The 57671-nt window shown below is 46.7% G+C and carries 43 protein-coding genes (1 of these 43 running past the window's edge); 28 read left to right on the plus strand and 15 right to left on the minus strand.

Translation table 11 applies throughout. The annotated features are described in order from the left end of the window. The first annotated feature begins 195 nt into the window (after positions 1-195). Positions 196-2820, plus strand: coding sequence for an Ig domain-containing protein (locus J2W69_RS13935; protein WP_310279545.1), 2625 nt, complete (start codon positions 196-198; stop codon positions 2818-2820). A gap of 173 nt (positions 2821-2993) precedes the next feature. Here the strand turns inward: J2W69_RS13935 and J2W69_RS13940 are convergent, their stop codons facing one another. Further along, on the minus strand, positions 2994-3875 hold the full coding sequence (locus tag J2W69_RS13940) for a LysR family transcriptional regulator (RefSeq protein ID WP_310279547.1): 882 nt from the start codon (positions 3873-3875) through the stop codon (positions 2994-2996). Between the two features lie 141 nt (positions 3876-4016). Here J2W69_RS13940 and J2W69_RS13945 point away from each other — a divergent pair, with 141 nt between their 5' ends. The 5 genes from J2W69_RS13945 (at position 4017) to J2W69_RS13965 (ending at position 10807) form a co-directional block, all read left to right on the plus strand. Beyond that, positions 4017-4691 carry a type 1 glutamine amidotransferase domain-containing protein gene (locus J2W69_RS13945; protein WP_310279549.1) on the plus strand — a complete coding sequence of 225 codons (675 nt, stop codon included), beginning with the start codon at positions 4017-4019 and terminating at the stop codon, positions 4689-4691. A 64-nt stretch (positions 4692-4755) separates the two neighbouring features. After that, positions 4756-5208, plus strand: coding sequence for a DMT family transporter (locus tag J2W69_RS13950; RefSeq protein ID WP_310279550.1), 453 nt, complete (start codon positions 4756-4758; stop codon positions 5206-5208). Between the two features lie 89 nt (positions 5209-5297). Then, the gene (locus J2W69_RS13955) at positions 5298-5615 is read left to right on the plus strand and encodes a putative quinol monooxygenase (protein WP_310279552.1); all 318 of its coding nucleotides are present in this window, start codon (positions 5298-5300) and stop codon (positions 5613-5615) included. A gap of 275 nt (positions 5616-5890) precedes the next feature. Then, a complete protein-coding gene (locus J2W69_RS13960) occupies positions 5891-8716 on the plus strand; it encodes a TonB-dependent receptor (RefSeq protein ID WP_310279554.1) in 2826 nt (941 codons plus the stop codon). 222 nt (positions 8717-8938) lie between these two features. Beyond that, positions 8939-10807, plus strand: coding sequence for a putative bifunctional diguanylate cyclase/phosphodiesterase (locus J2W69_RS13965; protein ID WP_310279556.1), 1869 nt, complete (start codon positions 8939-8941; stop codon positions 10805-10807). A gap of 62 nt (positions 10808-10869) precedes the next feature. On the opposite strand, the gene J2W69_RS13970 is transcribed toward J2W69_RS13965, so the two are convergent. The 3 genes from J2W69_RS13970 to J2W69_RS13980 all read right to left on the minus strand — a co-directional run bounded on the left by J2W69_RS13970 (position 10870) and on the right by J2W69_RS13980 (position 18456). Continuing rightward, positions 10870-13965, minus strand: a complete 3096-nt coding sequence (locus tag J2W69_RS13970; RefSeq protein ID WP_310279559.1) for an efflux RND transporter permease subunit — start codon at positions 13963-13965, stop codon at positions 10870-10872. 55 nt (positions 13966-14020) lie between these two features. Continuing rightward, on the minus strand, positions 14021-15139 hold the full coding sequence (locus J2W69_RS13975) for an efflux RND transporter periplasmic adaptor subunit (protein ID WP_310279560.1): 1119 nt from the start codon (positions 15137-15139) through the stop codon (positions 14021-14023). A gap of 476 nt (positions 15140-15615) precedes the next feature. After that, positions 15616-18456, minus strand: a complete 2841-nt coding sequence (locus tag J2W69_RS13980) for a M16 family metallopeptidase (RefSeq protein WP_310279562.1) — start codon at positions 18454-18456, stop codon at positions 15616-15618. 182 nt (positions 18457-18638) lie between these two features. Here J2W69_RS13980 and J2W69_RS13985 point away from each other — a divergent pair, with 182 nt between their 5' ends. The 3 genes from J2W69_RS13985 (at position 18639) to J2W69_RS13995 (ending at position 21270) form a co-directional block, all read left to right on the plus strand. Further along, positions 18639-20675 (plus strand): intermembrane phospholipid transport YdbH family protein, encoded by a 2037-nt coding sequence (locus tag J2W69_RS13985; protein WP_310279564.1) that lies wholly within the window; start codon positions 18639-18641, stop codon positions 20673-20675. Between the two features lie 86 nt (positions 20676-20761). Further along, a complete protein-coding gene (locus J2W69_RS13990; protein ID WP_405047890.1) occupies positions 20762-20917 on the plus strand; it encodes a YnbE family lipoprotein in 156 nt (51 codons plus the stop codon). Between the two features lie 11 nt (positions 20918-20928). Beyond that, complete coding sequence (locus tag J2W69_RS13995; protein WP_310279569.1) at positions 20929-21270, plus strand: YdbL family probable chaperone protein; 342 nt, start codon at positions 20929-20931, stop codon at positions 21268-21270. Here J2W69_RS13995 and J2W69_RS14000 read toward each other — a convergent pair whose 3' ends face one another. Then, entirely contained in the window at positions 21271-21567 is a 297-nt protein-coding gene (locus tag J2W69_RS14000) for a YciI-like protein (protein WP_310279571.1), read from the minus strand. It lies immediately after the preceding gene. Between the two features lie 184 nt (positions 21568-21751). On the opposite strand from J2W69_RS14000, the gene J2W69_RS14005 reads away from it, so the two are divergent. The 9 genes from J2W69_RS14005 to J2W69_RS14045 are packed head-to-tail and all read left to right on the plus strand — an operon-like array spanning position 21752 to position 31758. After that, a complete protein-coding gene (locus J2W69_RS14005) occupies positions 21752-23020 on the plus strand; it encodes an efflux RND transporter periplasmic adaptor subunit (protein ID WP_310279573.1) in 1269 nt (422 codons plus the stop codon). 44 nt (positions 23021-23064) lie between these two features. Beyond that, positions 23065-23760: an ABC transporter ATP-binding protein gene (locus tag J2W69_RS14010; RefSeq protein WP_310279575.1), complete on the plus strand. Its 696-nt coding sequence runs from the start codon at positions 23065-23067 to the stop codon at positions 23758-23760. A gap of 1 nt (position 23761) precedes the next feature. After that, the gene (locus J2W69_RS14015; RefSeq protein ID WP_310279579.1) at positions 23762-25078 is read left to right on the plus strand and encodes an ABC transporter permease; all 1317 of its coding nucleotides are present in this window, start codon (positions 23762-23764) and stop codon (positions 25076-25078) included. 10 nt (positions 25079-25088) lie between these two features. Next, the gene (locus tag J2W69_RS14020; RefSeq protein WP_310279581.1) at positions 25089-26270 is read left to right on the plus strand and encodes an ABC transporter permease; all 1182 of its coding nucleotides are present in this window, start codon (positions 25089-25091) and stop codon (positions 26268-26270) included. A 3-nt stretch (positions 26271-26273) separates the two neighbouring features. After that, positions 26274-27608, plus strand: coding sequence for a sigma-54-dependent transcriptional regulator (locus tag J2W69_RS14025; RefSeq protein WP_310279583.1), 1335 nt, complete (start codon positions 26274-26276; stop codon positions 27606-27608). A gap of 6 nt (positions 27609-27614) precedes the next feature. Beyond that, positions 27615-28928: a sensor histidine kinase gene (locus tag J2W69_RS14030; RefSeq protein ID WP_310279587.1), complete on the plus strand. Its 1314-nt coding sequence runs from the start codon at positions 27615-27617 to the stop codon at positions 28926-28928. Next, a complete protein-coding gene (locus tag J2W69_RS14035; protein ID WP_300928187.1) occupies positions 28925-30007 on the plus strand; it encodes a LacI family DNA-binding transcriptional regulator in 1083 nt (360 codons plus the stop codon). Before J2W69_RS14030 ends, J2W69_RS14035 begins: the two co-directional genes overlap by 4 nt. Positions 30008-30048: 41 nt before the next feature. Then, on the plus strand, positions 30049-30888 hold the full coding sequence (locus tag J2W69_RS14040) for an endonuclease/exonuclease/phosphatase family protein (RefSeq protein ID WP_310279589.1): 840 nt from the start codon (positions 30049-30051) through the stop codon (positions 30886-30888). Positions 30889-30942: 54 nt separating this feature from the next. Beyond that, positions 30943-31758, plus strand: coding sequence for a c-type cytochrome (locus J2W69_RS14045; protein WP_310279591.1), 816 nt, complete (start codon positions 30943-30945; stop codon positions 31756-31758). Between the two features lie 279 nt (positions 31759-32037). Here the strand turns inward: J2W69_RS14045 and J2W69_RS14050 are convergent, their stop codons facing one another. After that, the gene (locus J2W69_RS14050) at positions 32038-34302 is read right to left on the minus strand and encodes a winged helix-turn-helix domain-containing protein (protein WP_310279593.1); all 2265 of its coding nucleotides are present in this window, start codon (positions 34300-34302) and stop codon (positions 32038-32040) included. A gap of 220 nt (positions 34303-34522) precedes the next feature. On the opposite strand from J2W69_RS14050, the gene J2W69_RS14055 reads away from it, so the two are divergent. Beyond that, positions 34523-34648 carry a hypothetical protein gene (locus tag J2W69_RS14055; RefSeq protein ID WP_310279596.1) on the plus strand — a complete coding sequence of 42 codons (126 nt, stop codon included), beginning with the start codon at positions 34523-34525 and terminating at the stop codon, positions 34646-34648. A 38-nt stretch (positions 34649-34686) separates the two neighbouring features. After that, on the plus strand, positions 34687-35580 hold the full coding sequence (locus J2W69_RS14060) for a hypothetical protein (RefSeq protein ID WP_310279735.1): 894 nt from the start codon (positions 34687-34689) through the stop codon (positions 35578-35580). 162 nt (positions 35581-35742) lie between these two features. Here J2W69_RS14060 and J2W69_RS14065 read toward each other — a convergent pair whose 3' ends face one another. Together J2W69_RS14065 and J2W69_RS14070 are read right to left on the minus strand one after the other, a co-directional pair. After that, positions 35743-36633, minus strand: coding sequence for an ADP-polyphosphate phosphotransferase (locus J2W69_RS14065; protein WP_310279598.1), 891 nt, complete (start codon positions 36631-36633; stop codon positions 35743-35745). Then, positions 36630-38315 (minus strand): Na/Pi cotransporter family protein, encoded by a 1686-nt coding sequence (locus tag J2W69_RS14070; protein WP_310279600.1) that lies wholly within the window; start codon positions 38313-38315, stop codon positions 36630-36632. The genes J2W69_RS14065 and J2W69_RS14070 overlap by 4 nt, the downstream gene beginning before the upstream one ends. 460 nt (positions 38316-38775) lie before the next feature. Here J2W69_RS14070 and J2W69_RS14075 point away from each other — a divergent pair, with 460 nt between their 5' ends. Next, positions 38776-40023: an MFS transporter gene (locus J2W69_RS14075; RefSeq protein WP_310279602.1), complete on the plus strand. Its 1248-nt coding sequence runs from the start codon at positions 38776-38778 to the stop codon at positions 40021-40023. 53 nt (positions 40024-40076) lie between these two features. Here J2W69_RS14075 and J2W69_RS14080 read toward each other — a convergent pair whose 3' ends face one another. The 5 genes from J2W69_RS14080 to J2W69_RS14100 form a co-directional block, all read right to left on the minus strand. Then, positions 40077-41585: a tryptophan halogenase family protein gene (locus tag J2W69_RS14080; RefSeq protein ID WP_310279604.1), complete on the minus strand. Its 1509-nt coding sequence runs from the start codon at positions 41583-41585 to the stop codon at positions 40077-40079. Further along, a complete protein-coding gene (locus tag J2W69_RS14085) occupies positions 41585-43081 on the minus strand; it encodes a putative 2OG-Fe(II) oxygenase (RefSeq protein ID WP_310279606.1) in 1497 nt (498 codons plus the stop codon). The genes J2W69_RS14080 and J2W69_RS14085 overlap by 1 nt, the downstream gene beginning before the upstream one ends. Positions 43082-43189: 108 nt before the next feature. Further along, a complete protein-coding gene (locus tag J2W69_RS14090) occupies positions 43190-45673 on the minus strand; it encodes a TonB-dependent receptor domain-containing protein (protein ID WP_310279608.1) in 2484 nt (827 codons plus the stop codon). Between the two features lie 246 nt (positions 45674-45919). Then, positions 45920-46813, minus strand: a complete 894-nt coding sequence (locus J2W69_RS14095; protein WP_310279610.1) for a sugar phosphate isomerase/epimerase family protein — start codon at positions 46811-46813, stop codon at positions 45920-45922. Between the two features lie 45 nt (positions 46814-46858). After that, positions 46859-47872 carry a LacI family DNA-binding transcriptional regulator gene (locus J2W69_RS14100; RefSeq protein WP_008897568.1) on the minus strand — a complete coding sequence of 338 codons (1014 nt, stop codon included), beginning with the start codon at positions 47870-47872 and terminating at the stop codon, positions 46859-46861. 365 nt (positions 47873-48237) lie between these two features. On the opposite strand from J2W69_RS14100, the gene J2W69_RS14105 reads away from it, so the two are divergent. The 7 genes from J2W69_RS14105 (at position 48238) to J2W69_RS14135 (ending at position 55858) form a co-directional block, all read left to right on the plus strand. Next, positions 48238-49404, plus strand: a complete 1167-nt coding sequence (locus tag J2W69_RS14105) for a Gfo/Idh/MocA family protein (protein ID WP_310279612.1) — start codon at positions 48238-48240, stop codon at positions 49402-49404. 67 nt (positions 49405-49471) lie between these two features. After that, positions 49472-50530, plus strand: coding sequence for a sugar phosphate isomerase/epimerase family protein (locus J2W69_RS14110; RefSeq protein WP_310279614.1), 1059 nt, complete (start codon positions 49472-49474; stop codon positions 50528-50530). 45 nt (positions 50531-50575) lie between these two features. Then, a complete protein-coding gene (locus tag J2W69_RS14115) occupies positions 50576-51811 on the plus strand; it encodes a nucleoside permease (RefSeq protein WP_310279616.1) in 1236 nt (411 codons plus the stop codon). Continuing rightward, positions 51808-52710, plus strand: coding sequence for a hydroxypyruvate isomerase family protein (locus J2W69_RS14120; protein WP_310279618.1), 903 nt, complete (start codon positions 51808-51810; stop codon positions 52708-52710). Before J2W69_RS14115 ends, J2W69_RS14120 begins: the two co-directional genes overlap by 4 nt. Positions 52711-52809: 99 nt before the next feature. After that, complete coding sequence (locus J2W69_RS14125; protein WP_310279620.1) at positions 52810-54501, plus strand: GMC oxidoreductase; 1692 nt, start codon at positions 52810-52812, stop codon at positions 54499-54501. A 1-nt stretch (position 54502) separates the two neighbouring features. Further along, a complete protein-coding gene (locus tag J2W69_RS14130) occupies positions 54503-55057 on the plus strand; it encodes a gluconate 2-dehydrogenase subunit 3 family protein (RefSeq protein WP_310279623.1) in 555 nt (184 codons plus the stop codon). A gap of 42 nt (positions 55058-55099) precedes the next feature. Continuing rightward, positions 55100-55858, plus strand: coding sequence for a 3-keto-disaccharide hydrolase (locus tag J2W69_RS14135; protein ID WP_310279625.1), 759 nt, complete (start codon positions 55100-55102; stop codon positions 55856-55858). Between the two features lie 64 nt (positions 55859-55922). On the opposite strand, the gene J2W69_RS14140 is transcribed toward J2W69_RS14135, so the two are convergent. Both J2W69_RS14140 and J2W69_RS14145 read right to left on the minus strand, forming a co-directional pair. Then, entirely contained in the window at positions 55923-56807 is an 885-nt protein-coding gene (locus J2W69_RS14140) for a sugar phosphate isomerase/epimerase family protein (RefSeq protein WP_310279627.1), read from the minus strand. Between the two features lie 213 nt (positions 56808-57020). Further along, positions 57021-57671 carry the 3' portion of an amylosucrase gene (locus J2W69_RS14145; protein WP_310279629.1) on the minus strand. It continues 1278 nt past the right edge of the window, so the window shows 651 of its 1929 coding nt (coding positions 1279-1929); the start codon falls outside the window, past its right edge; it ends in the stop codon at positions 57021-57023.

A 57671-nucleotide genomic window follows, 5' to 3' on the forward strand; every position in this document is an offset into this window, starting at 1 on the left:
ATAGGCCCTCTGTGTGATGGGGTTTCTCTTGGTCGAAAGATCCGATCATGTGGAGGGCCGTTAGTTCAAATTTTCTTATCCCGAGTTCAGGTTAACTACTATCTACAGCGCTATTGAAAATACGTTAGCATGTAGTTAGTTTTATTTTTTAAGCTATTTGTAAGTTACTGATCCAGTGAAGCTAAAGAGGTGTGTATGTCGTTGTTCTGGAAAGGAGTCTTAGTGGTTGGATTGTTGAATTTATTTATTGCGCAGTCATTTTCTGCAGAAGTTCAACGACAGACCGTATTCAATGCTAGTGATATTGATGGCTATAGCCTGACTCAGGCTAATCGTCTTTGGTTTTTATCAAACAATAAGTTTATGGAAACTGAGTTTGTTAACGGCCAATGGGTGAATCTTCGCTTTATCGTGCCTGATGACAGTGAGTTGCCGTCGAAGTATATTTATGATTTTGCCGTGACGGGTCAACATTTATGGACGATCGAACAGGACAAAATTACCGCTTTTGAACTCTCGGAATCTACTCCTTATATAAAAAATGCGGTAGAGCTGCCACTGGCTTACTCTGTGGGTGAACGTGCAAATATGGTCGCTGCGCTTGATGATTCTGGTGTTGTAAGTCATGGAGCAAACCAATATGTAAACACTGTATCGGTTTTCACTTTAAGTGACGGTCAAATCAGACTTCAGGAGCTGGATCCTCCGCGTTGTGGTTTTCCAACAAACTTTCTTATGACCAGCCAATGGCTGGTCGTGGACTGTGGGTCGAATGAAACTGCAATTTACCGTAAAAATGGTTTGAATTACCAGTTCGAGACAATTCTTGAGGTCGAACCTCTTTATTTAAATCCAGATAGCTCAGCTTTGGTTGTGTACGATGCTGGATTATTCAAAATGATCACCTTAGATCTATCAACTCTGACAGAAATTAGCTCAGTTTCTTCAATTGCAGCGGTTTATCAGAACTCCACAGATTCGTTGTTTCTGGTTGATAAATATGAAAATCAAGAGCCCTCAGCTACCAGACAGGTTATCCGTTTGGACAGCAGTGGACATCTGATTGAGCAATTTAAGTTTTCATCTTTTAATAGAGCTGTCGGGTTAATCGACTATAAAGATTTTTCATCTTTTTTACATAAAGTCGGTGACAGGATCTTTATCGGTTTTGATGAATGGTTGAAAGCCTCTGATTCAGACCTTTATGATTTCAGAGGAAACAGCTGGCAGCACAAGTTGGGAGTCTCTAATCATGTGTCTGAATCCTTTCCTGAAGTAAATGCTGTTGTTTTTGGTGGATTCACTAAACAAATCTGGTTGAATGACTCATCCAAAATGCCTGTTGTTCGTGGTTATGCGCAGTTAATGACTGCTGATTATGAGCAAGTGAATATTGCTGCAACTGCTTATCATCAATACAACTGGTGGTTTGCAGGTATTCGTCACAATACTTTGTACTTGGGGTTATGGACTCCGGAACAGCAGTTCCGACAGATAGAAGTGCCATACCCTCATGGCTTTAGCTCCAGTATTTACGACATGAATTACTTCGAACTTGAAGATACATTGCTGCTACACACTTCAGATGGGATTTTCATAAGTTGTTCAAATGTCAGTAACTTTGAGGCATCTAAATGTCAATCGCTACTTTTGCCTGAGCAGATGCAATACAAAGTGGCAACTAAACATGGTTTACTGGTTTACCAAAAAGCAGCCAGCGAGCCAAGGTTTACCGCTTCAATGTTCGCTCTAACTTCTTCTGGCTTACAGCAAAGCTGGAGTGTTGCTCTGACTGAAAAACAGTTTGAAAGACCACCTCTTTTTTATGTAAAGGATGAAGACCTGGTAGTGGGCCAGAAAGCTCAAATACGACTATCTGATGGAACCGGAACTTTTGTGGAGACTCCTTCAAGCCCGAATTTATCCGGCGATTGTCTTTTCCTGGGGCGCACAGATATTTTATGCCACAGCAACAGTTTTGAGTTCTTCAGATTTAACGAAAACTATACTATTGCCCTTGCCATAAGACCAGGCCAGAATTCATCACTCGTAAATTTGAGAGGTTCTTTACGTCATGCGACTCAAGACGGTTATGTACTGACGTCATCGGAGGACGAACTCGTATGGCATCGTCTGGATCTGCCGGAGATTTATTTCACCAGTAATGACATAGTGGTTGACGCCCTTCAGGACGAGAAAATTACATTAGATTTGAATAATCATCTGACATCGTTAACCGGGTTCGTTGTTAATGCAGATGAAACAGCCAATCCTAATTTGGGCAGTCTGCGTTTTCTTGAGCCTAAAACTGGTGACGCACGCTGGCCACTGAATACATCAAACGATTTGGCTCTGTATAACCCAAAAATCTATCTGAATTTCACCTTCAGCAAAGATATGTGGGATTTAAGTCTACCCTATGAATTTTCTTTGCATAATGTAAATGATACGCCAAGAATTAAATCGGGACAGCTGATTAATAATCTCGATATTGGAGATACTTATATCTTAGATTTTTATGAAGTATTTGAAGACATTGACAGGGATGCTTTGAGTTTCCAAATCTCCACTCTGCCTGCAGGTTTTGTCCGTGAAGACACTCATATTGTGGCTACACCAACTGTGGCGGGCAGTTACAGTTTTACTATTACTGCCACAGACCCTGCTGGTTTATCTGTCAATGCGGCTTTTTCAGGAGTTATTAAAGGTAAAGGAAGTAATGACTCAACTGACAGCTCTGGTGGCGGTTCATTTGGTCATTGGTCTGTTTTATTGCTATGCACTTTAGTATGGATAAGACGTTCGACGCTGAAGTTTTGATCACTGTTACGCAAGAGTTAAGTCAGATTAACCATCTTTTGCCACTGGGATCATCACATTAGATTTGACCCATTTGTTTAGGAAAAGAGTTTAAAGCGATACGGGATAAATCGTTGCAGCAGTAAGTTTTGGTCTAACACAAGCCAGCCTCAGTGCTGGCTTGTTTTATGGCTTTACTCAGCCCAATCCGCAAAATGTTGCACTAAGTAATCAATGGCCAGCCTTGCCCGCAGCGGTAGAAATCGTTTGTTCTGATACACAATCCAGCTATTGGCTCCTTTGCCCCAATACGATTCCAACACAGGAACTAAGCGGCCTTGCTCCACTGCAGCTTTGAAACTACTTTTGGGCATATAGGCAATGCCCAATCCCCGTTCAGCGGCCATCACAACGGCGTGAGCGTTATTACTGCGCCAGCGTCCGCTGACTTTAATACTTTCCGCAGTGCCGGCATTGTTAAACAGCCAATGGTCATTATTGGAAATAATACAGTGGTGGTTTTTTAAATGGGCCGGATGCTTTGGTGTGCCATGTTGCTTTAGGTAGTCAGGGCTTGCGACTGCCATCATGGGCCTGTTGGCCAGTTTTCTTGCCACCAGATTTGAGTCATTTAATTCGCCATAACGAATAGCAAAATCAAAACCGTCATCGACAAAATTTACCATGCGGGTATTAAAATCCATTTCAATGGTCAGGTTGGGGTGTTGTTCGGCAAAAGACATTAATACCGGAGCGACAAATTGCTCGGCAAATGGCCCGGCACCGCTGACTCGCAATGTACCACTGACCTGAAATTGCTGGGAGCTTACCTGTTCATTGGCTTGCTCCAGCCCATTGATCAAATCTTTGCACTGCTGATAGTAGGTCAGTCCGGCTTTGGTTAAGCTGATTTGGCGGGTAGTGCGGGCGAGCAAGGCTGAGCCTAAACGCTGTTCAAGCCGGGACACCTGACGGCTGACATGACTGACACTGCATCCTAGCCGTTTTGCTGCGCTGGAAAAGCCCTGCCCTTCAGCCACAGCCACAAATTCAATTAAACCTTCAAAGTTATCCATTGCTGGCTCCTCGTGTGGTGGTTCTTTATTGTTGCTGTACAGCAAAGATGATTTGCCATATTACCTAATTATCATCTTATGGGAAAAGAAATAAACTGCTTCCGTTGTCAAAACATCAACCGTTAAACAAAGGACATCATCATGAAAAAAGTACTGATAGTTGTAACTAACCATGCCACCCTGGGTACCACAGACCAGGCCAATGGCACTTATTCCCCTGAACTGACGCATGCTTTGCATGTGTTTATGCAAAGTGGGCTGGATTATGAAATTGCGTCGATTCAAGGTGGCAAAGCGCCGATTTATGGCACTGACATCGAAGGTGATGAAGTGAATAGCCAGATTCTGAGTGATGTGAATTTTCAGAATCAGATGAATAACACTGTGCCTGTGCATCAGTTGAACATCGAAGACTACGACGCCATTTTTTACCCTGGTGGTTTTGGCTTGTTATCGGATCTGGCAAGCAATGAAGAGTTCGCTAAGCTGGCCGCATCTCACTACGAGAAAGGCGGGGTGATAGGTGCCGTATGTCATGGCCCTGCAGCTTTATTGCCAATTACCTTAAGTTCTGGTGAAAAATTGCTGGCAAGTCACATTGTCACTGGCTTTACCCGCGAGGAAGAAATCGACTACGGCACTATTAATGATATTCCATATTTAATGGAAGAATCTTTAACCCGCGCTGCTGCGCAATACCGCAAAGTGCAGCCTTGGCAGGTGTTTGTGATTGAAAGTGGCCGTGTTATTACAGGCCAGAATCCGGCTAGTGCTGATGATGTAGCCAAAGCCATGGTTAAACAATTAAGTCATTAAATGATCCGAGGTTCCGCAGCTTAATTGACGCGGAACCTCCCATTTAAACCTGGAGTTTAAAGTCATGGCGAGCAATTTGTTGTTTCCAACCTTGATGCTGACAGCTGGCATAGGTATACCAGTAATGGCGGCGTTAAACAGCCATTTGGGGGCTAAGCTTGGCAGTTCTGCATTGGCGACTGCATTGTTATTTTTTGTTGGTTTTACTCTGTCATTTGCGTTTTTGTTAAAAACAGAAGGTGTTCCAGGCAACATATTTCGCGCCAATATCCCCTGGTATTTTTATCTGGGAGGATTGCTGGTGGCCTTTTATGTATTAAGTGTCACCTGGGTGACCCCTCAGTATGGCGTAGGCAACGCTATTTCTTTTGTGCTCTTGGGGCAGTTGATTGCCATTAGTTTAATTGATCATTATGGGCTTTTGGGGGCGCAGCAATCCTTGTTAGACGGCAAGCGTTTACTGGGTTTAGCCATGATGGTGTCTGGCGTGTTTTTAGTGATAAAACGTAGTGCCTGAGGTTGGATTCTGCTCAACAGAAAGGCAGCCTGTTCCATGCAAAACCTTAGTGTTTTACCAGATAGTTGTGCATTTTTAAGGAAGTTGAGATGACAAAAGTTTATGTCACGGCGGAGTTGTTCGTTCAGCCCCATTGCATTGAAGAAGCGAAGTTACTTTTAAGCCATTTGGCTACTGACTCTGTGCTGGAGGATGGCTGCGAAAGTTATGAAATACTGGCCTGCACCACAGATCTGAATAGATTGTCTACCTGGGAGTTATGGTCAGATAGCCAGGCTGAAACAGCACATTGGCAGACAGAGCATGTGAAAACAACAGTAGAGCAACTACAGGCTTTGTTACAGCAACCTGCTGTCGTTAAAAAATACAGCCGGGTGCAAAACAATGTTGCTGCCATTTTACAATGACAGTTGAAGGTAACCTCACTTGCTGTGCTGTCAGATAGCGGCGGAGTCGCTCCGCTGCTATCTGTATCGCATTTCCCCGTGTTTTCCTGAGTTTTATTCCCCCTTCTTCTGATATTCCCTGAAATTGAACCGCCAGTTTTTTCTTCATCTCTTAGTTGACAGTCTATTAGTCATACAATAGCATGATTTGAGAAATGATAAAAAAATGCCTCGAAGGTCTGTTGTGTTTTGACCGGGAAGGTGTAATAAAACCACGACAAGGGGAGAAGAAGCTCATGTTTAAGCGATCCGTCTTAAGCAGTGCGGTGTCTATGGCTATTGTTCTGATGAGCCAGCCAGTTACTGCAGCGCAGGAAGATAACAAAGCAACAGAAGTAGAAATCATTGAAGTCAAAGGCATACGTGGCAGTCTGAATAAGGCTTTGGGCGTAAAACGTCACAACGAACAAATTGTTGATGCCATAGTGGCTGAAGACATAGGCAAGTTTCCGGATAATAACGTGGTTGAATCCTTGCAACGTGTCACAGGTGTGCAGGTAACCAACCGTGCTTCAGGCGAAGTGGCTGCAGTTTCAATCCGTGGTTTAAGTGATATCACCACTACAGTCAATGGCCGCAATATTTTTACCGCATCGGGCACTGCTGTGGCTTTGCAGGATATTCCTGCCAGTTTGCTTAAACAGGTTGATGTGTATAAAACCCGTTCTGCCAGTCAGATTGAAAGTGGTATTGCAGGTTCTATTGATGTAAAAACCCACAGACCCTTTGATTTTGACGGCGCTAAGTTTATTGCCAATGCCCGTGGTATTTATACCGAACAAAATGAAGAAGTTAACCCCACCTTCAGTGCTTTAGCCAGCAATAACTGGCAGCTGGATTCAGGTCACTTTGGTGCTTTGGTGAACGTCTCTTATTCCAGAATGCGTTATCGAGATCAAAGTGTGACGGCAGGCGCTATGTTGCCTTTTATGACGGCAAACCCTACTGCGCCTTTTACCCCTTATGAGCGTATTTTTCTGGATAAACCTGGCGTGGCTGAGAACCCAATCTGGCAACCAGGCTTGTTAGCAGGTCTGCCGTCCACTAGTGGGGCGACACTGGATATTAATGGTGTGGCGACACCTTATATGCTGAGCCGTGATGCGGTATTCCAAAGCGATTACAACGGTGAACGTGAGCGTCCTGCTGCGAATATTTCGCTGCAATTTGCACCTGATGAAAAATCAGAATACGTGTTTGAGTCCTTTTATAACGGGTTTCGTAATGAAGGTTTTAACAGTCTGCTGTTTTCATTTGCCGACTGGTGGGGCGGTTATGCTGGTATGACTCCGGCACAGGCCACAGCTGCAGCTAATGTGCAGTTGCATCCGGGCACGAACATAGTGAAGTCACGTTCGGTGAACGACCCATGGGTTTTTACCAGTGGTGATTTAGCAACAGGTAAAACCGACAGTTACCTGCATGCTTTGGGTGGCCGTTGGGAATTATCAGATTATATGACGTTGAAATCTGAACTAGTGGTTCAGGACAGTGAATACAACAGCGACTTTTTTGCGATGCGTTTTGTGCGTCCAGGCAACAGCTACAGATTGAATGTCGATTTTAATGACAATGCCGGTATTCCGGGCTTTAACTTTGAAGATAATCCTGCCACTGCAGCAGTGGATGAATCCAGTATGGCGGATCCATCGGCTTACCTGATTGATGGTATGTACGACAACGCCAATAAAGACGAAGGTGATGCGCTTACCTTTACCTCAGATTTGGTGTACCGGCTGGATGGCTTCTTTACCACAATGGAAACTGGTGTGCGTTATGACAAACGGGGGGCAACTACCTCGTTTAGCCGTCAGGATCGCGGTGGTGGTGGTGTTAATGTAGCCACTCTGGATGGTTTGGCTTCGATCAATAGTGGTTTTATGGATGGTGAAGCCAAAGTGCCAACTTCATGGGCTGTGGCGAATGGATATCACCTTCGCGACAACGCAGACGAGTTTCGTGCTTTGTATGGCATGAATAAACTGGATTTACAGCGTTCTTTTGATATAGACGCCACCACTTTGTCTTTGTATTTACAGGGTAAATTTGAAACAGAAGTTGCAGGTCGTGCGTTAAATGGTGAAGTGGGCGCCCGCTACACCGGCATAGACACAGATTCTACCTTCTATCAGGAAAGCGCTCCTGGCACAGTACAAAACACCACGGCGGGTGAAAGCAAAACCCGTAAAATTCTGCCAAGTTTGTCTGCCCGTTATCAGTTGACCGACGACTTACAAGCCCGTGTTGCTTACACCGAAACTTTACGTTATCCGGGTTTTGGTGATTTAAACCCGCTGATTATTTATAACGAAGACGTTACAGGCATAGGCTATGGCACTGCAGGGGGTGGCAATCCTGATTTAAAACCAACAGAATCAAAAAACTACGATCTGTCACTGGAGTGGTACTTTGCTGAAGCCAGTTCTTTGTACGGTACTGTGTTCAGACGTGATATTGACGGTTTTGTGGTAGGTTTCCGCCGTTCAGTCACAGCGCCAAAATCGGCCACTGATCCAACACCTTACAAGTTTGTATTAACTCAGCCATACAATGCCTCTGCCGGGGAATTATCAGGTGCTGAAATTGGTTTGGTCTGGTTCCCTGATTATTTACCTGAAGCTTTGGATGGTTTTGGTGTGCAGGCCAGTTATACCCGCCTGTCTTCGTCACAAACCACACCTGATACTAATAGTGAAGGCGAGATCACGGGCTACAGAGACACCGATCTGTTTGGTGTCTCTGATTCGTCCTACAGTGTGGTACTGGCGTACGATAAAAATGATTTAGGCATGAGATTGTCCTATTCATGGCGTGAAGGTTTCCTGGCGAACTATGAAGCGGCTTTGTTTGCTAATCCGCTGGAAAGGCGCAACAAGTCAGAGGCCAGTATGGACTTTCAGTTAAGCTACAAACTGACAGAACAGTTTGAACTGACGCTGGATGGCACCAACCTGACCAACGAGTTGTATCAGAGTTATTATGGTAATAATGCAACCACAGGCAACTTTGGTACTGCCTTATACAGCCGTACTTTTGCCTTAGGCGTTCGCTACAGCATGTAATCAATAAGCCGTATTTGAACGATAAAACACCGGACTTAGTGCCGGTGTTTTTATTCATACCGCAAAGGTCTGAAACTATGTTCATAACAAATTAACCCAACTCTGACTGTATTAATTTGTTAGCAGTCTGGTATTCTGGATATCCAGCCGGGTATTGCAGGTTTTATCGTTTCTAATGGGAAATGACAGCAGTATGCTGGCAATGCAGAGACAAGGCAAAATATGAAGCAGTGGACCTTATTTGAATTTTCAGCTGGCTCTGAAATCGCGGCTTTAACTGCTAAACAGTTAAAGCGACTGAAACAAATTGTCTGGATTTGTCTGCTTGCTGTTATAAGTGGCTCAGTTGCTTCCGGCCCTCTTTCTTCTGCGGTTTTGTTGACGAGTGCTGTGGGGCTGGCCTGTATTTTAATCTTGCTGCAGCGGCGTAAAATCCGCTTTGCCATTGGCGCCTTGTTGTGGCTGCTGACTTTAATGATCTGTAGTCTGATCAGTATCAACTCAGGTATTTTTGATCTGATGCTTCTGGGTTATCCGCTGGTGCTGGCTTATGCGGCTATGTACAGTGGCCGGCGTTTTTATCTGCTGTTATTTGGTTTTATCCTGCTGTTTTGTTCCTTTTTGGCCCTGGCATCTTTGTATAACTGGCTTTCTTTTAGTCCTGCTGTGGCCACATTAAATACATTTATTACCTTAAATCTTCTGTTGTTGGTCAGTGGTGTAACCATGAGGTTGATAGCCCGGGATACCAAAGATGTGTTGCTGCAGTTAAAACAAGAAAACGAACGGGTAGTGAAATCTCAGCTGGAAATTCAGCGTTTGGCTCAGCACGACCCGCTGACAGGTCTGGTGAACAGAACTCAGTGTGAACTGGGTTTTCAGCGTGCTGTGGCTGCCAGTGCACAGCAATCTGTGGCTTTGTTATTTATTGATTTAGATAATTTTAAACCTATTAACGATGCGCTGGGTCATCAGGCTGGTGATGAAGTATTACAACAACTGGCGGCAATGCTGCAAAGCCAGTTGTCAGAACAGGATGTACTGAGTCGTTTTGGTGGTGATGAGTTTGTGGTGATTATAAGCCAGTGGAAAGATCCGGCTGAGCTTGAACAACGCATTCAAAACTTATTACAGAGTTGCCAACAAGAGTTTGTAGTACAGCAGCATAAAGTTCAGCTGTCAGCTTCTATTGGGGTCACCAGAACTCCGCAAGATGGCACTGATTTTCATCTGCTGTGCAAAAAAGCGGATACGGCTATGTATCAGGCAAAAAAAATGGGCCGTAACAGATTTTGCTGGTATCACTCTGACATGGAGCAGCAACAGCTGGATAAATTTAACCTGATGATGCGCTTGCGTGTGGCGGTAAAACAGCAGCTTTTTACTGTGGCCTACCAGCCGACCTATGATCTAAAAACCAATCAGATCAGTGGGGCCGAGGCCTTATTGCGTTGGTCTGATGCAGAACTGGGGGTTGTTCCACCAGACGTTTTTATACCTCTGGCAGAGGAAACCGGTTTAATTCAGGAGCTTGGGCTTTTTGTGCTGCAAAAAGCCTGTGCTCAGGTAAAGCTATGGCAAGAGTCAGGTTTTCTTTTAGGTATAGCGGTGAATATTTCCGCTATGCAGTTTAAACAAGGTGATTTACCTGCAGTGGTGACACAAGTGCTGGCAGATACTGGTTTAGAGGCGCATTGGCTGGAATTGGAACTGACCGAGTCTGTGCTGATTGATGATACGGCCTTAGTGAAACAACAAATTGATCAGTTGTCCGCTTTGGGTGTGCGCTTTGCCATTGATGATTTTGGCACCGGCTATTCCAATCTGGGCTATTTAAGCCAGTTTAGTCTGAACAGTTTAAAAATAGACCGCTCTTTTGTTGCCCGCATTGGTCACAATGCAAAAGACTTAGCACTGGTCAACGGCATTATTCAGCTGGCAACCAGTTTAGGTTTACATACTGTGGCCGAAGGGGTGGAAGACACACAAAGCCTGGTGTTGCTACAGCAGGCGGGGTGCAGTTGTGCTCAGGGCTATTTATGGTCAAAAGCTGTATCACAGGAAGAATTTGGTTCCTTGCTGGCTCCGTAAACTTGCAGGATCTGCAAAAAAAAGGGCTAACCTGAGTCAGCCCTTCGTTCAACCAGTAATGGTCAGGCTGGTTTCACCTGATGCTCTTCTTCATCATCTTCTAGCATAACTTTGTCATGGCTGTGATCTTTGGCAATCAGCATATAAACCGAAGGCAAAACAAAAAGCGTCATAAAGGTACCTATGGTCATGCCCAGTACCAGTACTATACCAATCGAATTCCGGGCTTCAGCGCCTGCACCTTCAGCAAATATCAGCGGCGTGTGGCCGGCAATAGTGGCGAAGCTGGTCATCACTACAGGGCGTAAACGCAGTACAGAAGCTTCACGAATGGCTTCCAGTTTGGTTCTGCCTTGCTCCTGCAGCTTGTTGGCAAATTCCACCACCAGAATACCGTTACGTGCAATTAAACCCACCAGTGTGACTAAACCCACCTGCGAATAGATATTGAGCGTACTGGTAAAAGCATCTGTGAAAAATGGCATTGGCGCCGGGATCTTCAGGAAGGTAAAGACCAGAGCACCAAAGAGCGCCAGCGGCACTGAACCAAGCAGAATGACGATGGGATCACGGAAGCTGTTGTACTGAGCGGCCAGCACCAGGAATATCATAGTCACCGCCAGCGTAAAGGCTGGCAGGAAGGTATTACCTTCACGTTTTAACTGGCGCGATTCACCTGTGTAATCAATAGAATAACCACTTGGCAGTAACTTCTTCGCTTCAGTTTCGAGGAAGGTTAAAGTTTCATCCAGCGGCTTTATCGTCACACCACTGATTTTCACTGCGTTGAGCTGCTGCATACGATTAATGCTGCGTGGCACTGTGCTGTGGCTCAGGCTGGCGATTTGATCGACCCGGATCATCTGGCCTTCAGGGCCTTTGATATAGAGGTTGGTTAAATCATCCGGTGTTAAACGCTCCAGACGTTTCACTTGTGGTATCACTTTGTAGCTTTGGCCCGACATATTAAAGCGGTTGACGTAGCCACCACCCAATAAAGTGCCCAGATCCTGCACTACATCCCGCATATTCAAGCCTAAATCGGCCACTTTATCGCGGTCAATATTCAGCTGATACTCAGGCTGATCTACTTTCATATCAATCAGCTGGAACGGGAACATACCGCTTTCACGCATCACTTGTTCCAGCTTCAGCGCATAGTCGTAAATTTCTTGTGAGTCCGCAGTAGAGGCAATCACAAACTCAACCGGGAAGTTACCACCGCCTGGCAAGGCTGCAGGTGTAATAGGTAATATCCGTACACCGGATATTTCTGCCAGTTTCTGTTGCACTTCAGGCAGCATTTCAAACACAGTGCGTTCACGTTCAGCCCATGGCTTGGTTACCATGCCACCAAAACCACCAGTCGGGAAAGTGATCTGGAAGGTAAAGTCGGTTTCTGGCACTGACATAAAAGCTTCGTTGACGTATTTGCCGTAATAAGACGACTGATCCACAGTAGAGTTGGCAGGCGAGTCGACTATACCAAAAATAACGCCCTGATCTTCCATCGGTGCCAGCTCTTTGGGTGACATGCTGTATAAAGGCACACAGAGCAACATAATGCCAATCCAGAATACATAAACCCCTGTTCTGTTGTTTAAACTGCTTTCGAGTTTACGACTGTAAAAGCCCTGGAATTTATTGAAAATACCATCCAGTGGTGCTCTGTTGTTGGTATGAGGCTTTAACATGCGGGATGCCATCATAGGCGACAATGTGATAGCCACCACAGCTGAAATAGTCACAGCGCCGGCTAATGTAATAGCAAATTCGCGGAATAAAGTACCGGTTAAACCGCCTTGTAAACCTATGGGCACATAGACCGAAATCAGCGTCACTGTCATCGCAATAATAGGGCCACCTAGTTCACGGGCCGCCACTAAAGCTGCTTTAAATGGTTTCAGGCCATTTTGAATATGGCGTTCAATGTTTTCCACCATAACAATAGCGTCGTCCACCACCAGACCAACAGAGAGAACTATCGACAATAAGGTCAGCAGGTTTAAGGAGAAGCCAAAGACTTTCATAATAAACATGGCACCAATCAGCGACAGCGGAATAGCGATGATAGGAATAAGCACGGAGCGACTGAAGCCTAAAAACAGGAAAATCACTACCACTATAATCAGCAGGGTTTCAGCCAGTGTTTTCACTACATCGTCTATGGCGGCTTCAATATATTTAGTGGCGTCATAAGAGACTTCGCCGGTTAAACCACCAGGCAGTTCGGCCCGGATTGCTTCCATCTCTTTGGTAACAGCTTTAATCACATCCAGCGAGTTCGCATTAGGCGCGACAAAGACGCCCATAAAGACGGCGGTTTCACCTGAATAATTCACATCAACATTGTAGTCGTCGGCCCCGAGTTCAACGTCGGCAACATCAGACAAACGAACTATACCGTCGTTATTCTGACGTAAAATCATGCGTTTAAATTCGTCCACACCTTTCATATCGGTGTTGGCGCGTAAATTCACCTGAGTGTAAGCACCACGGGTTTGACCTATAGTGGCCTGCACATTGTTATCGGTCAGAGCTGCGCGTACATCCGAAGCTGTGATGCCTAAAGCCGCCATACGCTCCGGTTTTAACCAGACCCTCATGGCAAAAGTACGGCCACCTAAAATATCGGCTTTTTGTACGCCGCTGATGGCAATTAAACGCGGCTGTACTGAGCGGCTTAAAAACTCAGTGATCTGGTTTTGCTCCAGGATATCCGAGCTGAAGCTTAAATATGCTGCTGCAAACTCACTGTCAGCTGCTTCAATGGCAATAGCTGGTACTTCGGCTTCTGGTGGCAAATCACCACGCACCTGATTCACTTTAGCGCTGATTTCCGTCATGGCTTTCAGTGGGTCATAGTTCAGATGCAAGTGGGCTATGACAGTAGAAACACCCATAGTGCTCTGAGATTCGATGTAGTCAATGCCACCGGCTGAGGCGATAGCCCGTTCTATAGGCGTGGTGATAAAACCACGGACTAAATCAGCATTGGCACCTATATAAGCTGTGGTAATTTTGATTACAGCTATATCTGAACGTGGGTACTGTCGTACCGTCATATTGCTCATCGACTGGAAACCAGCCAGCAATATCAGCAGGCTGACCACTATGGCCAGTACAGGCTTTTTAATAAAAATATCGGTAAAGTTCATAATCTGCTCATTGTTAATGGCTGGTGATCAATGATTTAGGATGTGAGCCCACATATCAGGTATCAGCTGGTGTTGGCGCAGCTTTAAATTCTGGTGGCTGGGTTTTACTCAGCACCACAGACTGACCATTAAACAACTTAAATGCACCTGCACTGACCACCTGATCGCCGGCTTTTAAGCCATCAATTATTTCAACAAAATCGCCACGGGCTTTGCCTAAACGGATAAATTGCTGGCGAGCTTTTAAGCCGCCTTTATCATCTTTTTCGACCACAAATACAGTGTCACCAAAAGGGGCGTAAATAATGGCTGTGCTTGGCACCACCAGTAACTGATGAGGTTCGGTTAAGGTGACAGTGGCTGAGACGGCCATGCCTGGGATCAACACATCAGTGCTGTTGTCTAAAACTGACTGCACTATGACATTACGGGTGCTGGTATTAATTTCCGCACCAATAGCACTGATTTCACCTTTGACTATCACAGCGCCTTCGCCGACTGACACTTCAACAGGTAAACCCTTGGTAATTTGTGTCAGCCAGTTTTGTGGAACAGGGAAATTTACCCGCACTTTGTTGGTGGCCTGCAACGACACTATGGCTGTGCCGGTTTGTAAATCAGTGCCTAAATCCACCTGACGAATACCAATACGGCCATCAAAAGGTGCACGAATCACTTTTTTCTGCAAAGTGGCTTTTAAGTTATCCACTTGAGCAGAGGCACTGTCGAGTTGTTGTTTGGCGTTGTCTAACTCACTTTGAGTGGCAATATTAGTGCGGCGTAACTGCACCAAACGGTCATAACTTGTTTTGGCTAACTTTAAACTGGCTTCAGCTGAGCGCAACTGAGCTTGCTCGTTAGTGGCTTCCTGTTCAATCAGCACTGTACCTGCTGTGACTTGCTGACCATTGCTGAAACTGATTTTCTTTACCCGGCCCGGCACTTCGGCGGCAATCACAATACCTTCGTCGGCCAGCACTGTGCCTACGGCATTGTAGGTATTAGGCCAGCTTTGTTGTTCCACACTAAAAGTACTGACGTACTCAGGTGGGGGCACAAAAGTTTCGCCTGATTCGATCATGGCTGCAATCTGGCCACCTTTGACCCCTGCAAGTACCATAAACACACAAAGCAGACCCAGAACGGCAAATAAAATGGATTTAAATCTTTTCATAACAGTGACCAGATTAAAAAGTTAATTTAGGACCCAAAAGGTTCAGCATTCAGAATACGACTTTGCTGCACTTTCGGATTAGAACCATCCACAGGCTAATGTCAGATCCTTGTGGTGATCTGATGTATTACTCACACCTTTAGTGGGCAGGCTAGTTTGCCACGTTTTTTTTGAATTTGTGACGATTAGTCATAAATTAATAAAAATTTAAGAAAAATGAAGCTGCGGAGCCCGGATTTTCTAGCCAGAAACTGCTTTTCCAGAGACTTTTAAGCTTTAATCAGCAGAAAAACTGCAGCCATAGTGTAGCGAGCAAAGATGCTTTCACCTATCAAATTATGGTAGAAAATTGTAACCAAATAACGCCAATGTTAAGGCAGTACAGCGGCGACGGGCATGGAATAAAATGGCGGTAAGGGTCGAAACTATGCTCCTGATAAAGCCAGCCAAATGCGGCCTTATCAGGAGTAGCGGTTTTACATACTGATTTGTTGCACCGGATAACCCAGTGTTTCCAGTTCAGTGGTTAAGCGTTTTGCATCTCCTACTACCAGTATGATCATCTCTTTGGTATCCAGATGTTTGGCTGCCAAAGCATTCACTTGTTCTTTACTGATACTGGATACAATTTGATTGCGCTCACGGACAAAATCCGGCGTTAAATTAAACTCCAGAATTTGCGCCATAAAACCTAACTTGGCATTAGGGGTTTCATATTTCAGTGCATCCGATTGATTGATAGCCAGGCGCATAAAGGCCAGTTCATCATCTTGAATACCCTTTTGCCTGAAAGCGTCAATTTCATTGATAAACTGGCGGATGGAATCGACAGTTGCATCAGCTCGTACTGCCGCAGATGCGGTGTAAGTACCCGCAAACTTATCCGCACTAAAGCTGGCGCGGGCACCGTAAGTGTAGCCCTTGTCTTCACGCAGATTCAGGTTAATACGGCTGTTAAAAGTACCGCCTAATACAAAGTTCATTAAGCTGGCCTGATAAAACTCACCCGTGATGTCCTGTGTTAGTGAACGCTTACCAATACGGATTTCAGACTGAGGTGCATCGGGTTTATCCAGCAGATAGATAGTGCCGGGCTGAGCTTTCATTTTACCTGTATTGACCTGTATCGATGGGCCTTTACCTTGCCAGTCTGCCAACTGATTTTTCAGCTCTGTCGCTACAGTATCCTGAGGTAGATCAGAGACGACAATCAACTGGCCTCCTGCTGGTTTGAAGTAGGTCTGGTGCCAGTTCTTCACATCATCCAGAGTCAGCTTACTGACGGATTCCAGTGTTCCCTCGTTTGGCACTGCTGCAATACTGCCGTCGTACATCATTTTGTTGTAAGCAGTAGCTGCCAGGTAACCAGGGTTAGTGGCGCTGTGCTGAATACCTTGCAGGGTTTGTTGTTGCAGGCGGCTGAAGTCTTCCGCTTTAAAACCCGGATTACGTAATTTTTCTTCCAGTAATACCAAGGTTTGTGGCAGGTTTTTACTTAAACTGGAAACAAAGACATCAATATAGCTGTCACCGCTGTTGATGCTGATGCTGCTTCCCAGTTTTTCCAGCTCAAGGCTCATTTGCTCTGTGCTGTAGTTTTGGGTGCTTTCATTCAAGAGTGCAGCCATTAAAGCTGATACACCCGCTTTGTCAGCGGTTTCGTAGTAACTGCCGACAGGAATTTTCAGCAACAAAGAGGTGGTTGGGGTTTCTGTGCTTTGGCTGCCCAGCACTTGAATACCGTTCCCCAGATCTGTAGTCCAGGTAGCAGGTAATTCAACAGCTGGATTCACACCTGCAACCGGCTGTTTGCTGCGGTCAAAATTATCCGTGGCTTTACGTACCTGCAGATCTTCTGCTTTAGTGGTTGAAGGGCCACCAAAATCATGTTGCACCGGCTTAAAATTATCCGCTTTGGCAATTAACTGGGTTTGACCTCTTGGCACTACGCTCATTACCACAGAATGTTGATTTTTGATGTAAGTGTTGTACACCCGCATCACATCGTCTTTAGTCACAGCGTTATAACGGGCTATATCGTCGCCAATAGTGTCAGGTTTACCTAAAAAGGTTTCGCTGGCGGCCAGTTGACTTACTTTGCCTGAAACACTTTGCAGGCCAAAAATACTGCCGGCTTCAATTTTTGCTTTTACTTTTAACAGGTCGTCGTCTGTGACACCCCGTTGTTCAAATTCAGTCAGGCTGGCGCGGATAATTTGTTCTATATCGGCCAGGTTTTTACCTGAAGTTGGATTTGGTAAGGCATATAACGAAAAATCACAGGCCAGTTCACGGCAAGGGTGAGACACTGCAGCTTGCACGGCCAACTGGTTTTTCACCAGGTTTTTATACAGCAGTGAATTATTACCGCCGCCTAAAATCTCCGACAAAATATCCAAAGCTGCTTCGTCTTTATGGTTGGCGTAAGCGGTCGGATAAGTGATATACAGCAGTGGTAAATGGACATTGTCTTCCATTGATATATAACGGGTTTCTGGCAGTTTTACCGCAACTTTGGCTGCGGCTGTGACTTCAGGGCCACGAGGAATAGAGCCAAAATACTTTTGTACTAAAGGTAACATTTCTTCAGCTTTGACTGCGCCACCTATAGTTAAAGTCGCGTTGTTTGGGCCATACCAACGCAGGAAAAAGGCTTTCACGTCATTAACGTTGGCGCGGTTTAAATCGTCCATGTAGCCGATCACAGGCCAGGAATAAGGGTGACCATCCGGATACAAAGCCTGAGCCACGCGTTCGCCTAAGCGGCCATAAGGCTGATTATCTATACGCTGGCCACGTTCGTTTTTCACAGTCTCGCGCTGCACTTCAAACTTCTTCTCTGTGACGGCGTCCAGCAAAAAGCCCATGCGGTCAGCCTCTAACCAGAGCATTTTTTCTACCTGATTGACGGGCACAGTTTCAAAATAATTGGTGCGATCGGAGTTAGTAGTGCCGTTTAATGTGCCACCTGCTTCTGTGATGATCCGGAAGTGTTCCTCATCACCAACGTTCTCAGAGCCCTGAAACATCATATGCTCAAAAAAGTGCGCAAAACCAGATTTACCTAACTCTTCGCGGGCTGAACCTACATGATAGGTCACATCCACATGCACCAGTGGATCTGAATGATCTTCATGAATTATTAAAGTTAAACCATTATCCAGCTGATACTTTTTATACGGAATATGGATGCCTTGCCGGGGTTCAGATTGTTCGATTAATTTGACGCCAGCAGGTAAGTTGGTTTGGAGCTGACTGCCACAGGCAGTTAAGGTAATAGCAAAAGCGATGGCAAAGGCCAGTTTAGATTTTTTCATTGGTCCCTCCTTGTAAATGGCACGATTAAAACACGTTTACTGCAAGGTAAAAAGCTACAACTATGTAACAAAACGATACAATGCCAGGGAGACAGGCTCAAAAGTACTGGTTAGTGTCTGACTTTAGCGCCAGACTAGCAGATTGAGTTCACTGACGATTCAGCCAAAGGGCTTAAAGTTGAATGAAGCAAAAAGGGGATGATGTGGCGAAGGCTGGTTCTGGCGTAAAAAAATCAAGGTCCTGGTTAAAGTGGAATCTGCTGCTATTGCTGCTGGCAGGCATTTTGTTTGCTTTTATTCAGTTGCAGTACTGGTGGAATCAACTGAACCCCAAATGGCAAGGCCTTGATTTATCATGGGGACAGGTGCGTGTTGCCCAACTTTCCGTGCAACTGCCGTTTTATGGCAAGCAGCAGCTGCAACTTGAACAACTGGAGCTGGGCTGGACTGGCTGGCCCTGGCCTTTAGATCTGGTGCGGGCTCAATCGCTGAAAGCTCAACTGGATTTGCAACTGGCAACAGCTGCTGAAACCCAATCCGAAACAGTGTCTGAAACAAAGGTTGTTACTCTGCCGACTTTGCCACTGTGGTTACCTGAAGTGTTAGCTTTTGAACAGATTGAAGTTTCGTTACCTTGTGCCCGTTTAAACAGCAAGCTGAGCAACAGTGCTGAAAACGCCGACTGTTTGCTGATGGGGTCTTTAACCTACAGCGAGCCAAGCCAACATATACAGCTGCAACTGGCCAATCAACAAGCTGTATCGGTTGAGGGGGTGGGGGATATAAAGCTGGCCCTGAAAGCTTTGATCCAGCCAAGTGCCGAACAACTAGAAATTCCAGAGTTTGAACTAAGTCTTGCAAGTAGCCAGTTGAATTGGCAACACCATCAATTCTCTGAACTGGATTTAAAGTTAAGCGGCCGGGCTGTCTGGCACAACAATCAGCTGCAATTTGAAGCGACTAAGCCCCTGCAGCTTAAGTCCGGTTATCAGCATCCTGATCTGAAGATACAACAACTGGTACTGAATGCTAAGACTTTGCAACTGCAGATAGACCCGGCACAGCTGGCAGATACTCAACTACAAACTGAACTGAAACTTGATGTAAAGCAGCTGCAGCATGCGATGCTAAAAACGCTGGATTGGAACTGGGCGGGAAAAGCCTCATATCAACAGCAGCAAGCACTGGCTGAAGGTCGGCTGGCGAACAGTCAGTCTTTGTCACTTGAGCATAAAGTGAAACTGGCTGATCAGAGAATCAGTCTGAGCTGGACTTTGCCACAATTGTTTTTTCTGGCAGGTAATCCATTACAAATTGGCCCATTTTGGCCTGAACTTTTGACATTGCAAAAGGGCAAGCTGTCAGGCAAAGGACTGCTGGAGTTTGATTTAGCCAGTATGGAGCTAACAAAACAGCAAAGCGAACTGGTGATGGGGGAGCTTAGTGGCATTTACGACAGAACTGTATTTAATGCTTTAAGCGCAAATTTAAAGTTGTTCAGCCAGGGTACGGCCTGGACTGTTCAGACTGATAATCTGAAATTGCAGCAGGTGAATCATGGTCTGGTATTTGGGCCTGTAGAGCTTAAGGCTGTATACAAAACCAAAGCGCCAGACTGGTTAACAGGCCAGTTGGATCTGAAACAGCTGCAACTGGCTTTATTTGGCGGTCAGGTGAGATCAGTACAGCAGCAGATTGATTTAAGTAAAGATGCTAAAGTATTGCTGCAACTGGATAAACTACAGCTGGCAGAACTGTTAAAACAGCACCCAAGCGCAGATATGACAGGCCAGGGAACACTATCCGGCACTTTGCCTCTGAGCATAGAGCAAGGCAAACTGACAGTAGCTCAGGGCTCAGTGGCTGCGTTAGAACCTGGTGGCCGGATCTCCTATCAGTCTGAGAAAGCCATAGCTATGGCACAGTCGAATCAGGGCATGAAAATAGTGATGCAGGCGCTGCAAAATTTTCATTTTTCAGCCTTGTCGGCCGGAGTCAGTTACAGCAAAGAGGGTCAGTTGTTGCTGGCGCTTAAACTGGAAGGTAATAACCCGGATTTTGAAAAAGGCCGGGCTGTGAATTTGAACATTAATTTAGAAGAAAATTTACCGGCCATGATCACCAGTTTGCAGTTAAGTGGTCAGGTCAGCGAGTTAGTAAAAAAACGGGTTCAACAGCGTCTGGCAGCTCAAAAAGCCAAAGACGCCCGCAAGGAGTAACGATGAGTAATTGGCAGGATAGACAATTTTCACAGCCGCAGGCTGCCCTTAAGGGGGTGGCACATGGCCTAAGCCTATGTTTGGCAATGTTAGTAAGCGCAGCCTGTACCCCCACAGTGCAGGTTGCTATGCCAAGTGAACCTATTAATATCAATCTGAATGTCAAAATTCAGCATGAAATTTTGATTAAAGTGGACAAAGAACTGGACGAATTGATTAGTGATTCCAGTGGTTTATTTTAAGGAGAGCCAAAATGAAAACTGTACATAAATTACTGCTATCAAGTGTGTTTGCCATCAGTTTGCCTTTGCTGGCGATGGATTTGCAGCAAGCCATGTCGGCTTTAGGTCCTGCTAAAACTCAGGGCCTGGTCGGTGAACAACCTAATGGCTATTTAGGTGTGGTCAGCTCCTCTGCTCAGGCCAAAGAAATCGCAGACTTGATTAACCAGGCCCGTAAGGCCGAGTATCAGAAACTGGCCGCTAAAAATGGCATTCAACTGTCTGATGTTGAAGCCATCGCAGGTAAAAAAGCCATTGAAAAAACCGAAGCAGGTCAGTTTATCCAGCTGAACGGGCAGTGGCTGAAGAAATAACTAACGCACTGGTGTCCCGGCTTGTTCGCCAACCACCGTATGCCATGGCAGTATACGGTAGCTGCTGACTAAACCGTTGATCACATAGGGATCCGATTCGGCAAAGGCTTGAACCTGCGCCGGATCTGCTACGTTAAACAGCAGTAAAGCGCTCTCGATAGGCTCACCTACAGCTCCACCTAAGACCAGCTCACCCCGCTCTGCGGCCAACCAGGCCAACTGCAAATGTTCGGCACGAAACAATACTCGTTTTTCCAGATAATCTGCCGATGTTTGATACTGCAATAAATAATGCATTTTTACTCCTTCGTCTGTTTATGTCCGCTGTCCGCTTGGTTTTTGCGGACACTTTTTCTGTCCGCGGACAGTTTTTTGCATTCGGTGTATTTTAATATTTTTTATTAAAACAATGGCTTATGTTGTTTTTCTACCTTGGCACAGTCCCTGCTATATCTGGTTAATCAGAATATGGAGAACAAAGATGATCCAGGGTACAGAAAATCAGGATATTCAAATCCAGCCGGGTAAAACCAGGCAGTGGCGCCGTCTAGTGCTCGCCTCTTTGTTTATGGCTGGTGTCTGTTATATCAGTTATAGCCTGCTGGCGGCCAGCTCTGCTCAGGCTTCTTTAGTGCTCCCCAAAGATCAGGTGCAGTTGGCTTTAGTGGAACGGGGCAGTTTTACCCGTGACTTGTCGGTACAGGGCAGGGTAGTGGCAGCTAATGCGCCCACTTTATTTAGCCAGGAAGCAGGCCAGGTGCAGTATCTGAAACAACCGGGTGAAGCTGTGCAATTAGGCGATTTATTGGCTGTGGTATCAAGCCCGGCTCTGGATAACGAGTTGGAGCAACAACGTGCTTTACTCGCCAGTATGGAATCCGACTTCGAGCGTTCAGCTTTATTAGCGCGTGAACTGCAACTGGATATGGAGCAAGTACAAAACACGGCTCAGGTGAATTTAATTGCGGCCAAACGTGAACTGGCTCGCGCTGAGCAGTCGATCAAAATGGGTGTCATTCGCCAATTGGATTACGACGTGGCGAAAGACAATCTGTTGCAGGCTGAGCTGGAGTTTGACCACGCCAAGCGTAAGGTGGCACTGGCTTCAGACAAGCTGAGTTTTGAAAAAAAGTCTGGTCAGTCGGCCTTAGCTCGTCAGGCTTTGGTTGTGGCTGAACTGGATCGAAAACTGGCGGCACTGCAAATTAAAGCACCAGTTACAGGCCAGGTGGGCAACTGGCTGGCAGAGCAACAAAGCCATGTACTGGCTGGCACAGGTTTATTAACAGTGATTGATTTAAGCCGCTATGAAGCAGAGCTCTCGGTGCAGGAAAGTTATATCCGCGATTTAGCTGTTGGCATGCTGGTTGAAGTGAATTTAGGCAATCAGCAACTCAAAGGTGAGCTGAGCCATATAGCCCCCGAAGTGAAAGACAATTTAGTGACTGCACGAGTACGTTTCTCTCAGAACGACAGCACCAGCTTACGTCAGAACCAGCGTTTATCTGCCCGCGTCATTATTGAGCAAAAAGACAACGTGCTTCGCATCAAAAGGGGCGACTTTGTCGGTTCAGGTGCCAGCCGTATTGCCTATCAGGTGACGAACAATCTGGCGGTTAAAACCTCAGTGGTCTTAGGCGCGTCCTCAGTACAGTACGTCGAAATTTTACAAGGTGCCAAAGAAGGTGACCAGTGGGTTATCTCAAATCTGGATGAATTTAAACAACAAGACAGAGTTCAGTTGAACTAACAGTCTCTACAGGAATAAGGGCGTAGCTGCCAAAGGAGAAAACTATGATTAAAATTAATAATTTAAGCAAAATTTTCCGCACAGATCTAATTGAAACTCATGCACTTAGACAAATTAACCTGCAAGTGAATGAAGGCGAGTTTGCTGCTTTAACAGGCCCTTCAGGTTCAGGTAAATCCACCTTGCTCAATGTGCTTGGTACTTTGGAAAGTTTTGATCAGGGCGATTATTTGCTGGATGGACGTTCGGTGAAAGGCTTGTCTGACCGTGAATTGTCAGCTCTTCGAAATGAAAAAATAGGCTTTATTTTTCAAGGTTTTAACCTGATTAAAGATTTTAGCTTGTACGACAATATTGAACTGCCACTGCGTTATCGTGGTTTTAGTTCAGCCGAACGTAAACGTCGGGTAGAGCAGTCCTTAGAAACTGTAGGTTTAGCAGCTCGACGCGACTATCACCCAAGTCAGCTTTCTGGTGGTCAGCAACAGCGTGTGGCTATAGCCCGTGCTATTGCAGGTGAACCCCGTATATTGCTGGCGGATGAACCTACAGGAAACCTTGACTCGTTAATGGCCCGTCAGGTGATGGAACTACTGGAAAAAATTAACCAGCAAGGTTGTACCATTTTAATGGTGACGCACGACCCGGATCAGGCCCGCCGCGCCAATCGGCATATTCAAATTGTGGACGGTCAGCTCAATGACTCCAGTATGTACGAACCTTTAGCAGCAGGAGCTTAAGATGGAAGCCTTAGTTCATAACCTGAAGCTGAGCTGGCACAGCATTAAAAGAGCCCCTCTGCCTTATGCCTTAACTCTGCTGATTTTAAGTTTAGGTTTAGGCACCTTTTTCAGTAACGCCACTTTGTATTACTGGATGAATCGCGACCCAATACCAGAAAAAAGCCAGATGCTTTTTATGGCGCGGATGAATTCGACACCGGGTGATTGCACCGACTGTTTTGAGCCACCGAGAGTGATAAGTTATATGGATGTGCAAAAAATGAGTGGCAGCGGCATTACCTCTGCCGAAGCCGCTATGTACTCCAGCAACGCTTATGCCAAAACTTTGGAAAACCAGCAGGCTACGCCCAGTCAGGTGGAATTGCGTGTGACCCAGCGCGACTTTTTTAAATTGTTTAATGTACCCTTTTTACAGGGTGAAGCCTGGCCTGATAATAAAGCCCGGATGGAAGTGGTGATTAGCAAAAATACCGCCATTAAATTTTTTGGCCGTACTGAAGTGGTAGGGCAAGATATGCTGATTGATGATCAGTTGTATAAAGTCATTGGGGTATTGGATGACTGGAGCATGTTGCCACGTTTATATGATGTCAATGGTCGCCGTTCGGCTGAGCCTGTCGAGGATATTTATATTCCGCTGGAAACCGCTTACGATTTAGCTATTCAGTCTAATACTCAAAATTCATTCTTTGATGTGGACTGGGATGGCGATATGGCCACCTACCCACAAATGGCCAGAACCAACTTTGTGAACCAATTACAGTTTTGGGTGCAATTGGATAGCCCGGAAAAAGTTCAGCAGTATCAACAGTATCTGAAAAACCTGGTACAGGATGAAAAAGCAGCAGGCCGTCATACCAGACCTGAAAGCAACAAGCTGGACAATATTCTGAATGTGCAAAAAGCCTTACGTGCAACCAATGATCAACTGGATGCTTTTGCTTTGGTTGCTTCATTATTTCTGCTGGTTTGTGTGGTCAACGCCAGCCACTTGTCACTGAACCGTTATATGGCCAACCAGTATGAATTTAGTTTACGCCGTGCTTTAGGTGCCAGTCGCTGGCAGCTGCAAAGCCAGATTATGGCCGATGTGTTGTTAAGTTCTGCTTTAGCTTTTGCCGCAGCCCTGCTGTTTGCTCAGCTTGGTTTATGGACTATTAATTCGTTATTACCTGGAACCCGCGCTTTGGCCAGTTGGGATTGGCAGATGTTGGGTGTGATGGCGCTGTTTGTGCTGCTGATCAGCTATCTGGTGACCTTGTATCCGGCATTCAAAACTTCATTTAGTCCGCTAAATCAACAGCTAAAACAATAAGGAGAGCATCATGTCTGTATTTTTAATAGTTAAATCCTTATTGCGTCGCAAAGTGGTGACTGCTTTATTACTGTTACAGCTGGCCGTCACTTTAGGTTTAGTGGTGAACTCCTTGTTATTGGCAAGTGCTGCAAAAGAACTGGTCGATCAACCTACGGGGTTGGCTTTAGAGCAAATTCTGACTGTATGGGTCAAGCCAACCAGCAAAACACTGCGCCTTCAGCCCGCCTTAACAGAGGTGATTTCACGACAGTTGACTGCGGTCAGACAAATACCGGGCGTGGAAGCTGCAGACTTTGTTAATCAGATCCCGTTGCGGCAAGGTGGCTCAAACTGGAATATTTTCGAACGAGACCGTCAAGACGAAAGTAATGTGGATTCAGTGCCTTACTACTACAGCTCAGAGCAAATTTTTCAGGTACTTGGTGTTCAATTAATCACAGGCCGTTTATTAACCCAACAGGACTGGGGGATTGATAATATTCTGCTGACTGAAAAGCTGGCTAAACAACTGTTTGCTGAACAAAACCCGGTAGGTAAAGTGACCAACAATGGCACTGTGGTCGGGGTGGTGTCGGACTTTTATTCACAGCGTTACGCCAGCCATCCATTTTATGGTCAGATTATATTTGGTCCTCTTCACAGAGCTGAACAAGGTTATCAATTAATCGTCAGAGTCGCGCCAGGCCAATCTGAAGCTGTGCGCAAACAATTAGCCGAAGTGATCAGAAATGCTGAACCCGAAATAGATATTGGCACTGTACTGCGGATGGACGAAAACCGTGACGACGTATTCCGCTCTGAAATTGGTTTAGCCACCTTATTAGCTGTGTTAAGTGGTTTGATGTTACTGGTTGCGATGATTTCTGCCTACAGTCACGCTCATTTTCATGCGCTGCAAATGCAAAAAGAAGTGGGCATCAAAAGAGCTTTAGGGGCCAGTAAAGCCCGTGTTTTGCTGGATGTATTAAGTGAAAGTTGGCTGACCACAGCCATAGGGGCTGGTTTTGGTATTCTGGTCTGTTACGGTTTAAACATCAGTCTGGCTAAAGTCATTAGCATACCTGCAGTACCAGTCTGGCTGCCGCTGCTGACTATGCTGCTACTGCTGCTTTGTGTCACGCTGGCCACATGGTATCCTGCCAGAATAGCAACACGGATATCTCCGGCCACAGCAACTAAGACCTTATAAATAATGAAAAAAATACTGGTCATCGATGATAACGAGGCGGTCTGTACAGCCCTGATGACCCTGTTTCAGTTGCAGGGGTATCAGGTGTTTATGGCGCAGCAGCCCGGTGTTGCCAAAAGCATTTTGCAGCAGCAATCTATTGATCTGATTTTGCAGGATATGAACTTTGCTCAGGGTGAAATGAGTGGTGTTCAGGGCAAAGAGCTGTTTTATCAGTTGCGCTCTGATTACCCGGCCATTCCCGTCGTGCTGCTAACAGCCTGGACTCATCTGGATATGGTGGTGGAACTGGTGAAAGCCGGTGCCACCGACTATATCGCCAAACCATGGGACGATCAGCGTTTGCTGACCACTGTTGCCAACACACTAAAAATCAAACAACTGACCGAACAAAACTTAAAGGCAGAGCGCAAACAGCAGGAAAGGTTAGGTTTGTTTGCCGGTAAAGATTTATGCGGCTTAGTCTTTGCCAGTACTGCTATGGAGCAACTGCTGCAAATGGCATTGCAACTGGCTCCAAGTAACGCCGCAGTATTGATTACCGGGGAAAATGGTTCTGGCAAAGAAGGCATAGCTCAAGTACTGCATGCCAATTCCAGCCGTAAACAGCAGCCTTTGATTAAAGTAAATATGGGCGCTTTACCGGCCGATTTAATGGAAGCCGAACTCTTTGGTGCCGAAGCCGGTGCCTACAGCGGCGCGACTAAAACCCGTATTGGCCGCTTTGAAGCTGCAGACGGTGGCACTTTATTTCTGGATGAAATAGGTAACTTGTCGTTATCTGGCCAAATGAAGTTATTGCGGGTGTTGCAAACCGGTGAGTTTGAACGTTTAGGCTCCAGTCAAACCCGCAAAGTGGATGTGCGTATTATCAGTGCGACCAATGCTGATTTAAGCCATGCCATTAATGCAGGGCATTTCCGCCAGGATTTGTATTACCGGATCAATGTGGTACAGCTGCATTTACCAGCCCTGAAAGACAGAGTGGATGATATTGTGCCTTTGGCGCGGCATTTTCTAGCAGGTCAAAAAAGCCTGACTAAAAAAGCCGAACAGGCGCTGCAAAGTTACAGCTGGCCGGGCAATGTGCGTGAGCTGCAAAATTTATGTCAGCGCGCTTTATTGCTGACCTTGGCCGATGAAATTGATGCTGGCGATTTGGGCTTGCCTCAGGAGCAAAGTGCAGTTAAAAAAACGCTGGATGATTTGGATAAACAGCAGATAGAGCAGGCGCTGCAGCAGGCTCAGGGTGTGGTAGCCCGGGCAGCTAAACAATTGGGTATTAGCCGGCAGGCGCTGTACCGGAGAATGGAGTTTTATGGCATTGAACCAGTGTAAGAGCTTATGCAGCTGATCCGGCGTTTATATTTGCTGGTGCTGGCCTTAGTTGTGCCGGCTTTTTTGTTGTTGTCTTATCTGGAGGCTGAACCGCTCTGGTATGGGCTATTTTTGGGGTTTGATCTGCTGATCATCTTCGTCTTGCACTGGGCACTTAAACCGCTGCTGCAGGAAATTGAAGCGTTGAATTTACATGCTCAGAACTTGCAGGACGGCAGTTTTAACGTCGATGCCAACCGCCATCTTTTACGTGAACTTAAGCCTTTAGCTGAAGTATTGCAGCAAATGTCTGCACAATTACGGCAAGAACGCGCCACTTTGTATCAACGTGAACTGCTGCTTGATACGGTTTTACAATCCAGCCCCAGCGCTATGGTGTTAACCGATCAAAGCGGCAGGGTGCTGATGAGCAATCCGGCAGCGCGTGTCTTATTACATCAGGGCCGCAAGTTTGAAGGTTTACTGTTTTCTGAACTGACGGCAGAGCTGCCCGAACTGGCTTTGGCTATTGAAAGTGGACAACAAGGGTTATTGCATCTGGGCGAACCTGCCTCGATTTGGCATTTGTCTGTTAGTTTTTTCTCGCTGAACCAAAAATCGCATCAGTTGTATCTGTTAAAACCTATGACCCGTGAAATCCATCGTGAAGAAGTGAAAGCCTGGAAAAAACTGCTGCGGGTGATAGGGCATGAACTAAATAATACGCTGGCGCCTTTATCATCCCTTGCCTATTCCGGCCAGTTAGTGGCGACAGAGCTGCAGCATAAACAGCTGCAACAAATTTTTCAGACCATCAGTGAGCGCCAGCAGCATCTGAATCAGTTTTTACAGTCTTATATCCAATTTGCCAAATTGCCGACTCCCGCCTTGGCACCAGTGCACTGGGCCAGGCTGATTAATCAGTTACAGGATCAATACGAGTTTGAGCTGGAGGGCGATTTACCACAGCGTATCTGGTTGGCGGACTCATTGCAGTTGTCGCAGTTGCTGTTGAATGTACTGAAAAATGCGCATGAATCTGGATCTGACCCCCAGTTGATCAAGCTAAGTTTTACCGAATTGCCGGATCAACTGCTTGTTCATATTCAGGACGCAGGCGGCGGCATGACAAGCGAAGCCTTAGCCCATGCCATGGTGCCTTTTTATACCAGCAAGGAGAATGGGTCGGGCATTGGTTTAACCTTGTGCCGGGATATAGCTGAAGCTCATGGCGGCAGTTTAAGCCTGCAAAATCAGGGCGCGGGCTTATTGGTCAGCCTGATACTTCCTGCTACTGTCCCTGCCTCTGGTGCTGGCAATTCTGTGACTGAACAGGCATGATAAAGCCTGAACTAAAACAGGGTGTTATAGCTGTGTCGGCAATAGAAAAACCAAAAAAATTAAATCTGAAAACCGTGGCTTCTTATCTGGGGGTTTCGGTCGCTACTGTCTCCAATGCCTATAACAGACCTGATCAACTTTCCCCTGAATTACGCCAGCGTATTTTGCAGCAATGCACTGAACTGGGCTACGACGGCCCTAATGCCGCAGCCCGCAGTTTGCGTACAGGCCGCTCTGGCATAGTGGCGGTTTTATTGTCTGACACCCTGGAATATTCAGTCAGCGACCCTGTTGCCAATCAATTTATCAAAGGGGTGGCCGAAGTGCTGCAGGAGCATGGCATGGATATGCTGTTGTTATCCGGCCGCCACAACACCAGTAGCAGCAGTGCTGAAGCAGTGCCTGACGCTTTTATTTTGTATGGTGCGCCGAGTAACCCTGAGCAATTGAACCGCATTGTTAAAAGTGGCAAGCCGTTAATCACAGTCGACTGCAATCTGGATAATGTAGTGTCGGTCAACGTCGATAACTACGCTGCAGCCCATCGTATTGCCGAACATGCCTTTGCTAAAATGCAGGGCAAAGTGGCGGTGCTGGGTTTGCGCTTAATTGAATCGGACCGGGTCTGCCGTATTCAGCCGCATGAGCTGTACAGCACAGAACAAGCCATTTCCCGCCGCCGTTTGGACGGTTATTTAGCTGCTGCTATAGAACAAGGCCGCGATTTACCCGCAGATGCGGTCTGGCATATTCCATTGAATACCCACAATTTTGCTCTAGTGGCAGCCCGTGAAGCTTTAACTCAATTTCCACGACCTCAAGTGCTGCTTTGTATGAGTGACCGTATTGCCTTGGCTGCTATGGCGGTGGCGCGTGAGCTGGGCATTAAAATACCGCAAGATTTAGTAGTGGTAGGTTTTGATGGCATTGAAGAGGCTGAACGTTTTTATCCCAGCCTGACCACTATTGCCCAGCATAGCGACGAAAAAGGCCGCACTGCAGCCCGTATGCTGCTGTCCGGTGATTTGGCTGCAGATTTACTAATGCCTTCAGAATTAATAATTCGGCAAAGTTGTTAGGTTAGTTTTGTAGCTTCTTTGCACTTGAACAGGCTCACTGTATGAAATTTTTGCTGCTTATGTTATCCCTGCTGGTTTTACCTGGGCTGGCACAAGCCGAACAACTAAAACTAATGAGCTACAACATTCGTTGTGGTTTATGTGAAGCGCAAGGTACACCGCAGTACTGGCCTGAACGTAAGTTTTTACTGGCGCATTTAATTCAGACTCAACAACCAGATTTGATTGGGCTGCAAGAGGCTGAACTGTTTCAGGTGCATGATTTAGTGGCTATGTTGCCGCAGTATCAATGGTATGCAAAAGGCCGGGACGACGGTAAAACCAAAGGCGAAAGCACTGCTGTGCTCTATCGCAAAGACAAATTACAGCTGCTGTCGGCAAAAACCTTATGGTTGTCTGAAACGCCAGAACAAGTGTCAAAAGGCTGGGATGCAAACCTGAACCGCACTTTTACCAAAACTCAGTTTAAAGAGTTGAAATCCGGTCAGAGTTTTTATTTTCTGAACACTCATTTTGACCATATGGGGAAACAGGCTCAATTGCAAAGCGCTTTGCTGCTAAAAGCCGAAGTGGACAAATTACCAAAGCAGAGCAAAGTGCTGCTGACAGGGGATTTTAATGTAGAGCCTGATAGTGCGCCTTATCTGGCTTTGAGTAAAGTTTTGCATGACAGTGCTTTGGTGGCTAAAGATAAGCTTTCCAAAAATGTTGGCACTTTTAATGGATTTGGCCGAGAGCCAGATAGCCCCAGCCAAACCATAGATTTTATTTTTGTAAGTAAAAACCTGCAGGTGCAAAGTTATCAGGTGGATAACAGAAGATACAACGGCTTGTATCCTTCTGATCATGAAGCGCTGGTGGCTGTGGTAGAGCTAGACTGAATTCGGACAATTCAGCACAGTATCTTTTTATCAACAGAGCAGGCAGGAGCAGCCATGAACAGACTTTTGGCATCGGTGTTATTTTTGCTATGTGGTGTTTTATCTTCACCTCTTTATGCCCAAAGTCTGGATATTCAGCTGCCTGATCAAAAGCTGCGCTGGAGTCTTCTGGACATCAAACAAAAAGTACCAGTACAGCAAATCAAGTTATTTGACCCTGTCTACAACAGCGAAAAAAGCTTTGAAGGCGTGTCTTTACTGCAACTGTTAAAAGCTGCAGGTTATAAGCTGGGTCAGGCTGCCGATGAAGTAGTGCTGACGGCTTCTGATGGCTATGCGCCCACTATGCCGCTTGAATTTCTGCTGGACGACCAGGCTGTGCTGGTATTTGCCGAAACGGGTAAAAAAGATTTTGACTTTGAGCCCGTAGCCCAGGGTAAAGCTATGGTGTCACCAGCGCCATTTTATTTAGTCTGGAAACAAGGCAAAGCAGTCGAAAAAACCAGACCCTGGCCTTATCAACTGGTGAAATTAGAGTTGGTCAGTTTCCAGCAACGTTACCCCAAGCTATATCCAACCAATGCAGAGCAAAACTCAGCGGCCTATCAGGGCTTTTTACTGTTTAAGCAAAGCTGCATCAGCTGTCATTCCATTAACCTGCAAGGCGGCGATTTAGGCCCGGAGCTGAATGCGCCAAAAAACATCACCGAATATTGGACTGACGATCACTTAAAAGCCTTTATCCCGAATGCCTCTGGTTACAGATACAAAAGCAAAATGCCGACTTTCCCGCAGTTTAGTGCAGAGGATATCGACCATCTGGTCGCTTATTTAAAGCATATGAAGGATTATAAAATTCAGTTGCCTTAGGGTTGTTCTCTCAGACACGCCGTAAATACGTCCATGTAGTCTTGCCTTTCGCTATCCCTGCGAAAGGCGGTCTGCTTAGAACTATACCCATCCTCGCTTTTGTGGAGTTTGGTTTTGTGCGTGAAACGACCATTGACTGCGACAATGGGGGAAGGTCACTGCGGTATAGGTCTTACGGTTCTTTTTAGTTGCCATAGACACTTCGTTCTGTGATTTTACTCACTTAGCGCGGTGCACTGAACTACTGGATCAGATTACGTTGAGAGGCTGAAAGCAAAACTAATCAGCCAAAATAAGTTCAGCCACTTCCTTTTTAGCGCTAATACGAATGGTAGCTAAAATGTCGGTTTGATTCATGCCTGTTAAATAATCAAGGGTTTTAGGTGTATTGCCGAGGATCTCAAATCTATCCTCGTTAAGATCATAAGACCACAATTGAAACTCTTCATTGATCCCATAAATTAGATTACCCTTTATTATGAATCGCTTGTTATTTCCCTGATTGTCTAGTGATTCGATCAGTTGGTCTTCGGCAGGACCTGGCCGCCAAAAGCGGTCCATATGATCGGTGTAAATCAATTGTCCATCTGCACTTTTAAGTGCCCAGTTGATTTGTCTGTCCGTTATTACTTTTAACCCGGAGTTATTGAGGTTGAACTCAGCAAACTTTACCGTTCCTTTGATGCGCACAAGCAATAAGGCAGTATTGTCTTCACTATTCCATTGGAAAAGTTGCTCAACACGGTGGGCGAATGGAAAGGATTTTTGGTTTGAATCCAGGTCTATCTGGGTGAGTACATTATTAACATTGGCTAAAATGCTCTTGCCATCAGCAGCCCAATTCAGACCATGAATATAGGTATCTATCGGAAAATGGGATAGTTGCTGTGAGCCATTGCCATCGGTTAGCCAAATTTGGTCATTGCCGGAACGTCCAGATCTAAAAGCGATTAACTCACCATTTGGCTGAAAAATGGCGTCGTCTTCTTTCAGCGTCGAGCGTTCTTTTATGGTGAACTCTAGTGTCGGGTAAATATTATTTTCTGTTGTTTGAGTTTGCGCTAAAGGATAGTTTTTTATTGGTGACAAGGATATAGTCGCGATATCACTATCCCAGTTTCCCTTTGTCACCAGCATTCGTTTACCGTCTGGATGAAATGTCGGCTCGTGGATTGGTTGCACAAGCGGGAAACTAATATTGGTTATTTTCCCCTTATAAGAAAGAGTGAAGAGTTGTCTGCCAGTGCTAAAAATAAGCTGATCACTTGCTGGCGTAAACTTTGGATAGATAAACCTTAAATTCGATATTTCTGGCGGATATTCGATACGATGACTGGATAAAACCTGACCTTCAGGTTTGAGTATTTCAATATAGCTCTGGCCATCCTGGTGGATACTGGTCAGGGCGATGAGATCGTCTCTGACTGAGTAGGCAAGGCTAATCAAGCTACCCTTTTCCGGCGAGTATATGACCGTACTTTTGTTGTCCGCTATCGAATAGCTGGCTAATTCCCTACCGTTAGAAAACTCCTGAAACATAACGACGTTATTATTGTTCAGCCACACAGGGCTGGCTATTTTTGAATTTTTACACTCCATGAATACGCTCGGAGATTGAGGCGCTGCAAGTGCTTTTTCAAAATCCAGGCTCATTAGTTTATAGCATTCCTTCTGAGTGATGGGTTTGTTGCAGTTGTCAGCTTCAATAAAAACCAGTTTTTTTCCATCTTTAGAAAAACTATGGCTGCTGTAGGAACCCAGGTTTTTAGTCAGTTGGATTTCTTGCTGGGTTTTGGTGTTTTTCGCCCAGATGGTACCAATGGTACAAACCTCAACTGAATAGCGCTGGAAAACAATGTATTCACCGTCAGGCGAATAGATAGCGCTATGTTCTTTGTTGTCAGTGGCTGTTAATGAGCGTAACTCGCCAAAGGACAATTTAAACGGTTGTGTTGGTGAAATGTAGTTAACAGCGATAATTCCAAGAATAATAACTGCAGCAAAAATACACATTAGTCTTAAAGTGGCACTCGCCGATGTTGTGTTCCTGGTGTGCTTAAGATGGGCGCTATCAATATTGATGTTATCTGAAGTTGCATGATCAGCATCGGCCCGGGTGACTATAGCTGCTTGATGCTCATCACTTGCTGAGTATTTGGCTACAGACAGGTTTATATCTGTTTTTGCAAAGGGATCCTCTCCAATGAGCGCTCCCGACCCGGTTTTCTCCTGCCACCGAACCTCAACCTCCAGGCTATATCCCTGTTTGGCATGGGTTTTAATATAGGACTGATGTTGACGGTCTTCTTCCAGAACTTTTCTTAATTGGGCGATGCTTCGTTGCAGGGTATTGGGGGTGACCACAGTGTCTGGCCATACTTCTGCTAATAACTCATTCTGACTAACGACTCTATTGGCATTTTTAGCAAGATAGGTGAGCACCGCCAAAGCTTTAGGAGGAATAGTCTGAGAATACATTTTTTGGGTGATTTGATTGCGGGTTAAATCGATAAAAAAATCACCTACCCAATATTGTGTCGCCATGGTTGCGCTTTCCAAAATGAAAGTTGATGTGAAAAGTGAGCCAGAGTAAGAGGACCCATACTAACATAAGCTATGAACTACTATCCAAGGTTTGTAACTGCATGATAATTAATAAAATATTGGCCGTCAGCATAACGTCATGTAGAAGTCAGTTGGACGTCAGGCATTTTGTTTTTTATTCCTATAAATTCACATTCTTGCTGAGTTTCGAAAAGAGCCTTTGACGCTATTTGGCATTTTACCAGTGAGGGATTTACCTACGACTCAGGAAAATGCCGACGGTAAACCCAGTGTAGTGGCAACACTTTACGTACTGAGTAAAGTCAAAGGTTGTACCTCCACATAAATGTGAGATAACAAACTGAATTAAAGGAAAAATAAGTGATGGATCGTATTTGTATGTTCGTTATTTTGCTATTTTCTATACTCACTATGAGTAGCAAAAGTTATAGCCAAGATGAATTTCCTGTACTCAAAGGTCCTTACCTGGGGCAAACACCACCGGGTTTAACCGCCAAGCCCTTTGCTGCCGGCATTGTGAATACAGAAGAATGGGGGGACGCTGGTGGTTTCTCCCCAGACATGAACGAGTTTTTTGTCACCAGATGGAAACACTCTCGTGACGCCAGAGAACCGGAATCTGTCATTTTTAGAAAGGCGGGCGATCAGTGGCAGAAGATAGCGGTGCCGGCTGAAGAGCGCAGACCCTTTTACGCCCCAGACGGCAAAACCCTGCATTATGGTGCCAACTATAAGCAGCGCACAGCTGACGGTTGGTCAGAGCTGAAAAGCCTTGGTCCTGCTTTTGAAGCAATACAAATTATGAGCCTTGCTGCCTCAGCCAAAGGTACCTTAGTTCTGGACGAGAGAGGCAGTTCAGCCGGTGATGGAATTCTTCGGTATTCAAGGCTGGTGAGTGGCAAATGGCAAGACCCGAAGCCGCTCCCGAAGGAGATCAATACCGGCATATGGAATGCCCATCCATACATCGCCCCTGACGAGAGCTACCTGATGTGGGACGGTGAAAGAGAGAGCGGGTACGGCGATGCTGATCTCTATATCAGTTTCCGCCAGAAAGATGACTCCTGGGGTGAAGCTATTAATCTGGGGGACAAGGTAAATACAGCAGCTGAAGAGAGGGGCGCACAGGTCACACCTGACGGTAAATATCTCTTGTTCAATAGAATGGTGCCAAATGCAAACGGCAAGGCGGGCACTCAATCCGATTTATACTGGATTGATGCGCAGATCATAGAAGACCTAAGGCCCAAAGAATAATCCATCTAACAATCGCAGACAGTGCGACGCCAAAAGATGGCGCGCCTTCTGTGGGCGTTGAGGCAGCAGAAAAATAGTACCTCAGGGTCAGGCACAAAAGTTAATACTGTATATCGCACTAACCAATAGGGTGAGCAGCCCCCCAGCTCCCAACCACCAAAACTAAAGCTCACCCTGCAGCAACTTAGTGCGAATTTCTTCTAACTCTGCCCGGCGCGCATCAGTGGTTTGTGGGTAAGCTAAATCCAGTTTGGCCAGAGTTTCGTTAATAATGGCGGAAATGATTAAGCGGGCATTTTTCTTATCATCGGCCGGTATCACATACCAGGGCGCAACTGCTGTGCTGGTATTGCTTAAACACTCGGCATAGGCACTCATATAACTGTCCCAGTGTTGGCGTTGTGCTGTATCGGCTTCGGAGAACTTCCAGTTTTTGTCGGGGTTGTCGATGCGGTCGAGGAAACGGCGGCATTGTTCTTCTTTAGACAGATGCAAAAAGAACTTGATGACCTTGGTGCCGTTGCGCACCAGATGAGCTTCAGAGCCAACAATAGAGCGGTAGCGATCACGCCAGAAAGGCCCGGAGTTAAGGTTTTTGTACGGCAGTTTTTGCGCCTCTAATAGCTGGGGTTGCACCTTTACTATCAGCACTTCTTCGTAATAAGAACGGTTGAAAATACCTATTTGCCCACGCTCGGGCAGGGCGCAATGGCTGCGCCAGAGAAAATCGTGATCCAGTTCAGTAGCACTTGGGTGTTTGAAACTGTGTACCCGACAGCCTTGTGGGTTAATGCCCGACATCACATGGCGAATAGCGCCGTCTTTACCTGCAGCATCCATCGCCTGAAAGATGATCAGCAAGGAATAACGGTTGTCGGCATAAAATAATTCCTGAGCTTTTTTCAGTTTATCGGTGCTGTCGCTCAGCTGTTTTTTATAATCTTTTGAGGAGCTGTAGAATGGTTCTGCCAGCGTGGCATGCTGGTGCAAATCCAGTTTAGTACCTGGGGCTACGGCATAATCTGCACTGCTGATCGTCGGCTTGTTTTTCATTTGTCATCACTCGCTTGAGGTACATTTGGGTACTGATCTGTATTCAGAGTTTTATTCAAATCGGCCTCTGAAACAGGATGGATGGCGACAGCTTCTGAGTTCTGACTGGTGTGAAACAACAGTCCGGCTTTGATACCTAGTTCTATGGCGCGACGACTGAAGTCCAGGCCTTCCAGCATAGTTTCCAAATCGACCAGTTGCAGGTTGCCCCGGACTGCCGCTTCCAGTAATTGACGGCGCGCATCGCGGTGGGCGTTGCGCAGTGCTTCAACCCGTTCGCGGGCCTGCAAATGATCGCCAGACAGCTCCGGTTCCAGGCAGCGCTCTGCCTGTTCTAATAATGTGCTCACAGCCACTTTTTCTGCGCCAGAGAGCAGTACCTGGTCTTGTGCCAGCCGGCGCAAACCTGGAGCCAACTGAGCAGACTCCTGATAATAACGCGCGGCGTAGAGAGCGCTGGCCAGCTCATTGGCTGTGCTGTGTTCCATCGCATCCGGGCGTATACCAGTGATAAAGTTTGCTATGGCTGCGCCCAATGTATGGATTGCTTCAGCGCGGCGCTTTAGTTCAGGTATGGAGTGGGGGCCGCTGAGGGCATCGCGTAAAAGGCAAACCAGAATATCGGACAAGCGCATCAGTTCTTGCTTCAGTGCTGATACCGCCAATACTGGTGTGCCACTGAGCGTGGCATCCAGATACTGTGGGCGTTCAATATCTTCTTCCGCACTGTGAAACAGCCGCTCCAGCAGGCTGGCGAAACGATTGGCCAGCGGCAGCATAATAATCACTCCCAGCAGATTAAACAGGGTGTGAAAAAGTGCCAGCAGGGCAGTGGGGGTGCTTTCTATATCCAGTGCATCACCCAGCAGGTTAACCAGACCAAGCATCAGTGGCAGCATGCAAAGGGCGACTATGCCAGTGATCAGGTTAAAGCCTATATGACTGAGTGCAAGGCGTTTAGCCGCTGGTGTGGCCTTGAAGGTTGCCAATGCAGCAGTGGATGTTGTGCCCAGATTGGCACCGATGACGGCGGCGGCGGCCCCTTCAAAGCCGATAATGCCTCCGGCAGAAGCTGTGAGTATGATGGCGATAGCGGCACTGGAAGATTGGGTCAGCAGGGTGGCCACAAAGCCGATCAGGATCATGCCCGCCCAGTTAGTACTTACTCCCGCGCCCAGATTAGCGCTGAAACTGCTGGCTATGCCTTCGAAAGCCTCTTTGAGTAAATCTAAACCGAGAAAAAACAGGCCAAAGCCAGTGAGCGCATCGCCCAGGCCTTTCCAGCGTGTGGATGATGCCATCAGACGTAAACCAACCCCAACCACAAGAATGGGCAGCGCCAGTGCTTCTATTTTGAAACCAAAGCCCACCAGACTGACCAGCCAGGCTGTCATGGTAGTGCCAACATTGGTACCAAAAATAACCCCCATCGCCTGACGTAAGCTGAGGATCCCGGCGTTGACAAAACCTATAGTGGCAACTGTCACTGCACTGGAAGACTGCACCAGCCCTGTCACCAGAATACCCACCCCAACGCCGCGCCAGGGGGTTGATGTCCAGTTACCCAGTAAATGTTTAAGGCGGTTGCCTGCAAATAAGGTCAACCCTTCGGTCATCAGACGCATAGCCAATAAAAACATGGAGAGGCCGCCAAGGGCCTGAATGATTGTATTTATATCCACAGACAACTCCTGGTCGTGGTAAAAGGGATAGGAGATCAATGCTTTATAGCATGGATCCTGTGCCGGCGGCACCTTGTTGTATCGTTACTGTGGCAGGGGCGTGAGGAGGCAGGCAATAACTGCAGGGTCTTCAATGCGGGTGATGATCTTGAAGTGGCCCCTGCGGCTCTGTCACAACTGCACTGTCACTATGAACCTTCCTCCTTCTCCCAGCTGAAATAAATTTACCCTATAGTTGAATTTTTATATTGCCACTTAAACGATTAAGTTGTAGTTTTAAAGCTCAATTAAAAAGGAATAATCGGACATGCCGGATGACGTTGTCATTGTGCCCTGGGGAGGGTAAAGCGTGCCGGATACCATGGAAGCCGACTACACTCAGCCTTGAGCTGATTGGGGTTGTACTTCCTGATAAAAATCAGCATCGATAAAATCGAATGCGTTATGACAGGGTAGATCAATGCAACAAGTTCACACTTTAGAAGCCAGCTCGCCACCTTCACCCACAGCAGCGCTGCCGCCCAGTGCTTTTACTCAGGTGAAATGGATGACCTGCCTGATGTTTTTTGTTTTTGCTATGACCACAGATGCGGTGGGCGTCATTATTCCGCAAGTGGTAGCGCAGTTTCAGTTGAGCCTCACCGAGGCCGCCGCTTTTCACTATGTGCCTATGTTATTTATTGGTTTATCCGGTTTGTTTTTAGGCCGGTATGCCGACCGCTTTGGCCGAAAAAAAGTCATTCTTGCTGGTTTGGCTTTGTATGCCATTGCTTGTGTGGCCTTTATTTTTGGCGAAAGTTTTTTGTATTACCTGTTGTTGTTGGGTGTCAGTGGTTTAAGCATAGGTTTGTTTAAAACCGGCGCTTTGGCTTTAGTGGGCGATGTGAGTCCTGATGCCAACAGTCACACCAGACTGATGAACAGGGTGGAAGGCTTTTTTGGCTTAGGTGCAATATTTGGCCCTGCTCTGGTTGGTTTATTGATAGCGGCGTCACTGGACTGGACCCAACTTTATCTGCTGGCCGGGCTGATTTGTGCTCTGTTATTGGTGATGGCGTTACGACTGGATTATCCGGCTTATCAGCCCCAACAACAAAGTTCAATTTGGCAAAGTCTGGCCTTGGTGAAAGATAAACATGCGCTGGGGTTTTCGCTGGCGATCGCTTGTTATGTTGCCACTGAAGTCGCCATTTTTGTTTGGTTGCCAACCTTATTGCAAAGTTATGATGGCAACTTCACTGTGCTGGCCGCCCATGCCATTACAGTGTTTTTTATTCTGCGTACCGCAGGGCGTTTCCTGGCCGAGTGGTTGCTGCTGCGTTTTAACTGGACAGCGTTATTAGCCTGGTTTGGCAGTGCCATTTTTATCTGTTTTGCTTTCAGCATGTATTACGGTGTCGCCGCTGCCTTATGGCTGATGCCGCTATCCGGACTTTTTATGTCGATGATGTACCCCACGTTAAATTCTAAAGGTATCAGCTGCTTTCCACGCCAGCAGCATGGCGCGGCTGCAGGTTTAATTCTGGCTTTCACCGCTTTAGCTGCTGCTTTAGGGCCTTTACTGATGGGCTTGGTGGGGGATGCTATGGGGGATATGCGTTATGGTTTTTATCTGGCAACAGGCTTTGCTTTGCTGTTAATGCTGGGGCTGTGGTGGAACCACTTTGTTCAACCTGCTGCCAGACGTTTAGCGCTGGGCCATGATTAAGTTTTAGCAGGTTTTACAACAAAGGCAGCCCTGGCCTGTCTTTGTGTTTTAGCTCAGAGCGGGGCGGCTTTGCAGTATTTGTCTATGTATTGCTGATGAGTTGGCAAAGACAAAGCCGCAGCCTGCATCGCCTGACTAAGTTTAGCTAAACGTTCTGCGCCTTCAATGCTGCGGTAGGCCAACACAGCGTCCGTTTTTTGTGGCGTATTAAACTGACCTATATGCACAGCCAGCCAACTGGTGTTGCCAAATAAATCCATTTCGCCCGGTATTAACCGGCCCTGACGTTTAAATTGCTCTATCCGGTAATGGAGCGAGTCTGGTACTGGCATAGCCGCGCAATAACGCCACAATTCGCTGTCATCCCGCTCTGTCAGTTTGTAATGCAGAATGATGAAATCGCGGATATTTTCTATTTCGCGAATAGCCACTCTGTTGTATTCCTGCGTCAGCAAAGGGTCAAAGTCTTTATCCGGAAACAGTGCCAGCAGCTTGGCGATGCCCGCCTGAATTAAATGAATACTGGTGGACTCCAGCGGTTCCAAAAAACCACTGGCAAGGCCTATAGCCACTACGTTTTTATTCCAGAACAAGTTACGCCGCCCTGTAACAAACTGCAGCATTCGGGGTTCAGCTAAAGCTTTGGCATTCAGATTTTGCAGCAAAATATCCTGAGCCTGCTGCTCGCTCATAAAGTGATTACTGAATACATGGCCATTGCCGGTGCGGTGTTGCAGCGGAATACGCCATTGCCAGCCAGCTGCATGAGCTGTGGATTTGGTGTAAGGAGTAAAGTCGCCACGCTCACTGGGTACTGCCCAGGCTCTGTTGCATGGCAGCCAGTGTGACCAGTCCTGATAACCGGTTTTTAATGTGTCTTCAATTAATAAACCGCGAAAACCAGAGCAATCGATAAACAGCTCTCCTTCCACCAACTGACCGTTATCCAGCTGTACTGCTTCAATAAAACCCGACACCGGGTTTTGTTTTACAACGCTGATTTTTCCTTCGATACGCAGCACGCCTTTGGCTTCTGCATACTGGCGTAAATAGCGGGCATAGAGGCCAGCGTCAAAATGATAGGCATAATCATGGGTAGATAACACATGGCGTGGATCCGGGACAGGGGGTGCAAAACGGCCCTGCTGTGCTGCCACCCAGGCCATAGAATACTGATCAAAAGATCCGGCTTTGCCCACAGCTTTAGCCTGCAACCAGTGATGATGCAGGCTAACCAAATCAAACTGTCGGCCATAGCTGCCAAAAGGGTGGAAATAACTGTGGTTTTGTTTTCCCCAGTTGATAAATTCAATACCAAGCTTAAAAGAGCCCTGAGTGGCGCGGATAAAGTCGTTTTCGTCTATGCCCAGGCTTTGGTTAAACAAGCGAATGGGCGGAATAGTAGCTTCGCCTACTCCTACTGTGCCTATTTGCTCTGATTCAATCAACCTAATGTGGCAGCCCTGCTGCAATGCATTACTTAAGGCTGCTGCTGTCATCCAGCCTGCAGTGCCGCCGCCAACTATCACTATTTTTTTTATGCTGTTGTTTTCAGAATGCATTATCTGGCCGCTCCGCTGCTAAAAGGCTGAGGTTCAATATCAAAGGCTAAAGTTAAACGTTCACCCGACTCAAAAGGCACAGTGTTGTGCCATAAGGTGGATGGAAATAACACCAGGGTACCAGCTTGTGGTTGATGCTGAAGTTGAGGATCTAATGACAGTTGAAGCTCCGCAGGTGGCGCGCCAAACTGCAGCCAACCCGCAGGCGCTTGGCCCAGCTGTTCTGCGGCTGGGATCTCAAGATGCAAAGCAGCACTGATCCAGCCAGATGGATGGGTATGGCTGACATTAAAACCCTGAGTTTTTAATAAAGTGGACCAACTGCCGGAAAAGCGACAGCGGCCCTGCAAAGCCCGGTCGCGTGGCCGCGCTAAAAATGGATCTGTGGTTGCTGTATCGGGCAGTTGTTGCACGTAGCTTTGCACTGCGGCTTTTAGTTTTTGTTTTAATTGTTGCAGCGGCATTTCATGGCGCAGCAGAATATTCTGGTCGGTTTGGGTACCACCCCGCACTGATTGTTCAGCAAAAGCTGCTTTGGCTTTATGTAAAGAACGCAACACAGTGCACAACTGATGTAATTCGGTGCTGCTTAACTGCACATCAAAAGCCTTGATTGGCACAGCTTCTGTACTAAGGCCCTTGGCTCTGTCATCACCAAGTAAGCGCCAAATCAGCGAGATATAAGGCCAGAATACAGCTGCTGATGCAGTTTCAAGCCAGGGCAGGGCGCTTAGTTCAGCCGCCTTCACATCGCCCTGACGCAACTGATAACGGACTAAAGCCATAGCCCGCACTGGATCTTGTATTTGGTTTGTTTCTGTAAATAACAGCGCCGCTTTGCTGGTATCGCCTGATTCTGCGGCGACAAAAAGCCTGGCTAAGGTCAGTTGCTTTTGCTTGCCACAACATTGTTCTGCTAAAGCTAGAACCTGCTCGCACTTTTGCCATTGTTTGAGCTGAGCATAACAGCGAAACCAGTCCAGCCAGAGTGCCAGGTTCTGAGGTTGTTGTGTACAGGCTTGCTGATAGCTATCGCTAAAATGAATGGCATCACCTGATGTAAACCTCATACTGCTTAGCAGTTTATGACCGTCCAGCCACAGCGGATGGGCGGCCAGATTTTGTATTAAAAGTTGCTCCGCCAGTTGCTGTTCACCATCAGCGGCCAAAGCCAAGGCCAAACCACGGTACGCATGTAAATCGGCCGGAGTCAGACTGGTGAGTTCATAAAAACTATCTACTGCGGAATAACCGGAAAAAAACTGGCTTTGGGCCAGCGCCATCAGGGGTGAAGCATCTGCAGGCTGTAAAACTGTGGCCTTGCTAAAGGCCAAAACTGCTTCTGGTTCAAATTGTTCTTCATGCCAGGCAAAACCTGATAATTTCCAGGCGATAAAATCGTCCGGCACCAGCTCAAGATGCTGACGCAGCAGCGGTATGGCCAGATCGGCCCTGCCTTGTTGCAGATGCTGTTGTGCCAGTTGAACTCTGGTCATGCCTTGTCCTTGAAACAAATGGAGCAATAAGCGATAAATTGAAAAAGCTGGTAAAGCAGTTCTTACTTTACCAGCTGTTATCTTTTTTGCTTGTGCCTGAACTACAGCTTAGAAAGTGACAGTCACTGAGGCTGTGGCTGTGCGGCCAATCACTGGATTACCAGAGATCACAGTCGGATTGACTGAAGCGTCTGCCAGAGCACCATTACCACGGATATCAAACTCGTCTGTCAGGTTATACACCTGAAAGCCAAATTCCAGATTATCAGTTGGGCTGTATCTGATGCTGCCCCCTAAAGTGTAGTTATCCGGATATTCATTGCCGGCGCCATCAATAGCTGTGGTCTGGCCTGTGATATTTAAACCTGCAACCCACTGATCATTAATATGATAGTTGGAGGATAAGGTATAAATTAAATCAGGGATACCATCAGCGCGAGTCCAGTTGGTTGCGCCTGCTGATAGTTTTTCGGCGTCTGAATAAGTGGCATTACCCACCAGCGAGAAGTCGCCAATCCGCACTGTACCCAGAATTTCAGCGCCCTGAGATTTGTATTCAGCATCAATCACACAACCACCTGCCACACCACCACAGCGGGTTGCAGATAACTCATAAGTGCTTTGTTTAAAGTCACCTTTAAGTAAAGTCAGCTCAAAAGTGTAATACCCATCCATCACTTCACCGCGGCGTTTTACACCCAGCTCATACTGATTAACAAAGTCGACTGCTGACGTCTGACCTTGCTGATTCAGCGAACCATCGGCATTAATTTTGCCGCTGACAGTCTGACGGTCGCCATTAAAACGACCACCTTTGGACGCCCGGGTAAAGAGGCTGGTGTCTTCGTTGAGTTTATACAAACCACCTACTGTCCATGAGGTGTAACTGACGGAATAGTTCAGGTTTTCACGGGCACCATTGGAGGTAAGGGTTGGAATAGCAACACCATCTACCACTGTAGTAAAGACGTCGCCACCAGCAGCTGTCCAGCCTGAAGCGTCAACCGTATCGCGGCGTACACTGGCATCCACTGTATAAAGGTCTGTGTCAAAATCCAGCGCCAGATAAGGGGCTGTGTCTGTGTAGGCTAGGTCGTAATCACGGGCATTGGCACTGCCCCAGTTGTCGTTAAAGCCTGCAATGCCATTCGCAGTCAACTGATTGCCTGCGTCATCAAATAAGTCCAGCATAGCCGGGTTATTGCCGCTGAGTTCAGAATAGGTTCTGTTGGTATGCCAGTCTGCTGCCACATTCTGATTCATATAAAAATAACCAGCACGGGCGGTAAAGGTGTTATCACCTAAAGCAAATTCTTTAGAGATGGCTAAATCGTTGACCAAACTGCCGACATCACGAATGTTGGTGTTTACATTAGTGTTGTTGTTCAGATAAGGCGAATTGTATAGCTGGCCTGCATTAGGGCCGTTGGCAAAACGAATACTGTCGACTACTGCGCCATTGACTGTTGAGCCTAAAACACTGGCTGTAGTGGCTGCATTAAAGAACGGTGAAGTGAAGCCCCCGCTCATATCAGTCCAGCGCATTTTGTTGTCCAGTACTATCTCGTTTTTAAATTCGTAATGCAGTTCATTGCCCAGTGAAAACGACTTTGTAGTAATGCCTGACATGTCTACACGCTCTGTGACACCATCACGGTTAACGATCAGGAATTCCTGATTGTGGATAGAGTAGTTGGATTGGTTGCGGCCATCAAAACCAGGGTAAGGGCGTAAATCAGTGAAGCTGCTGCCATCATAGTTGGCCAGTGCAGGAGCACCTGTGTAATTTGGCTCCTGAGTGTCAGCTACTTTGACTAAAAACCGGATGTAACTCATTTCGTCTTCAAAGAACTTAGTGACGTTGGCTTTTACCTGCGCACTTTCGCTGACATTAAAAGCAGCGTCCAGTGGGCCTTTGCCTTGTTTAACATAACCACCTATATGGAAGTTAACGCTGTCGCTGGCTGCACCACCGTAACGGAAATCAACTTTTTTCTCGTCGTGGCCTACGCCCGTATTCAGGCGGATCAAACCACCGTCTGTGTCACCATAATTACTGATGTAGTTGATAATGGCACCAGGTGACTGAGAGGAAAAGGTTCCGGCTGTACCACCACGTACCCCTTCCACTCTGTCGACGCTGGAATCAAAGCGGGTCCAGTAGTCGTTATTACCAAACTGCAAGTCACCAAACAGCACTGTAGGTAAACCATCTTCCTGAATTTGCACAAAAGGTGAACCACCAGTAGCTACTGGTAAACCCCGAACTGCAATATTGGAGTTACCACCAGGGCCAGCAGTGCCTGCCACCTGAATGCCCGGGATCATACGGAATACTTCAGCTTCTGAGCTTGGCTGGAAGTTTTTGATCATTTCTGCATCTACGCTGGTTACCGCAATAGCAGATTCAATCTGGGTACGGCCCGGCACACTGCCTGTGACCACTATGGTTTCAAAGGCTTGGGTTTCAGCTTTTTCTGTGCTTGCTGTTTCAGTAGCAGCACTTTGAGCCCAGACTGGGCCAGCTGCAATAAGTGAAGATGCGAATAATACCTGCCGTACTGCGATTGAAACTTTCTGTTGCTTGAACATTGTATTTGCCCCCTGTCGGGTAGAATCTTAATCGATTAAGTTTTGTTTTTATAAAAAAGCAACTGCCAGCTTTTTTGCTATAGAGTCGCTTTTTTTAATCATTGGATGAAGTTTTTTAATTCATCTCTTAATCGTTTTACTTCTGAATTAAACTGATGTCAAGTCTGTCCATAAAATAATCAATCCTAAAGCCGGAGTTTGCTGCACAATGCCCGGCTTTGATGATTGCTTTTACGCCTTGTCAGATCAGGCTAAAAGCGTGCTGAGTGCACTAAAACCCTGACGAATGGTTTCTATTCTGTTGTCGGTTTGGTCACGTTCGACAAAAGCGTGTTTTAAACCTGCCTGATTGGCTTTAGCAAAAATAGGTTTGAAATCAATCACACCTTTGCCTACGTCTGCAAAACCACCGGCTTTGTCCATGTCTTTGACATGCCAGAGCGGGAAACGGCCAGGATCTCTGGCAAATAAATCCAGGGGGTTCAGACCGGCTTTCACTACCCAGTATAAATCCAGCTCCATTTGTACCAGTCTGGTCTCTGTCTCATTGAGCAATACGTCATAAGGAACTTCACCGGATAATTTAAAAAACTCAAAGTCGTGATTGTGGTAAGTCAGCTGCATACCTGCGGCCTGAATTTTTTCGCCTGCTTTGTTTAAAAACGCTGCTAAGGCTTTGTATTGGTCAATAGTTTTACGTTGTTCATCTGTCAGGTAAGGCAATACTATAAATTTGTGACCCATGATCTGGGCTTGTTCTATGACCAGATCCAGATTTTGTTGCATCACTTCCAAAGGGACATGGCCTGATGGAGCATTGAGGCCTTCGTTATCCATGATGTGTTTTATTTGTTTTGGCGTTTGATCAAAATAACCGGCAAATTCAAGTTGGGTATAGCCCACACCAGAGACCAGTTTTAACGTATCGGCTACACTTTGTGACATCAAATCGCGCAGCGTATAAAGCTGCAGGCCGGGCACCACTTTGGCTGGAGCTGCTGTGGTGTTAGTTTCTGCTGAGATAGGCAAGGACGCCAGGCCTAAACCCGCAATACCCAAAGCGCTGAGTTTCAGAAATTGCCGTCTTTGCTGATCCAGCAATTGCGGTTTTTGTTTGACGATCGAATGGTCGTATGGCATAGGTTGCTCCTGCTCTGGTGGCGTCAGCCAGCCGGTTAAATAAAGTCAGCTGAACCCTGCGGGAGCAGGACCTGTGCTGGCACGTTGGATCAGGTCAAAAGGTAAAATGACTTTAGGTGCTTTACCCAGGCGACCTTCGAGTAAATCTATTAATAAGCTGACCGCTGTACTGCCAAATTCTTCAGCGGGCTGAGCTATGGTGGTCAGTGGTGGATCGGCAAAAGCGGCAAAAGAAATATCATCAAAACCAGCCACAGACAGATCACCAGGTACAGTAAAGCCCTTTTGTTTAATAGCCTGGATAGCTCCTATGGCCATTTCATCGTTTTCACAAAACAGGGCGGTAGGAGGCTTTGGCAAGGCCAATAATTCGGTGGCGGCTTTATGGCCCGATTGCAACGTAAAATCGCCCGGATAAAGCAGGCTTTCATCAAAAGCGACACCTGCAGCATCTAAAGCATCACGATATCCCGCTACCCTGTCGCGGGTCAGTGGGCTGCGTGGTGGGCCTTTGATCATGGCTATACGTCTGTGGCCCAGTTCCAGTAAATGTTCCGTCATAGCGCATGCTGCTGCTCTGTTATCCAACAGCACAGTAGGGCAGGCGATGCGGTCCAGCACTTCACAGGCATTGACCATAGGCAATACAGTGCCGGTTTTCATTTCCAGCTGAGCAAAAGGATTGTAAGCCCGCAGCTGAATTAAGCCGTCCGCTTGTGAGGTGTGCACCATACGGGCATAACTTTGTTCCATCTCCTCGTCAGCAAGCGTATTGCATAACAACAAGGAATAACCTTTGTCGTGGGCCGCTTGCTGCATGCCGCTGATCACCCGGGCAAAAAATACGTTGGCAACAGTAGGCACCAACACCACCAGATTACGGGTTTTGCCGGAGCGAAACTTCACAGCCATCAGATTAGGTTTGTAGCCCAGCTGTTTGACGGCAGTCAGTACTTTGGTGCGGGTTTTTAAAGACACCAGATCAGGTTGTTGCAAGGCTCTGGATACTGTGGCCACTGAAACACCGGCTTGTTGTGCTACATCACGAATATTGGACATGAATACTTTTCATCTTATGAATTTGCTCTGGATTTTATCTGGATATTCACTACTGTGCATCTGTTTAGCCTGCTGATCTTCAGCAGGCAATTTTTATAAAACTGCTGATGTAACCGATATCATTTATAAATCACTTTATTGCAAAAGTGAAGACGATTTTAACAAAAGCTGTTCGCTTATTTAGTGCAAATGCTCTTATTTGGTGCGGTGTTTTTCGGCTTTTGTGTAATTAAAGTGCAAAATTTGCGACAAATAACGGATTTTCTATTGACGACACAAAATGTAATCCGTTACATTTTTTATAGCTTCGATTTTTGATCTACAGTCTGAACTGCGTATCAGGCTGTACAGCACAAGGAAAAACCATGAAAGCTGCAGGCAAGCAAAAAATCCGCATGGGTATGGTAGGGGGCGGTGAAGGCGCTTTTATTGGCGCAGTGCATCGTCATGCTGCTGCTCTGGATGGCCAGATTGAACTGGTATGTGGCGCTTTTAGCCGGGATGCCGGTAACAACCAACGTACAGGTGACGAGTTGTGTATCAGTCCAGACCGCCTGTACAGCGACTGGCAACAATTACTGAAACAAGAAGCAGCGTTGCCGGAAACAGAGCGCATGCAGTTGTTAGTGATAGTCACGCCGAACCAATTGCATGTGCCCATCAGCCGCGCTGCTATAGCCGCAGGTTTTCATGTGTTTTGTGAGAAACCAGCTGGGGTCACGCTAGCTGAAACTCAGCAACTGGCGGTGGATTTAATTTCCGGTAACAGCCTTTATGGTTTGGCGCACACTTACCTTGGTTATCCTATGGTGTGGCAAGCCAAAGAGCTGGTGCAAAACGGTACTTTGGGCACTCTCCGCAAAATTTTTGTTGAATACCCACAAGGCTGGCTGACCGAAGATTTAGAAAGCAGCCAGAACAAACAAGCGAGCTGGCGTACTGATCCGGCCCAGGCCGGTGCCAGTGGTTGTATGGCTGATATTGGTACTCATGCTTTTGGTATGGCTGAATTTATCAGCGGCCAGCATATCACCGAAATTTGTGCCGAACTCAAAAGCCATGTGCCTGGCCGACGGCTGGACGATGATGGTGCCGCTTTATTCCGCACTGATGGCGGAGCCAGTGGTGTTTTGCTCGCCAGTCAAATTTGTGCCGGTGAAGAAAACGCACTGAAAATCCGTATTTATGGCGATAGAGGTGGACTGGAATGGCAACAAATGGAACCTAATACCTTAGTGGTAAAACCTCATGGCGCTCCTGTGCAGGTATTGCGTGCCGGAGCCGGTCAGGCTGGTTTAGGCGCTGAAGCTTCACGCCGCTGTCGTTTACCAGCAGGTCATCCGGAAGGTTATCTGGAAGCTATGGGCAATTTATACCGTGATTTTGCTGCTGCTATTCGCGCTGGCGAAAAAGGAACTCCGAGCGGTGTACCAGGTATTAAGGCCGGCATGCGTGGTATGGCTTTTATTGAAACTGTCAGCAGCAGTCAGAGCAGCAATGAAAAATGGCTGTCTTTGCCTGTCATCGACTAGGCCGTTTTTCACTGACTAAGCAGTGTTCAGTTTTTGATTTGCCAGAGTGCTGGCCCAAGGAATACGAATGAATAAGATGAAAGGTCCTGCCATATTTTTGGCTCAGTTTATGGGCGATGAAGCTCCCTTTAACCATGTGGTTAGCATGGCTAAGTGGGCGGCCGATTTAGGCTACAAAGGCATTCAGGTGCCAACCAATAATCCGGCCTTTTTTGATCTGGAATTAGCGGCCAGCAGCCAGGCCTATTGTGATGATATTTTGGCGCAGTGCCGTGCTGTGGGTGTTGAAATCACAGAGCTGTCGACTCATTTGCAGGGCCAGCTCGTGGCTGTGCATCCGGCTTATGACGAGTTGTTTGATAACTTCGCACCTGAAGCTTTGCGTGGTAAACCGGCAGAACGCACAGAATGGGCTATCAAGCAGCTGAAACTGGCTGCCAAAGCCAGTCAGAATTTAGGCTTAACAGCTCATGCTACTTTTTCCGGCGCTTTGCTCTGGCATTTAGTTTATCCGTGGCCACAACGTCCGGCAGGCTTAGTGGAGCAGGGTTTTGCTGAGCTTGCTAAACGCTGGTTGCCTATTCTTGATGCGTTTGACGAAGCAGGTGTGGATGTCTGCTACGAAATTCACCCTGGCGAAGATTTGCATGACGGTGCCAGTTTTGAACTGTTTTTAGAAGCCACCAACAACCATCCGCGCGCCAATATTCTGTTTGACCCAAGCCATTTTATGCTGCAACAGCTGGATTATTTAGATTTTATCGACCGCTACCACAGCAGAATCAAAATGTTTCATGTCAAAGATGCTGAGTTCCGTCCTAATGGTCGCAGCGGTGTGTATGGCGGTTATCAGGATTGGGTGAACAGACCGGGGCGTTTCCGTTCTTTAGGTGACGGTCAGGTAGATTTTAAAAGTATTTTCAGCAAATTAACCCAATATGGTTTCGACGGTTGGGCCGTGCTGGAATGGGAATGTTGTTTAAAAGATTCAAGCCAGGGCGCACGCGAAGGGGCTCCATTTATCGCGTCTCACCTGATTGAAAAAGCCAGCAGAGCCTTTGATGACTTTGCCGGAGCAAAAACAGACGAGGCGCGTAATCGCCGGATTTTGGGTTTAAAGCCGTAATCGCATAAAAATAATAAGCACCGCTCTTACATAACGGGGAAGACGATGAACAATATAAAAATACGCTTGTGCAGCATGATGTTTTTACAGTTTTTTATCTGGGGTGGCTGGTTTGTCACTTTAGGTACTTTTTTAAGTCAGAATCTGCAGGCCACAGGCCCACAAACAGGTATGGCTTTTTCAACTCAGTCCTGGGGCGCCATTATTGCGCCCTTTATAGTCGGCTTGATAGCCGACCGTTTTTTTAATGCTGAACGTTTATTGGGGGTGCTGCATTTAGCTGGTGCTGTTTTATTGTACTTTATGTATCAGGCCGCTGATTTTACGACCTTTTATCCACTGGTTTTAGGCTACATGCTGGCTTATATGCCAACACTGGCGCTGGTGAACTCTGTGTCTTTTGGTCAGTTAAAACAACCTGAACTGGAATTTGGTCAAATTCGTGTCTGGGGCACTATTGGCTGGATAGCTGCTGGTTTAGTCATTAGTTACGCTTTTGGCTGGGATGCTCAGCAAGCAATCGCAGATGGCGCTCTGAAAAACACTTTCCTGATGTGTGCTGTGGCTTCGTTAGCTTTAGGTTTATACAGTTTTACCTTACCTGCAACGCCACCTGCTGGCCGTGGCCAACAATTAAAATTAGGTGAGCTACTGGGCTTGGATGCCCTGGCCTTATTAAAAGATCGTAACTTCGCGTTGTTTTTCTTAGCTTCAGTGCTGATTTGTATTCCACTGGCCTTTTATTACCAGAATGCCAATCCTTTCCTGACCGGCATAGGCGTGGAAAATGCGACAGGCAAAATGACCTTAGGCCAGGTGTCTGAAGTGTTATTTATGCTTGCATTGCCAGTCTTTCTGAATCGTTTTGGCATTCGCTGGACCTTATTAATAGGTATGGCCGCCTGGGTATTACGTTATGTGTTGTTTGCTTATGGTGATGCCGGGCAGGGCTTATGGTTGCTGGTCATTGGTATAGCGTTGCACGGTATTTGTTATGACTTCTTTTTTGTCTCCGGCCAGATTTACACCAACAGCAAAGCTGGCGTAAAAATCCGTAGTGCAGCTCAGGGCCTGATCACGCTGGCTACTTACGGTGTAGGTATGCTGATTGGCTTTAGCGTTGCAGGCCACATTACTCAGGCTTACAGCAGCGCTGAAGCGACAGACTGGACTTCGATCTGGTTGTTCCCTGCAGGTTTTGCCGCAGTCGTGCTGGTGCTCTTTGCGCTTATTTTTAAAAACGAGCCATTGCAACAACAAGCAGAGGACAAACAGCCATGAGCCGGACTTTGCCCCGTCGTGAACTGTTAAAACAACTGGCAGCCGGGGCACTTGGTGCTTCGGTGCTGGGTTCTGGTTTATTGCTAAGCGGCTCTGTATTGGCTGCTCCTGTCAGTGGCGCTGCACTTAAAGGCAATATCCGTCATTCGGTCAGTCGCTGGACTTATGGCGATTTATCCATCGAAGAGCTTTGTTTGCTGGTGAAATCTTTAGGTTTTACGGCCATAGACTTAGTAGGGCCAGACGACTGGCCTGTATTAAAAAAACATGGTGTCGACAGCTCTATGTGTAATGGCGCTGAGCTGAATCTGGAAGATGGCTGGTCGGATCCGAAGTTTCATCCAGAGCTGATAAAACGCTACCAAAACCACATAGATTTAGTGGCACAAGCTGGTTATAAAAACCTGATTTGTTTTAGCGGCAATGCCCGTGGCATGGACAGAGAAACAGCCTTACAAAACGCAGTGAAAGGCTTAAAACAGATTTTACCTCAGGCTGAAAAACGTGGTGTGGTGCTGCAAATGGAGCTGTTTAACAGCAAAGTCGACCATCCGGACTATTTGGCCGATGGCACAGCCTGGGCTATTGAGCTTTGTAAGCGACTGAACTCACAGAACTTTAAGCTTTTATACGACATCTACCATATGCAGATTATGGAAGGTGACATTATCCGCACCATTAAAGATAACCATCAGTATTTTGGCCACTACCACACTGCAGGTGTGCCGGGTCGCCATGAAATTGATGACTCGCAGGAGCTGAACTATGTCGCTATAGCCAAAGCTATTCGTGATACAGGTTTTAGCGGCTATCTGGCACAGGAATTCGTGCCAACACCCAAAACTAAAGAAGGCAGGGCGCAGTCGCTGGCTCAGGCTATTCGTATTTGTGACGTATAAACCGGGACTAAGCAGCCTGACTGCTTAGCTATAAAAAAATGAAAACAGGACCTCAACCCAATGTCATTCGGGGAATAAGGTTCAACAGGGGACAACAAGATGACAGTTGCGCAGAATCATTACGACGCCATAGTGGTAGGTTCCGGCATCAGCGGTGGCTGGGCTGCCAAAGAGCTGACCGAAAAAGGCCTGAAAGTTCTGTTATTAGAACGTGGCCGCGATATTGAACATATCAAAGGCTACACCAATGCCTTTAAAGAAGCCTGGGACTTTCCACACCGCGACAGAGCAACAGAAAAAATGAAGGAACTGCATCCGGTGCTGAAGCGGGATTACCCGCTGAATGAAAGCACCTATGGCATGTGGGCCAACGATCAGGACTCGCCTTATGTCGAGAAAAAACGTTTTGACTGGTTCCGTGGTTACCATATGGGTGGTCGTTCTTTGTTATGGGGTCGTCAGAGTTACCGCTTTAACGAAGCTGATTTTGAAGCCAACTTAAAAGAAGGCATAGCGGTCGATTGGCCTATACGTTACGCCGATATAGCGCCATGGTATGACTATGTAGAGCGTTTTGCTGGCATATCCGGTAACAGGGATGGCCTGGATGTCTTACCAGATGGCCAGTACCTGCCTGCTTTTGATTTAAACGTGGTGGAGCAATCAGTTGCTGCTCGCCTGAAAAAATCTTTTGGTGGCAGCCGGCATCTGATTTGTGGCCGTACGGCTAACATTTCTCAGCCTAAACCTGAGCAAAACCGCGTCAATTGCCAGTACCGCAATAAATGCTGGTTAGGTTGTCCTTTTGGCGCTTATTTCAGTACTCAGTCCTCTACTTTGCCTGTGGCGATGAAAACAGGCAATTTAACAGTGCGGCCTTTTTCTATTGTCACCCAGGTTTTGTACGACAAAGACAAAAAACGCGCCCGTGGTGTGGAAGTGCTGGATAGCGAAACCATGCAGACCTACGAATTCACCAGCAAAATTGTGTTCCTGAATGCTTCAGCTTTTAACTCCACCTGGGTGCTGATGAATTCAGCCACAGATATCTGGCAAGGTGGTTTGGGCAGCAGCAGTGGTGAACTGGGTCACAATGTGATGGATCACCATTTAAATGCTGGTGCTTATGGTGAAGTGGAAGGTTTTGACGACAAATATTATTTTGGCCGTCGTCCTACAGGTTTTTATATTCCGCGCTTCCGTAACTGGGGCGACGATAAACGTGATTATTTACGTGGTTTTGGTTATCAGGGCGCGGCCAGTCGTCAGGGCTGGCAACGTAATGTTGCTGAGATGGGTATTGGTGCCGATCTGAAAAATGCGCTGGCAGAACCTGGTCCCTGGACTATTGGTATGAGTGGTTTTGGTGAAATTTTACCGGATCACAGCAATAAAATTTCATTAGACCGCACAGTCAAAGACAAATGGGGTTTGCCAGTATTGGCGATGGACGCTGAGCTTAAAGCCAACGAAATCAAAATGCGTAAAGATATGATGCAGGATGGTATAGATATTCTTGAAGCGGGTGGTGCTAAAAACGTCAGAGGTTTTAACGAAGAATGCCATCCGGGTAAAGGTATCCATGAAATGGGCACTGCCCGTATGGGCCGTGATGCTAAAACTTCGGTATTAAATGGCTTCAATCAGGTCTGGGATGCACCGAACGTCTTTATCACAGATGGCGCAGCTATGACGTCAGCCTCCTGTGTCAATCCGTCTTTAACCTATATGGCGCTGACTGCCCGTGCTGCGGCTTATGCAGTGGACGCTCTGAAAAAAGGAGACCTGTAACATGGACAGACGCGATTTATTAAAAATGATTGCAGCCGCTACCGGCGTTGCTATGGTGGGCGGTGATTTATGGGCTGCCGATCTGAAATCAGCGGATGCGGGTAAAGCGCTTTTTACTCAGTCTGATATTGCTTTTTTAGATGAAATTGCTGAAACCATTTTGCCAAAAACCAGCACACCAGGCGCAAAAGATGCTGGCTGTGGTGCTGTGATGGCGGTGATGGTGGCAGACTGTTATGAGCTGAAGTACCAGACGGTGTTTTTTGAGGGCTTAAAAACAATAAAAGCTTTAGCAAAACAACAGTTTGGTAAAGATTTTATGCAAACGACTGCGGCGCAAAAACACGAATTGTTGTCAAAACTGGATCAGCAAGCCAAACAAGACTCAGGCAAGCCGTTACCGCATTATTTTGTGTTGTTAAAACAACTGACCCTGATGGTGTTTTTTACCTCCAAAGTGGCGGCGACTGAAGTGCTGCGTTATGTCGCTATACCAGGCCGGTACGATGGCAATCTGCCGTATAAAAAAGGCGATCGCGCCTGGGCAACTAACTAAGCAACAGATAGGGCGGGTCTCCGCCTTTTTAAGGTATTGATGATGAATTATGTATGGATTGGCGCAGCTTTGTCTCTAAGCACTGCTGCTATGGCTGCCACAGATATCAGCCAATTATCAGATGCAGAGCGCCATGCTTTGGCCGCTAAAACTGAAGTTTGGACTCCGGTACCACCCGTTGTGACCGCTGTCGAAGGTCAGGCTCCTTCGGATGCACTACAGCTGTTGGATAAAAACTTATCACAGTGGCAGTCGGTCAATACTGGTGCAGAAGCACAGTGGACTATGACTGACGGTGTGTTAACGGTCAAACCCGGCACTGGGGACATCCGCAGTAAAGAGTCGTTTTGCGATATTCAGTTGCATCTGGAATGGCGGGTTGGCAAAGATCGGATGGATAAAGAAGGTCAGCTGCGTAATAACAGCGGGATTTTTTTGCAGGAGATGTACGAAATTCAGATTTTAGATTCGTACCAGAATGAGACTTACCCTAATGGCCAGGCTGGTGCTTTGTATAAACAAACCATACCGCTGGTTAATGCGACCCGCCCAACGGGCGAATGGCAACACTACGATATTATCTACAAAGCGCCGCGTTTTGAAGGTGAAAAGCGCTTATCGCCAGGCTACATCACAGTGCTGCATAATGGTGTGTTAGTGCAAAATCACACTGAAATTGCCGGTACCACTGAATGGATAGGCCCGCCTCAAGTCAAAGCCCACGGCTGTTTACCGCTGAAATTACAGGACCATGGCGACAGCGTCAGCTTCCGTAATATCTGGGTTCGTAAGCTGGATTAATACTGTCTATATGGCAAAAAGGGGCTGGTGATAATACCAGCCTTTTTCTTATCAAAACCTGCTGTTACTTCATCTCGGCAATAATAGCCTGTAAACCTTTTAATGAAGCTTCAACGCTTTGCATTGGGGTCATACCTGCGGGATAAGATTCCTGCTCTACCACCAGCCACTGGGTGCCCCCTATGGTTTTATTGGCGGTGATCAAAGCTTTCCAGTCGGTGGTGTCTTTACCAATAATTGGATCTTCCGTATTGCCCGGCTCTGGGGCTGAAGCCTTGTAGTGTGTGGTCACAGTGCGGCCCGGATAGGCTTTGATAAAATCTACCGGATCTTTGCCAGCGACTTCAGTCCAGCCCACGTCTTGCTGCAAAATGACTTTGCTGTTGGTGTTTTTGCCAATCAGGTCCCATGGCGTTTTGCCTGCATCTCCCAGCATTTCTGGTTTATGGTTGTGATAACCCACCTGCATACCTAATGGCGTCAGTTTTTCCTGCACAGCAGCCAAATCGGCAGCGACAGCTTTTGCGCCTTCCACAGTAAAAGCACGCTGATCCATGGGAATAATTAAATAATGACAGTCTAAAGCCTTATAAAAAGCGACAGTGGCATCAAATTGCTCCGTGCTGAATTTTTCAAAAGGTACATGAGCCCCTGAAGCTTTCAGGCCTAAGCTGTTTAAAAATGCTTTTAAACCAGCAGCATCATTGGCGTATTTGCCAAAAAAACCAGCAAACTCAACACCCTGAAACCCCATGGCGGCAAGCTTGGTCAGTGTGCCTTCAAAGTCTGCCTGCATGGCATCTTTGACTGACCATAACTGCACACTCAGTTGAGGTTCAGTGGCCGTAACTGGAGCTGTATCGGCATAGCTGAAGCCTGCAGCAGTACTGGCTAAAATCAGGCTGATTATCTGCACAGTTGTAGTCAGTTTTTTCTTTAAAAAAAGCATAAGCCTGTCCTTGTCATTATCATTGGAAGCGGTTTCATGGTGCGTTGTTTTTGTACTCAGATCAAGGCTAAATGCGGTGATTGGCGGGTTCTTAGAGAACTAAATAAGTGGATTTCTCTCATCTGAGTGGACTTGGGTAAAAAGCATAAAAAAAGCCCCTTTGCAGGGGCATCAAAAGTCAAACACTTTGGGAGAGTGTTATCAGGGAATCACTCAGGAATTTACCGGGCTCAACCACAGCGCCTGATAAGGAGTCAGCAGTAAAGCGTCGGCAGGCAAGGTTTTATTGCTCAGCTCGTCGTGCCATAACTGACCTGTTAATGAGTTGCAAAGCTGGGCATGTTCAGAGAAATTTACCACTGCCACTAAGCGTTTTCCATCCAGTTGGCGCTGGTATAAAAACAGCTGCGGATTCTCATCAGACAATAGGGTGGTACTGCCAGCACCTAACAATGGCAACTTAGCTCTGGTCTGGATCAAATGCTGTAACTGCTGATAAATCCGGCCTGATAAGGTATCGGCAGAAATAGCTGAAGCGAGTTGCTTATCAGTCACTGCCACTCTGTTAACCCAGCGGCTGTCGTCTTTTTTAGCCGGGTCCAGTACATAGCTGTAATCATTTTTTAAGCCCAGTTCGTCACCCATATACAGGAGTGGCAAACCGCCAATACTTAAAATGATTGAGTTCAGCAGGCAGATGCGTTGCAGAGCATGCTCCAGATGTAATGCATTGTTTTCGATTTCAGCTTTTTCTACCCCAACCAAAGACGATAACATACCCGCCACACGGCAATCGCCCGTCACAGGGTTTTGCTGAAAAGGCACACCAGCAGCAAAACTGCCTTCAAACTGACCTGTGTAAAA

This window comes from Rheinheimera soli (assembly GCF_031457405.1).
GTDB lineage: Bacteria > Pseudomonadota > Gammaproteobacteria > Enterobacterales > Alteromonadaceae > Pararheinheimera > Pararheinheimera soli_A.

What these genes read in the sequence shown, in the direction of transcription:
- J2W69_RS13935 (WP_310279545.1), top strand. Translation starts at nt 196, where the DNA reads ATGTCGTTGTTCTGGAAAGGAGTCTTAGTGGTTGGATTGTTGAATTTA.
- J2W69_RS13940 (WP_310279547.1), bottom strand. Translation starts at nt 3,875, where the DNA reads ATGGATAACTTTGAAGGTTTAATTGAATTTGTGGCTGTGGCTGAAGGG.
- J2W69_RS13945 (WP_310279549.1), top strand. Translation starts at nt 4,017, where the DNA reads ATGAAAAAAGTACTGATAGTTGTAACTAACCATGCCACCCTGGGTACC.
- J2W69_RS13950 (WP_310279550.1), top strand. Translation starts at nt 4,756, where the DNA reads ATGGCGAGCAATTTGTTGTTTCCAACCTTGATGCTGACAGCTGGCATA.
- J2W69_RS13955 (WP_310279552.1), top strand. Translation starts at nt 5,298, where the DNA reads ATGACAAAAGTTTATGTCACGGCGGAGTTGTTCGTTCAGCCCCATTGC.
- J2W69_RS13960 (WP_310279554.1), top strand. Translation starts at nt 5,891, where the DNA reads ATGTTTAAGCGATCCGTCTTAAGCAGTGCGGTGTCTATGGCTATTGTT.
- J2W69_RS13965 (WP_310279556.1), top strand. Translation starts at nt 8,939, where the DNA reads ATGAAGCAGTGGACCTTATTTGAATTTTCAGCTGGCTCTGAAATCGCG.
- J2W69_RS13970 (WP_310279559.1), bottom strand. Translation starts at nt 13,965, where the DNA reads ATGAACTTTACCGATATTTTTATTAAAAAGCCTGTACTGGCCATAGTG.
- J2W69_RS13975 (WP_310279560.1), bottom strand. Translation starts at nt 15,139, where the DNA reads ATGAAAAGATTTAAATCCATTTTATTTGCCGTTCTGGGTCTGCTTTGT.
- J2W69_RS13980 (WP_310279562.1), bottom strand. Translation starts at nt 18,456, where the DNA reads ATGAAAAAATCTAAACTGGCCTTTGCCATCGCTTTTGCTATTACCTTA.
- J2W69_RS13985 (WP_310279564.1), top strand. Translation starts at nt 18,639, where the DNA reads ATGAAGCAAAAAGGGGATGATGTGGCGAAGGCTGGTTCTGGCGTAAAA.
- J2W69_RS13990 (WP_405047890.1), top strand. Translation starts at nt 20,762, where the DNA reads ATGTTAGTAAGCGCAGCCTGTACCCCCACAGTGCAGGTTGCTATGCCA.
- J2W69_RS13995 (WP_310279569.1), top strand. Translation starts at nt 20,929, where the DNA reads ATGAAAACTGTACATAAATTACTGCTATCAAGTGTGTTTGCCATCAGT.
- J2W69_RS14000 (WP_310279571.1), bottom strand. Translation starts at nt 21,567, where the DNA reads ATGCATTATTTATTGCAGTATCAAACATCGGCAGATTATCTGGAAAAA.
- J2W69_RS14005 (WP_310279573.1), top strand. Translation starts at nt 21,752, where the DNA reads ATGATCCAGGGTACAGAAAATCAGGATATTCAAATCCAGCCGGGTAAA.
- J2W69_RS14010 (WP_310279575.1), top strand. Translation starts at nt 23,065, where the DNA reads ATGATTAAAATTAATAATTTAAGCAAAATTTTCCGCACAGATCTAATT.
- J2W69_RS14015 (WP_310279579.1), top strand. Translation starts at nt 23,762, where the DNA reads ATGGAAGCCTTAGTTCATAACCTGAAGCTGAGCTGGCACAGCATTAAA.
- J2W69_RS14020 (WP_310279581.1), top strand. Translation starts at nt 25,089, where the DNA reads ATGTCTGTATTTTTAATAGTTAAATCCTTATTGCGTCGCAAAGTGGTG.
- J2W69_RS14025 (WP_310279583.1), top strand. Translation starts at nt 26,274, where the DNA reads ATGAAAAAAATACTGGTCATCGATGATAACGAGGCGGTCTGTACAGCC.
- J2W69_RS14030 (WP_310279587.1), top strand. Translation starts at nt 27,615, where the DNA reads ATGCAGCTGATCCGGCGTTTATATTTGCTGGTGCTGGCCTTAGTTGTG.
- J2W69_RS14035 (WP_300928187.1), top strand. Translation starts at nt 28,925, where the DNA reads ATGATAAAGCCTGAACTAAAACAGGGTGTTATAGCTGTGTCGGCAATA.
- J2W69_RS14040 (WP_310279589.1), top strand. Translation starts at nt 30,049, where the DNA reads ATGAAATTTTTGCTGCTTATGTTATCCCTGCTGGTTTTACCTGGGCTG.
- J2W69_RS14045 (WP_310279591.1), top strand. Translation starts at nt 30,943, where the DNA reads ATGAACAGACTTTTGGCATCGGTGTTATTTTTGCTATGTGGTGTTTTA.
- J2W69_RS14050 (WP_310279593.1), bottom strand. Translation starts at nt 34,302, where the DNA reads ATGGCGACACAATATTGGGTAGGTGATTTTTTTATCGATTTAACCCGC.
- J2W69_RS14060 (WP_310279735.1), top strand. Translation starts at nt 34,687, where the DNA reads ATGGATCGTATTTGTATGTTCGTTATTTTGCTATTTTCTATACTCACT.
- J2W69_RS14065 (WP_310279598.1), bottom strand. Translation starts at nt 36,633, where the DNA reads ATGAAAAACAAGCCGACGATCAGCAGTGCAGATTATGCCGTAGCCCCA.
- J2W69_RS14075 (WP_310279602.1), top strand. Translation starts at nt 38,776, where the DNA reads ATGCAACAAGTTCACACTTTAGAAGCCAGCTCGCCACCTTCACCCACA.
- J2W69_RS14080 (WP_310279604.1), bottom strand. Translation starts at nt 41,585, where the DNA reads ATGCATTCTGAAAACAACAGCATAAAAAAAATAGTGATAGTTGGCGGC.
- J2W69_RS14085 (WP_310279606.1), bottom strand. Translation starts at nt 43,081, where the DNA reads ATGACCAGAGTTCAACTGGCACAACAGCATCTGCAACAAGGCAGGGCC.
- J2W69_RS14090 (WP_310279608.1), bottom strand. Translation starts at nt 45,673, where the DNA reads ATGTTCAAGCAACAGAAAGTTTCAATCGCAGTACGGCAGGTATTATTC.
- J2W69_RS14095 (WP_310279610.1), bottom strand. Translation starts at nt 46,813, where the DNA reads ATGCCATACGACCATTCGATCGTCAAACAAAAACCGCAATTGCTGGAT.
- J2W69_RS14100 (WP_008897568.1), bottom strand. Translation starts at nt 47,872, where the DNA reads ATGTCCAATATTCGTGATGTAGCACAACAAGCCGGTGTTTCAGTGGCC.
- J2W69_RS14105 (WP_310279612.1), top strand. Translation starts at nt 48,238, where the DNA reads ATGAAAGCTGCAGGCAAGCAAAAAATCCGCATGGGTATGGTAGGGGGC.
- J2W69_RS14110 (WP_310279614.1), top strand. Translation starts at nt 49,472, where the DNA reads ATGAATAAGATGAAAGGTCCTGCCATATTTTTGGCTCAGTTTATGGGC.
- J2W69_RS14115 (WP_310279616.1), top strand. Translation starts at nt 50,576, where the DNA reads ATGAACAATATAAAAATACGCTTGTGCAGCATGATGTTTTTACAGTTT.
- J2W69_RS14120 (WP_310279618.1), top strand. Translation starts at nt 51,808, where the DNA reads ATGAGCCGGACTTTGCCCCGTCGTGAACTGTTAAAACAACTGGCAGCC.
- J2W69_RS14125 (WP_310279620.1), top strand. Translation starts at nt 52,810, where the DNA reads ATGACAGTTGCGCAGAATCATTACGACGCCATAGTGGTAGGTTCCGGC.
- J2W69_RS14130 (WP_310279623.1), top strand. Translation starts at nt 54,503, where the DNA reads ATGGACAGACGCGATTTATTAAAAATGATTGCAGCCGCTACCGGCGTT.
- J2W69_RS14135 (WP_310279625.1), top strand. Translation starts at nt 55,100, where the DNA reads ATGAATTATGTATGGATTGGCGCAGCTTTGTCTCTAAGCACTGCTGCT.
- J2W69_RS14140 (WP_310279627.1), bottom strand. Translation starts at nt 56,807, where the DNA reads ATGCTTTTTTTAAAGAAAAAACTGACTACAACTGTGCAGATAATCAGC.